This is a genomic window from Dechloromonas sp. CZR5 (assembly GCF_008711155.1).
GTDB lineage: Bacteria > Pseudomonadota > Gammaproteobacteria > Burkholderiales > Rhodocyclaceae > Azonexus.
The window spans coordinates 340214-396848 of sequence record NZ_VUYQ01000003.1 but is presented as its reverse complement, the minus strand read 5'-3'; the positions used below and the strand labels follow the sequence as shown (position 1 = coordinate 396848).

54 protein-coding genes (2 of these 54 cut by a window edge) are annotated in these 56635 nt (G+C 62.6%); 22 read left to right on the top strand and 32 right to left on the bottom strand.

All coding sequences use genetic code 11. The features are described from left to right. From F1002_RS10745 to F1002_RS10695, 11 genes are all read left to right on the top strand, one after another. Window positions 1-964: the 3' portion of an amine dehydrogenase large subunit gene (locus F1002_RS10745; protein WP_150429026.1), read on the top strand. It extends 182 nt beyond the left edge of the window; only the last 964 of its 1146 coding nucleotides appear in the window; its start codon lies beyond the left edge, outside the window; its stop codon occupies window positions 962-964. Further along, on the top strand, window positions 964-1515 hold the full coding sequence (locus F1002_RS10740) for a MauE/DoxX family redox-associated membrane protein (RefSeq protein ID WP_150429025.1): 552 nt from the start codon (window positions 964-966) through the stop codon (window positions 1513-1515). The genes F1002_RS10745 and F1002_RS10740 overlap by 1 nt, the downstream gene beginning before the upstream one ends. A gap of 17 nt (window positions 1516-1532) precedes the next feature. Then, window positions 1533-2123, top strand: coding sequence for a methylamine dehydrogenase accessory protein MauD (gene mauD, locus F1002_RS10735; RefSeq protein ID WP_150429024.1), 591 nt, complete (start codon window positions 1533-1535; stop codon window positions 2121-2123). A gap of 28 nt (window positions 2124-2151) precedes the next feature. Next, complete coding sequence (locus tag F1002_RS10730; protein WP_046535743.1) at window positions 2152-2676, top strand: methylamine dehydrogenase light chain; 525 nt, start codon at window positions 2152-2154, stop codon at window positions 2674-2676. Window positions 2677-2678: 2 nt separating this feature from the next. Then, window positions 2679-3140, top strand: a complete 462-nt coding sequence (locus F1002_RS10725; protein WP_150429023.1) for a cytochrome c — start codon at window positions 2679-2681, stop codon at window positions 3138-3140. A 2-nt stretch (window positions 3141-3142) separates the two neighbouring features. Beyond that, complete coding sequence (locus tag F1002_RS10720) at window positions 3143-3571, top strand: c-type cytochrome (protein WP_046535744.1); 429 nt, start codon at window positions 3143-3145, stop codon at window positions 3569-3571. A 45-nt stretch (window positions 3572-3616) separates the two neighbouring features. Beyond that, window positions 3617-4987, top strand: a complete 1371-nt coding sequence (locus F1002_RS10715; protein WP_150429022.1) for a DUF1329 domain-containing protein — start codon at window positions 3617-3619, stop codon at window positions 4985-4987. 25 nt (window positions 4988-5012) lie between these two features. Continuing rightward, on the top strand, window positions 5013-6761 hold the full coding sequence (locus tag F1002_RS10710) for a DUF1302 domain-containing protein (protein WP_150429021.1): 1749 nt from the start codon (window positions 5013-5015) through the stop codon (window positions 6759-6761). Between the two features lie 90 nt (window positions 6762-6851). Continuing rightward, a complete protein-coding gene (locus F1002_RS10705) occupies window positions 6852-9224 on the top strand; it encodes an RND family transporter (RefSeq protein WP_150429020.1) in 2373 nt (790 codons plus the stop codon). A 13-nt stretch (window positions 9225-9237) separates the two neighbouring features. Beyond that, a complete protein-coding gene (locus tag F1002_RS10700) occupies window positions 9238-10212 on the top strand; it encodes a YCF48-related protein (RefSeq protein WP_150429019.1) in 975 nt (324 codons plus the stop codon). A 119-nt stretch (window positions 10213-10331) separates the two neighbouring features. Further along, window positions 10332-11837, top strand: a complete 1506-nt coding sequence (locus F1002_RS10695; RefSeq protein ID WP_150429018.1) for an aldehyde dehydrogenase — start codon at window positions 10332-10334, stop codon at window positions 11835-11837. 138 nt (window positions 11838-11975) lie between these two features. Here F1002_RS10695 and F1002_RS10690 read toward each other — a convergent pair whose 3' ends face one another. From F1002_RS10690 to F1002_RS10640, 11 genes are all read right to left on the bottom strand, one after another. After that, entirely contained in the window at window positions 11976-12395 is a 420-nt protein-coding gene (locus F1002_RS10690; RefSeq protein WP_150429017.1) for a DUF2721 domain-containing protein, read from the bottom strand. 238 nt (window positions 12396-12633) lie between these two features. Continuing rightward, window positions 12634-13329: a hypothetical protein gene (locus F1002_RS10685; RefSeq protein WP_150429016.1), complete on the bottom strand. Its 696-nt coding sequence runs from the start codon at window positions 13327-13329 to the stop codon at window positions 12634-12636. A 114-nt stretch (window positions 13330-13443) separates the two neighbouring features. Continuing rightward, the gene (locus tag F1002_RS10680) at window positions 13444-15780 is read right to left on the bottom strand and encodes a penicillin-binding protein 1A (RefSeq protein ID WP_150429015.1); all 2337 of its coding nucleotides are present in this window, start codon (window positions 15778-15780) and stop codon (window positions 13444-13446) included. Window positions 15781-15907: 127 nt separating this feature from the next. Continuing rightward, window positions 15908-17239, bottom strand: coding sequence for a DEAD/DEAH box helicase (locus tag F1002_RS10675; RefSeq protein ID WP_150429014.1), 1332 nt, complete (start codon window positions 17237-17239; stop codon window positions 15908-15910). Window positions 17240-17289: 50 nt separating this feature from the next. Continuing rightward, on the bottom strand, window positions 17290-18993 hold the full coding sequence (locus F1002_RS10670) for an ABC transporter ATP-binding protein/permease (RefSeq protein WP_150429013.1): 1704 nt from the start codon (window positions 18991-18993) through the stop codon (window positions 17290-17292). Between the two features lie 185 nt (window positions 18994-19178). Further along, window positions 19179-19532, bottom strand: a complete 354-nt coding sequence (locus F1002_RS10665) for a DsrE/DsrF/TusD sulfur relay family protein (RefSeq protein WP_150429012.1) — start codon at window positions 19530-19532, stop codon at window positions 19179-19181. A gap of 88 nt (window positions 19533-19620) precedes the next feature. Further along, window positions 19621-20226: a hypothetical protein gene (locus tag F1002_RS10660; RefSeq protein WP_150429011.1), complete on the bottom strand. Its 606-nt coding sequence runs from the start codon at window positions 20224-20226 to the stop codon at window positions 19621-19623. 79 nt (window positions 20227-20305) lie between these two features. Beyond that, window positions 20306-21394, bottom strand: coding sequence for a tRNA (uridine(54)-C5)-methyltransferase TrmA (gene trmA / locus F1002_RS10655; RefSeq protein ID WP_150429010.1), 1089 nt, complete (start codon window positions 21392-21394; stop codon window positions 20306-20308). Window positions 21395-21495: 101 nt separating this feature from the next. Continuing rightward, window positions 21496-23043 (bottom strand): ABC transporter permease, encoded by a 1548-nt coding sequence (locus tag F1002_RS10650; RefSeq protein ID WP_150429009.1) that lies wholly within the window; start codon window positions 23041-23043, stop codon window positions 21496-21498. Then, entirely contained in the window at window positions 23034-23870 is an 837-nt protein-coding gene (locus F1002_RS10645) for a phosphonate ABC transporter ATP-binding protein (RefSeq protein WP_150429008.1), read from the bottom strand. The genes F1002_RS10650 and F1002_RS10645 overlap by 10 nt, the downstream gene beginning before the upstream one ends. A 3-nt stretch (window positions 23871-23873) precedes the next feature. Further along, entirely contained in the window at window positions 23874-24749 is an 876-nt protein-coding gene (locus F1002_RS10640; protein ID WP_150429007.1) for a putative selenate ABC transporter substrate-binding protein, read from the bottom strand. A 307-nt stretch (window positions 24750-25056) separates the two neighbouring features. On the opposite strand from F1002_RS10640, the gene F1002_RS10635 reads away from it, so the two are divergent. From F1002_RS10635 to F1002_RS10610, 6 genes are all read left to right on the top strand, one after another. Then, window positions 25057-26421, top strand: coding sequence for a sigma-54 dependent transcriptional regulator (locus F1002_RS10635; protein ID WP_223879547.1), 1365 nt, complete (start codon window positions 25057-25059; stop codon window positions 26419-26421). Beyond that, a complete protein-coding gene (locus F1002_RS10630) occupies window positions 26400-28412 on the top strand; it encodes a cache domain-containing protein (RefSeq protein ID WP_150429005.1) in 2013 nt (670 codons plus the stop codon). Before F1002_RS10635 ends, F1002_RS10630 begins: the two co-directional genes overlap by 22 nt. A gap of 154 nt (window positions 28413-28566) precedes the next feature. After that, on the top strand, window positions 28567-28890 hold the full coding sequence (gene fliL, locus F1002_RS10625; protein WP_191090367.1) for a flagellar basal body-associated protein FliL: 324 nt from the start codon (window positions 28567-28569) through the stop codon (window positions 28888-28890). A 15-nt stretch (window positions 28891-28905) separates the two neighbouring features. Next, on the top strand, window positions 28906-29697 hold the full coding sequence (locus F1002_RS10620) for an NAD-dependent deacylase (RefSeq protein WP_150429003.1): 792 nt from the start codon (window positions 28906-28908) through the stop codon (window positions 29695-29697). 150 nt (window positions 29698-29847) lie between these two features. Further along, window positions 29848-30402 (top strand): phasin family protein, encoded by a 555-nt coding sequence (locus F1002_RS10615; protein WP_150429002.1) that lies wholly within the window; start codon window positions 29848-29850, stop codon window positions 30400-30402. 111 nt (window positions 30403-30513) lie between these two features. Continuing rightward, window positions 30514-30693, top strand: a complete 180-nt coding sequence (locus tag F1002_RS10610; protein ID WP_150429001.1) for a hypothetical protein — start codon at window positions 30514-30516, stop codon at window positions 30691-30693. 84 nt (window positions 30694-30777) lie between these two features. On the opposite strand, the gene F1002_RS10605 is transcribed toward F1002_RS10610, so the two are convergent. From F1002_RS10605 to parC, 3 genes are all read right to left on the bottom strand, one after another. Then, window positions 30778-32427, bottom strand: a complete 1650-nt coding sequence (locus F1002_RS10605; RefSeq protein WP_150429000.1) for a mechanosensitive ion channel family protein — start codon at window positions 32425-32427, stop codon at window positions 30778-30780. 353 nt (window positions 32428-32780) lie between these two features. Further along, window positions 32781-33536 carry a hypothetical protein gene (locus F1002_RS10600; protein ID WP_150428999.1) on the bottom strand — a complete coding sequence of 252 codons (756 nt, stop codon included), beginning with the start codon at window positions 33534-33536 and terminating at the stop codon, window positions 32781-32783. Window positions 33537-33838: 302 nt separating this feature from the next. After that, the gene (gene parC, locus F1002_RS10595) at window positions 33839-36268 is read right to left on the bottom strand and encodes a DNA topoisomerase IV subunit A (RefSeq protein ID WP_150428998.1); all 2430 of its coding nucleotides are present in this window, start codon (window positions 36266-36268) and stop codon (window positions 33839-33841) included. A gap of 273 nt (window positions 36269-36541) precedes the next feature. Here parC and F1002_RS10590 point away from each other — a divergent pair, with 273 nt between their 5' ends. Beyond that, a complete protein-coding gene (locus F1002_RS10590) occupies window positions 36542-36925 on the top strand; it encodes a DUF3597 domain-containing protein (RefSeq protein ID WP_150428997.1) in 384 nt (127 codons plus the stop codon). A gap of 102 nt (window positions 36926-37027) precedes the next feature. On the opposite strand, the gene F1002_RS10585 is transcribed toward F1002_RS10590, so the two are convergent. The 4 genes from F1002_RS10585 to F1002_RS10570 form a co-directional block, all read right to left on the bottom strand. Further along, window positions 37028-38101 carry a heme A synthase gene (locus F1002_RS10585; RefSeq protein WP_150428996.1) on the bottom strand — a complete coding sequence of 358 codons (1074 nt, stop codon included), beginning with the start codon at window positions 38099-38101 and terminating at the stop codon, window positions 37028-37030. A 3-nt stretch (window positions 38102-38104) separates the two neighbouring features. After that, window positions 38105-38998 carry a heme o synthase gene (gene cyoE / locus F1002_RS10580; RefSeq protein ID WP_150428995.1) on the bottom strand — a complete coding sequence of 298 codons (894 nt, stop codon included), beginning with the start codon at window positions 38996-38998 and terminating at the stop codon, window positions 38105-38107. A gap of 173 nt (window positions 38999-39171) precedes the next feature. Next, window positions 39172-39717 (bottom strand): hypothetical protein, encoded by a 546-nt coding sequence (locus F1002_RS10575; RefSeq protein WP_150428994.1) that lies wholly within the window; start codon window positions 39715-39717, stop codon window positions 39172-39174. Continuing rightward, window positions 39714-40484, bottom strand: coding sequence for an SURF1 family protein (locus F1002_RS10570; RefSeq protein ID WP_150428993.1), 771 nt, complete (start codon window positions 40482-40484; stop codon window positions 39714-39716). The genes F1002_RS10575 and F1002_RS10570 overlap by 4 nt, the downstream gene beginning before the upstream one ends. On the opposite strand from F1002_RS10570, the gene F1002_RS10565 reads away from it, so the two are divergent. Beyond that, window positions 40483-40683: a twin transmembrane helix small protein gene (locus F1002_RS10565; RefSeq protein ID WP_150428992.1), complete on the top strand. Its 201-nt coding sequence runs from the start codon at window positions 40483-40485 to the stop codon at window positions 40681-40683. The genes F1002_RS10570 and F1002_RS10565 overlap by 2 nt on opposite strands. On the opposite strand, the gene F1002_RS10560 is transcribed toward F1002_RS10565, so the two are convergent. The 5 genes from F1002_RS10560 to coxB are packed head-to-tail and all read right to left on the bottom strand — an operon-like array spanning window position 40671 to window position 45089. Further along, window positions 40671-41543 carry a cytochrome c oxidase subunit 3 gene (locus tag F1002_RS10560; protein WP_150428991.1) on the bottom strand — a complete coding sequence of 291 codons (873 nt, stop codon included), beginning with the start codon at window positions 41541-41543 and terminating at the stop codon, window positions 40671-40673. The genes F1002_RS10565 and F1002_RS10560 overlap by 13 nt on opposite strands. Further along, window positions 41540-42145: a cytochrome c oxidase assembly protein gene (locus tag F1002_RS10555; RefSeq protein ID WP_150428990.1), complete on the bottom strand. Its 606-nt coding sequence runs from the start codon at window positions 42143-42145 to the stop codon at window positions 41540-41542. Before F1002_RS10555 ends, F1002_RS10560 begins: the two co-directional genes overlap by 4 nt. Window positions 42146-42149: 4 nt before the next feature. Beyond that, window positions 42150-42272 (bottom strand): hypothetical protein, encoded by a 123-nt coding sequence (locus tag F1002_RS21395; RefSeq protein ID WP_255584484.1) that lies wholly within the window; start codon window positions 42270-42272, stop codon window positions 42150-42152. 10 nt (window positions 42273-42282) lie between these two features. Next, window positions 42283-43875 (bottom strand): cytochrome c oxidase subunit I, encoded by a 1593-nt coding sequence (gene ctaD / locus F1002_RS10550; protein ID WP_150428989.1) that lies wholly within the window; start codon window positions 43873-43875, stop codon window positions 42283-42285. Continuing rightward, complete coding sequence (gene coxB, locus F1002_RS10545; protein ID WP_223879546.1) at window positions 43872-45089, bottom strand: cytochrome c oxidase subunit II; 1218 nt, start codon at window positions 45087-45089, stop codon at window positions 43872-43874. Before coxB ends, ctaD begins: the two co-directional genes overlap by 4 nt. 86 nt (window positions 45090-45175) lie before the next feature. Between coxB and F1002_RS10540 the strand changes: the two genes are divergently transcribed. Both F1002_RS10540 and F1002_RS10535 read left to right on the top strand, forming a co-directional pair. After that, window positions 45176-45760 carry an SCO family protein gene (locus tag F1002_RS10540; protein WP_150428988.1) on the top strand — a complete coding sequence of 195 codons (585 nt, stop codon included), beginning with the start codon at window positions 45176-45178 and terminating at the stop codon, window positions 45758-45760. 171 nt (window positions 45761-45931) lie between these two features. Continuing rightward, a complete protein-coding gene (locus F1002_RS10535; protein ID WP_150428987.1) occupies window positions 45932-47665 on the top strand; it encodes a hypothetical protein in 1734 nt (577 codons plus the stop codon). 112 nt (window positions 47666-47777) lie between these two features. Here the strand turns inward: F1002_RS10535 and F1002_RS10530 are convergent, their stop codons facing one another. From F1002_RS10530 to F1002_RS10505, 6 genes are all read right to left on the bottom strand, one after another. Next, the gene (locus tag F1002_RS10530) at window positions 47778-48143 is read right to left on the bottom strand and encodes a hypothetical protein (RefSeq protein ID WP_150428986.1); all 366 of its coding nucleotides are present in this window, start codon (window positions 48141-48143) and stop codon (window positions 47778-47780) included. A gap of 5 nt (window positions 48144-48148) precedes the next feature. Beyond that, complete coding sequence (locus F1002_RS10525; RefSeq protein WP_150428985.1) at window positions 48149-50059, bottom strand: radical SAM protein; 1911 nt, start codon at window positions 50057-50059, stop codon at window positions 48149-48151. A 36-nt stretch (window positions 50060-50095) separates the two neighbouring features. Beyond that, window positions 50096-51130, bottom strand: coding sequence for a patatin-like phospholipase family protein (locus F1002_RS10520; protein ID WP_150428984.1), 1035 nt, complete (start codon window positions 51128-51130; stop codon window positions 50096-50098). Between the two features lie 98 nt (window positions 51131-51228). Continuing rightward, window positions 51229-51627, bottom strand: a complete 399-nt coding sequence (locus F1002_RS10515; protein WP_150428983.1) for a hypothetical protein — start codon at window positions 51625-51627, stop codon at window positions 51229-51231. Between the two features lie 129 nt (window positions 51628-51756). Then, the gene (locus F1002_RS10510; protein ID WP_223879545.1) at window positions 51757-52041 is read right to left on the bottom strand and encodes a DUF1330 domain-containing protein; all 285 of its coding nucleotides are present in this window, start codon (window positions 52039-52041) and stop codon (window positions 51757-51759) included. 2 nt (window positions 52042-52043) lie between these two features. Continuing rightward, window positions 52044-52496 carry a hypothetical protein gene (locus tag F1002_RS10505; protein WP_150428981.1) on the bottom strand — a complete coding sequence of 151 codons (453 nt, stop codon included), beginning with the start codon at window positions 52494-52496 and terminating at the stop codon, window positions 52044-52046. A gap of 121 nt (window positions 52497-52617) precedes the next feature. Between F1002_RS10505 and F1002_RS10500 the strand changes: the two genes are divergently transcribed. Next, window positions 52618-53478, top strand: coding sequence for a type IV pili methyl-accepting chemotaxis transducer N-terminal domain-containing protein (locus F1002_RS10500; RefSeq protein ID WP_150428980.1), 861 nt, complete (start codon window positions 52618-52620; stop codon window positions 53476-53478). Window positions 53479-53540: 62 nt separating this feature from the next. Here the strand turns inward: F1002_RS10500 and argC are convergent, their stop codons facing one another. From argC to F1002_RS10485, 3 genes are all read right to left on the bottom strand, one after another. Next, window positions 53541-54491, bottom strand: coding sequence for an N-acetyl-gamma-glutamyl-phosphate reductase (argC, locus tag F1002_RS10495; RefSeq protein WP_150428979.1), 951 nt, complete (start codon window positions 54489-54491; stop codon window positions 53541-53543). 71 nt (window positions 54492-54562) lie between these two features. Beyond that, window positions 54563-55450 carry a patatin-like phospholipase family protein gene (locus F1002_RS10490; protein WP_223879544.1) on the bottom strand — a complete coding sequence of 296 codons (888 nt, stop codon included), beginning with the start codon at window positions 55448-55450 and terminating at the stop codon, window positions 54563-54565. A 114-nt stretch (window positions 55451-55564) separates the two neighbouring features. Further along, window positions 55565-56635, bottom strand: the 3' portion of a protein-coding gene (locus F1002_RS10485; protein ID WP_150428978.1) for a metallophosphoesterase. It continues 111 nt past the right edge of the window; only the last 1071 of its 1182 coding nucleotides appear in the window; the start codon falls outside the window, past its right edge — the gene reads right to left on this strand; it ends in the stop codon at window positions 55565-55567.

Genomic DNA, 56635 nt, shown 5'->3' with positions numbered 1-56635 from the left:
CGACGGGCGGAACCTCAAGGTCGAAGGCATGGTCCATACCGGAACCTTCGGCCAGACGACGGTTTCTCCAGACCGATCAGAGATCTATGCCGTCACCACCTATTTCACCAAGGGCAATCGCGGTGAGCGCAGCGAAGAAATTGTGGTCTATGACGCCACGACGCTGAAATTGAAGGCGGAGATTCCGTATCCAGCCCGTCACGCCCAGGCGCTACCGTATCGGGGAACGATGCGGACTTCTGGCGACGGTCGCTTCCTGTTCATCCAGAATGCCACGCCGGCAACGTCTATCGGCATCGTTGACCTGAAGACCCGAAAGATGGTCGCCGATATTGCCATACCGGGTTGCTACAACGTCTATCCGTCGCATACCGCAACGCGAGTGTCGACGCTGTGCGGTGACGGCACCATGCTGACCATCGCCCTAGATGGCGACGGCAATCCGATCGGCAAGCAGAAGAGTGCCAAGTTCTTCGATCCCGACGAGGATGCTCTGTTTGTCACTGCGGCGCAGGAAGATGATCGCTATCACTTCGTTTCCTTCAGGGGCAATCTGGTGACGGTCGATCTCTCCGGCGAAGTCGCCCAGGCCGGCAAGCCGTGGCCGCTGCTCAGCACCAAGGAGGCCAAGGGCGGCTGGCGCCCGGGCGGCTACCAGCCGGTGGCCCTGCATCGCGACAGTGGCACCTTGTATGTCGGCATGCATCCAAAGGGCTTCGAAGGCAGCCACAAGAATGCGTCCCACGAAGTCTGGACCTACGACTTCAAGGCCCAGCGGCTGGTGGCGCGTAACAGGATCGTGCATAGCACCGGCCTCGCCGTTAGCCAGGGCGCTGAGCCACGTCTCTTCGCCTACGATACCGACAAGGCGCAGATCGCCGCCTATGATGGGGGGCGCAAGCTGAAACTGGCCGGCATGCGGGGCGGCTTCGGCTTTACGCCGACTCTGCTGGAGGCCCAGTGATGGAAGCCATCCTGGTTTTTCTCGGCGATCCGGTGGTGACGCGCAGCCTGGGGGCCATGCTCTCCGTGCTGCTGCTCATCGGTAGTTGGCAGAAGCTGCGTGACATGGTCGTCTTCGCGGCGGCGGTCGACAACTACCGTCTGTTGCCCGATTCGATGGTGACGCCGGTGGCCTGGCTGGTCGCCTTGACCGAAGCGGCAGCCGGCCTGCTGCTCCTGCTCAATGATACCGCCTCTGCCGGAGCGTGGTTCTCGCTGGCCCTGCTGGCGACCGTCACGTCTGCCGTCGTCATTAACCTGCTGCGCGGCCACACCGCCATCGACTGCGGTTGTGGCGGGCTTTCCAGTCAGCCGCTGGCCTGGTCGCTGGTCGCCCGCAATGTCGTACTCATGGGCATTGCTCTGCTGGCCGCCCGGGAAGGCGCCAGCCGCCCGCTGATGTGGGCCGACTACCTCACAACAGTCGGCGTCGTCCTCGGCATGCTCGGCCTCTACACCATCGCCAATCAATTGATGACCAACGCCCCCCGGGTGCTGGCCGTCCGTCGGTAACAAAAAAGGAATTCAACATGAACGATGCAATCCTCATCTCCAACGCCATGCTGTGGGTCGTCCTGCTTGCCCTGGTCGTGGTCGTCCTCGCCCTGGCACGCCAGATCGGCATCCTTTACGAACGTATCGCCCCGATGGGCGCCCTGATGATGGACCAGGGGCCGAAGGTCGGCGAAGTCGCACCGACTTTCAACCTCGACAGTATCGGCGGCGGCAAGATGCAGGTGGGTGGCAACCGGGGGCGTAGCCAGCTGCTCTTCTTCCTTTCGCCGACATGCCCGGTGTGCAAGAAGCTGCTGCCGGTTCTCAAGTCGATCCGTCAGGACGAGTCGGGGTGGCTTGATGTAGCCCTGGCCAGCGACGGCGAACTGCCGGCGCATGCCGAGTTTTACAAGAAGGCCGAGCTGCAGGATTTCCCGTATGCGCTCTCCACCGACCTCGGCATGACTTATCGCATCGCCAAGCTGCCGTATGCCGTATTGATCGGCGAGGACGGTGCGATCCGCGGCAAAGGCCTGGTCAATTCCCGCGAACAGCTGGAAAGCCTGTTCGCCGCCAAGGAGGCCGGTGTGGCCTCGATCCAGGAATACATCGATCAACGCGCCTGAGGCGTGCCCCAGCAAGGAGAAACTAAAAATGAAATGGTTCGATGACTTTTTTGAGCACAAGACCCGGCGCGTCGCCCAGTCTTCATCGCGGCGCAGCGCGCTGGCCAAGCTCGGCAAGATCTTCGTCGGCACGGCCTTCGTGCTGCCGGTGCTACCTTTCGACCGGATCGGGCAGGGCGCCCATGCCGCCGCACCGAGCAAGGCCAACGACGACACAACCTGCGACTACTGGCGTTACTGTGCGCTCGACGGCTTCCTCTGCACCTGCTGCGGCGGCACGATTTCGAGCTGCCCGCCGGGCACCGAGATTTCCAAGGTCACCTGGGTCGGTACCTGCCGCAATCCAGCCGACGGCAAGGACTACCTGATCAGCTACAACGACTGCTGTGGCGCCACCGCCTGCGGTCATTGCGGGTGCAACCGCAACGAGCGCGAGCGTCCGGGCTACCGCATGGGTGTCCACAACGACATCAACTGGTGCATGGCCAACAGCAGCAATATGTACAACTGCACGGTGGCTGCCATCGTTGGCGTTGGCGACGGCAAGAGCTGAACATGGTGCGTCGGGTATTCGTATTCCTGGGTCTGCTGGCCGCCTGTAGCGCAACACTGGCGCAGGTGCCGGCCGACGGGGCTGCGCTCTTTGTTGCCCATTGCCAGGCCTGCCACCAGCCGGGTGCAGTCGGCGCGCCCGGCATCGCGCCGCCGTTGGTCGGCAACATCGGCCGCCATGCGGTGAACGAGGAGGGGCGGCGCTACCTGTTGCATGTCGCCTTGACTGGCATGGTGGGCAGCATCACGGTCGACGGCGTTCGCTACACCGGCAACATGCCGTCTTTCGCTGCCACCTTGTCCGATGCCGAACTGGCGGCCGTGTTGCGCCATGTCCTCGGTAGCTACGAGAAGGTGGCCGATCTGGCCTGGCTGACGCCGGAGCAACTGGCAGCAGCCCGCCAGGCCGGCGGCAGTCCCAACGAAACCCACAAGATTCGCGGGCGCCTGCCCGCAGGAGGTTGATCATGAAACGATCGATCGTTGCCATGGCGGCCGCGCTGCTGGCCAGCCCGGTGATGGCTGCCGGCGGTTCGCCCAAGGTCAATTACATGCTGCATTGCTCCGGTTGCCATGGCCCGGACGGAGCTGGTAATCCGGGGGTTGGCATTCCCGATATGCGCGGCTCGATCGGACATTTCCCGAAGGCGAAGTACGGCCGTGACTTCCTGATCCAGGTGCCGGGCACTTCGCAGACCAGCATGACCGACGCCGAGGTGGCGGTGATGATGAACTGGATGCTGCAGCAATTCAGCGCGGCGGAAGTTCCCATCGGCACGCTTCCCTACACCGAACAAGAAGTACGACAACTGCGCGCCAACCGCTTGGCCGATGTGCCCGGAAGGCGGGCCGCGATCATCAGCGAGCTGAAAGCGCAGGGCATATCAATCGAGTAACACTCGAACCAGGGACATTCATCTTTCGACAGGAGGACCACAATCATGCACACCAACCATAGAGCCAAGCCGCTGGCGCTGATCGTCACAGGCCTCATTGGCCTGTCCGGTCCGGCGCTCGCTGCAGTCGGCGAACAGGAAGCCGCCCAGCTTGGCAAGGATTTGACCCCGGTCGGTGCCGAACGCGCCGGTAACAAGGACGGTAGTATTCCAAAATGGGAAGGCGGCCTGCCCAAAGGCAAGCACAAGCTGGGCGACGCCCGCGTCGACCCGTTTGCCGCCGACAAGCCTTTGTATTCGATCGACGCCAGCAACGTCGATAAATACAAGGACAAGCTCTCTGCTGGCCAGATCGAGCTGATCAAGACGCGCAAAGGTTATCGGATGGATGTCTATCCGACGCACCGTAGCTGCGGCTACCCGGATTCCGTGTACGGCCAGACCAAAATCAACGCCACTACCGCCAAACTGACCTCGGATGGCAAGGACAATCTGGCGCAGGCGGTCGGTGGCGGTTTCCCGTTCGCCGTGCCGAAGAACGGTGCCGAGGCGGTCTGGAACCACCGCCTGCGCTGGCAGGGTGAGGGTCGCTTCGAGTTTTACCAGACCAACTTCATCAATCCGGACGGCAGCTTCTACGGCCTGGCCCAGGACCAAGTCGTGATCACGCCGTTTGCTTCGCCCAAGGCCAAGTCCATCGACGAGGTGGGCGGTGTGCAGATGAAGCTGCTCAATCTGGCGACGGCCCCCGCTTCGCGGACCGGCGAGATCATCCTGGCACATTACTTCCTTGGCAAGTCGAACGATGCCTGGATGTACTTCCCCGGCCAGCGCCGCGTGCGCCGCCTGCCGGCCTTCGAGTACGACAACCCGATCCCCGGCTACGAAAACCTCGAAACCGCCGACCAGTACCCGATGTTCTCCGGTGCCCTCGACCGCTACGACTGGAAACTGGTCGGCAAGCAGGAAATGATCGTGCCGTACAACAGCTTCAAGTTCGTCGCCAAGCGTCCGGCCAAGGAAGTGTATGAGGGCATGTATCCGAAGCGGGACCTGATGCGCTATGAAGTGCACCGCGTCTGGAAGGTGGAGGCGACGGTCAAGCAGGGCATGCGCCACATGTTCTCCAAGCGTACCTTCTATCTCGACGAAGACACCTGGATGATTCTTGCCGCCGACCAGTACGACGCTCAGGGGAAGCTGTGGCGTGTCATGGAAGCTTCGCTGTACCCGGCCGTCGAACTTGGCGCCTGCGTCAGCCAGGAATTCATGTCCTGGGACCTGACGGTCAACCGCTACATGGCCGAGAACTCGACCCAGGAAGCCAAGCATACCGACTGGTTGGCCGGACAGGAGGGGCGCATCGATGCCAAGCGCTTCGAGTCCGACGAACTGCGCCGCGCCGGCGACCGCTGACCTGAAGCGTACGGAGGGGTAAATCATGCATAGACATACAAGCTTCAAGCGCAGCACACCGGCTCTGGTCATCGCCACCCTCGGTCTTGGGGTGGCCGGACAGGCGCAGGCATTCAAGTTCGACCTCGACAATGGCATCAGCGGCTCGCTGGATTCGACCATCTCGCTCGGTGTCCAGCGCCGTATGCAGTCGCCGAACAATTCCATGGTCGGCAACAATAATGGCGGTTCGGTGCCGACCAGCGGCCGCCTTGGCGAACTCGTCAACGGCCCGGGGCAGGGCGCCACGTCGAATCCCGACTTCAACTACACCAACATCGATGATGGCAACCTGAACTACAAGAGGGGTGACATCGTCGCCGCCGTGCTTAAGGGGACGCACGAACTGGCGCTCGGCGAGCGCGGCAACTGGGCGGCGCTCGGCCGGGTGACGTGGTCCACCGACTTCGCAGCCGCCAATACGGCCCGTACGCCGCTCGACGAAGAGGCCAAGAAGGCGATGACGCAAAATGTCTCGCTACTCGATCTTTGGGTGTCCAAGGACTTCAAGGTCAGCGACAACTCGGCCAAGTTCAAGCTCGGTAACCAGGTCATCAACTGGGGCGAGGACATCTTCATCTTCGGCGGCATCAACACCATTCACGCCTTCGATCTGCGCAAGGCCCACATCCCGGGCACTCAGGTCAAGGAAATCCTCATCCCGGCGCCGATGGCCTCGCTGAACATGGCTCTGGGGGCCGGTTTCTCCACCGAGATGTACTATCAGTTTGCTTGGAACAGCTTCAAGCTCGATCCGGCGGGTACCTATTGGTCGACCGCCGATTTCATTGGCAAGGGGGGCAAGCGGGGGGCGTTCATTCCATCCAGCTACGGCGGGATTGGCGACTTCGACCCGACGCGCGGCCGGTCGCTCGATGGTATCAGCACCGCGGGCGGCTTCATCCCGGTCGAGCAGACCAAACCTTCCAACAATGGCCAGTACGGCTTCAACCTCCGCTACAAGCCACCGGGGGCCGATACCGAGTTCGCTGCGTATTACATTCGCTACCACGATAAGCTGCCGTTCGTCGGCTTCAAGCTGAATCCTGCTATCAATAACGTGTTTGGCGGCGTCACAGTCGTCGAACAGTATGGCGAGAACAAGGAATTGTTCGGCTTCTCGGCCAACACCAAGGTCGGCGACTGGGCCTTCGGTGCAGAGTTGTCCTATCGTCCGCGCGACAGCGTGGCCATCGACCCTACGGTACCATTGTCTGGCCGCTACAGCGTATTTAGCGTGCCGAGCAACACCGTGGCCAACGGCTACGTGAACGAGAAGAAGTACCAAGGGCACGTCACGGCCTTCACCTGGCTGCCGCCGGAACTGACACGCGCGCTGGGGGCTGCCGACGGTGCCTTCCTGGCCGAAGTGGCTGTGGCGCATTACCCGGGCCTCAAATTGAACGGCGAAGTTCCGTACCTGCTGAACAACTACGAGCTGCCGACCAAGACCTCTTGGGGTTACGTCATGGAAGTCAGTCTGACCTACGCCAACGTCTTCAATTCGGGTTGGACGGCGACGCCTATCGTCGATTTCTATCACGACGTGAAGGGCACCAGCCCGAACACCATCCCGTTCGTGGAAGGGCGCAAGGCGCTGGCGGTCGGCCTGAACTTCGACTACCACAATCAGTGGAAGGTCGGCCTGGGCTACAGCAGCTTCTTTGGAGGCGGCAACCTGAACCTGATGCGTGACCGCGATATCGCATCGATGACGGTTTCCTACACCTTCTGATCCGTTTCACAGGGCGGCCCAGTCTGTCTCGCACATGGGGCCGCCCGACCTCCGCAAGGAGGACGATAAAAATTACGAGGTTCAATCCCCATGGTGAGCATTGTCCGTTTCGTCAAACGCCTGGAAGACTTCTTCTTCCGCTACCGGCTGGTCACGCTGGCAGTCCTGCTGGCGTTGACCGCCGTGATGGGCCTGCTGGCATCCCGGCTGCATATGTCGGCCGGTTTCGACAAGCAACTCCCGGTTGGTCACGAATACACCGACACCTTTTTCAAGTACCGCACCCAGTTGTTCGGTTCCAACCGGGTGATGGTTGTCGTCCGTGCCCGCGACGGCAATATCTGGACCCCCGAGTCACTGAAAAAACTGCACGAGGTGACAGAAGCCGTTCTCTACTTGCCCGGCGTTGATCGTCGTTCGGTGCAATCGCTGTGGACGCCGAATACCCGCGTCTATGAGCTGACGGAAGAGGGTTTCCAGGCAGAGGATGTGATCGGCGGCACGGTGACGCCGGATGCCCTGGATGCTGCCAAGATCACCCAGATCCGCGACCGCGCGGCGCGCGGCGGCTATACCGGCAGCCTGGTTGCCAATGATGGCAGCGCCGCGATGATTCTCGCCGACCTGCTCGAGGAAGACCCGAGCACGCACGAACAGCTCGACTATCTCTCCCTGGCTGGCAAGCTGGAGCAGGACATCCGTGCCAAGTACGAAACGTCGACCCACGAGATCGAGATCGTCGGTTTCGCCAAGCAGATCGGCGACATCGCCGACGGCGCCAAGGGTGTCGCCGTATTCTTCGCGTTGGCCACGCTGCTCACCGCGCTGGCCGTCTATTGGTACTGTCGCTCGCTGATGCTGACGGCGCTGCCGATCTTCTGTTCGATGGTATCCGTGGTCTGGCAGTTCGGCACGCTGACGCTGCTCGGCTACGGGCTGGATCCGCTGGCCATCCTGGTACCTTTCTTGGTCTTCGCCATCGGCGTCTCGCACGGCGTCCAGCAGATCAACGCCATTTCCAAGGCGGTGGCCGGCGGTGCCGACTCCATCGATGCTGCTCGCGAGAGCTTTTCCAGCCTGTTCATTCCCGGCACGCTGGCGCTGGTCACCGCATTCGTCGGCTTCATCACACTGGTGCTGATCCCGATCCCGATGATCCGTGAACTGGGCATCACCGCCTCGATCGGCGTCGGCTACAAGATCGTCACCAACCTGATCATGCTGCCGCTTGCCGCATCGTACTTCCGCTTCTCGCGCAAGTATGCGCTGCATCTGGAGGCCATCCAGGCCAGGCGCGGGGAGATCATCCAGCGCCTCGGTTTCATCGCCGACATCAACCATGCCCGCCTGGTGCTGGCCGTCGCTGCCGTGCTGCTCGGCATCGCCGTCTGGCAGAGCCATGGCCGCCACATCGGCGCGCTGCAGCCCGGAGCGCCGGAACTGCGCCCGGATGCCCGCTACAACCAGGACATCGAGAACATCGTCAAACGCTTCGATCTCGGCATGGACGTGCTGACGGTGGTATTCGAGACGCCCAACGACTCGTGCAACAACTACGACGTGCTCAACTACATCGAGCAATTCACGCTGCACATGTCGCAGGTGCCGGGCGTGCTGTCGGTGCAGTCGCTGTCGGCGCTGGCCAAGTTCGCCAATGCCGGCCTGAACGAGGGCAACCCGAAGATGATTGCGCTGCCCCGTGACAGCAAGGCGCTGCAGGTGGCCGTCGGTTACCTGCCGGAGGCCGGCGGCCTGTTCAACCGGGCGTGCACCATGATGGCCGCCAACGTTTATCTGGCCGACCACAAGGCGACCAGCATCGAACCGGCCATCGAAGCCGTCAAAACCTTCCGCGAACGCTACGACGGCAATCCGCTCGGCATCTCGGTTCGTCTGGCTTCCGGCAATGTCGGCGTGCTGGCGGCGACCAACGAGGAAGTCGAGGCACGCGAATTGCCGATGATGCTCTATGTGTATGGCGCCATCGTCGTCCTCGTGCTGTTCGCCTACCGCGACTGGCGTGCCATGCTGGCCTGCTGCGTACCGCTGACGCTGGCTACCTTCCTCGGCTACTGGTTCATGAAGGAGCTCGACATCGGCCTGACCGTCGCCACGCTCCCGGTGATGGTGCTGGCCACCGGCATCGGCGTCGACTACGCCTTCTACATCTACAACCGGCTGCTGATCCATCTCTCGCATGGCGAGACGATGAAGGTGGCGCTCGAAGGGGCGCTGCGCGAGGTTGGCGTGGCCACCATCTTTACCGCCATTACGCTGTCCGTCGGTGTCGCCACCTGGGCCTTCTCGGAGCTCAAGTTCCAGGCCGACATGGGCATCCTGCTCACCTTCATGTTCATGGTGAACATGCTGATGGCGATCACCGTGCTGCCGGCTTTCGCGGTCAAGCTCGATTCACTGTTCCCGCGTCGCGGCCCGGTCAAGGCACCGGCCATCGGCCACTGATGGAGAAAGCGACATGACATTCAAACTTCAAACCCTTGCCCTGGCGACCGGTCTGGCGTTGTTGGCGCTGCTGTCATTGAAACTGGCCGCCGCGCCAGGGGAGGGCAAGGCGGCTCCCGACTACTTCCGTGCCGCCCCGCATTTGGCGGTGCCGACCAAGGCGCCGATCTACGCGGCGACCAAGGCCGGCGACCGGACGGTGGCGGTTGGCGACTATGGCTTCGTGATCTATACCGACGACGGTGAACGTTTCGTTCAAGGCGACGTGCCCACGCGCGCGCCGCTGACCTCGGTCTTCTTTCTCGACGCCCAGCGCGGCTGGGCGGCCGGCCACGACGGCACGGTCATCGCCACCGTCGATGGCGGCAAGACCTGGAAGGTGCTGCGCGAAATGCGCGGCCAGGACCAGGTGCTGATGGGCATCTGGTTCGCCAATGCCGAGCGCGGGCTGGCGGTGGGGCAATTCGGTCTGGCGCTGGAAACCCGTGACGGCGGCAAGACCTGGAGCGAACGTCAATTGGTCGACGGCGAGGCCGGGGAGCGCCACCTGCTGTCCATTGTGGCGGGCCGCGATGGCTTGCTGCTGGTCGCTGCCGAAGCCGGTACCGTGCTGCGTTCAAGCGATGCCGGCCTGAGCTGGCAGGCGATCCAGACCGATAACAAGGGCTCGTTCTGGACGGGGGCCGAACTGGCAGACGGCAGCCTGCTGCTCGGCGGCATGCGCGGCCATCTCTACCGCAGCACCGACCGCGGCGAGCACTGGAAACACCTGGTCAGCAGCACGCAGCAATCCCTGACTGGCATCGCCCAACGCGCCGACGGAGTGGTACGCGTGGTCGGCCTGGCCGGTACCACGCTGCTCAGCAAGGATGGTGGTCAGCATTTCGAGACCATTGTTCGCCCCGACCGGCTCGCGGTCACCGCCATCGTCCCTCAGGCCAAGGGCGAACTGCTTTTCTCGGCAGTGGGTATGGTCGTGCGCGAGTAGTTTTTTCCGATTGCCGCGCCGGATCGTCATTTGATGGCGTTCCGGCGGGCGTCCGCATCACTTTTTTGCCGCATTGGCGGCCTGATCGAACCAAACCAAGACCACAGAGGAGACAAAGCATGAACGCACCGCAACAACCTGTTCTCACCGCAGCGACGACCGAATTCATGGCGCGCCACAACCATCGCATGCTGATTGGCGGCCAGTGGGTCGCCAGCAGCAACGGCCAGACACTGGAGGTTCTCAACCCGGCCGACGAAAGCCTGCTTGCCACCGTGCCGGCCGCCACCGAAGCCGACGTGGATCGTGCCGTCCAGGCCGCCCGCCAGGCCTTTGAGGCCCCCGGTTGGGCCAAGATGCGTCCCGACCAGCGCCAGCGCCTGCTGTTGCGCCTGGCTGACCTGATCGAAGCCAATGCCCGTACGCTGGCCGAAATCGAATCGCTCGACAACGGCAAGTCGGTGGCTATCGCCGAAGCGGTCGATGTTGCGCTGTCTGCCAGCTACTTCCGCTACATGGCCGGCTGGTCGACCAAGATCGAAGGCAGTACGCTCGATGTGTCCATCCCCTTTGCGCCGCAGAACGAATTCGTCGGCTACACCCGCAAGGAGCCGGTCGGTGTCGTCGGTGCCATCGTCGCCTGGAATTTCCCACTGCTGCTGGCTTCGTGGAAGCTGGCACCGGCCCTGGCAACCGGCTGCACCGTGGTACTCAAGCCGGCCGAGCAGACCCCGCTGAGCGCGCTCTATCTGGCCGAACTGGTCCTCCAAGCTGGCTTCCCGGAAGGTGTGGTCAATGTGGTGACCGGCGACGGCCCGTCGGTCGGCGCACCGCTGACCCGTCATCCGGGCGTCAACAAGCTGACCTTCACCGGTTCGACTGAAGTCGGCAAGCTGATTGGCAAGGCGGCAATGGACAACATGACGCGCATTACGCTGGAGCTCGGCGGCAAGTCGCCGGTCATCGTGCTGGAGGATTGCGATCCGGCTGTCGCCGCGGGGGGCGCCGCGCAGGCCATCTACTTCAACCAGGGGCAGGTGTGCTGCGCTGGCTCTCGCCTCTACGTGCACAAGAAGAACTACGACCGCGTCGTCGCCGATCTGGCCGACCACGCCAACGCCCTGACCATCGGCCACGGCATGGACCCGAGCGTACAGCTCGGCCCGCTGGTGTCGCGCGAGCAACTCGACCGCGTCTGCGGATACATCGACATCGGTCGCCAGCAGGGGGCTGAGGTGGTCGCGGGTGGCGGACGTGCCGGCGACAAGGGTTACTTCGTCAAGCCGACCGTGCTTGCCAAGGTGGACCAGAAGGCCCGTGTCGTGCAGGAGGAAATCTTCGGCCCGGTCGTCGTCGCCATGCCCTACGACGATCTCGAGCAGGTCGCCGCCTGGGCAAATGACACGCCGTTCGGGCTCGGGGCTTCCATCTGGTCGAACGACCTGTCGCGCGTCCATCGCCTGATCCCCAAGATCAAGTCGGGTACCGTCTGGGTCAATTGCCACAACATGCTCGACCCGGCCCTGCCGTTCGGCGGCTACAAGCAGTCCGGCTTCGGCAAGGAGATGGGGCGGGCGGCACTCGATGCCTACCTGGAGCAGAAATCGGTGTTGATGATGGTTTGAGTTCAGGAAAACCGGAAAAACAAAGCCCGGCCTGATTGGTCGGGCTTTTTCGTTGATGGGAAGCTGACGAATGAAGAATGGTCGGCTTTGATCTGCGAATTCGACCGCTGGCCGCTATTCCTTTTCAAGATCAGGGCATTATCGGGAACCGGCACTGACTGCGAGATAAATCTCCCGCAAAAACAGCGTAAGCGCTGCAATCATCGAACCCATTGCCAGGATGAAAAATGCCGCGACCAGGCGTGTGAGATCGTTCGCCATCAAGGCCCCGAGAAAGGCGCCGGCGACGACAAAACACACCAGCAGCGCCGCGACGACGGCGAACAGGATGGCCAGGTAAATAAGGTGACGGCGCCTCGCCAGCAACAGAAGCTCATCGGCGTATTCCGAAGTTATTTCCTTGCCGGTGCATGCCTCCGTGATCACCCGGCGGCGGTCGATGGTGCGGCTGAGCCGGGTGTTCATGGCGCCGATCAGGGTCGAGATCGCTGTAAGGAGGAACACCGGCGCAACCGAGAGTTGGATGACGTGCGCGATGTCGGTGATATGAGTTTCCATGCGTTTTTTGGGGCGTTGTCGAGTACGCCAATCTTACGACTGAATGGCCATTTCTGAAGCCATCCGTTGCCATCCCCAAGTCAGTGATTTGTAGATTTCCTGCGGCAACTTGCACGCCATTTGTAATCGGAGCGTTGGTGACGGTCCGTGTGTCTTTGCCGAAGGGCTTGACCCATATCAGGTCGCGCGACTGACGTTCCGCCAAAGTGGCAAGCTGGTCGCGGTAGCAGCCATACCTTCAGAACAACCGGTCCGGGGTATAGCGAATGCCAAAGGACACCCAGCGACTGTTCCCCTCGCCAGAGAGCTGCTGACCAACGGTTGCATCAACCTGAAAGATGTCAGGTACCACTGAGTATCTGACACCGACTTGCCCGTAAGACATGCCGCGGTTGTCACCATACGTCTCCGCAATACCCAGCAGTTTGGGGCGCAATTTGAACTCCCCGCCAATGCCCCATGACGCACTGTGGAGGCCGGATTCCTTGTCTTTCAGCCATCCCAGGTTCGCATGGACGATGATTTTGTCGTCATACAGTGAAATTGATAGCGGGATGTAAGCATAGGTATTGCCGAACATGTTCGGCCCGGGATTGATTTCCGGGTGCCGAATCGTTCCGACCGCCAAACCCCATCCCCAGCCATTCGTTTCCAATGGACGAAACAAGGTCTTTGCCTGAAAAAGATAATCGTTGGTCGCTTGCTCTCCTTGCGACTTTGCTTGCCCTCCGCCAAACGTGAACTCAAGGTTCCCCGTCGGGTTGCATGCCGGGAGCGCCCACAGTTCGGTGTTTCCGGGATAGACCCGCATCCAGCTCTCTAGCTGACAGCTACCACCGGTGGTGAGACGGGCATCATCCGTCACGAAGGGGCGCGCAGCAAACGCAAAGGATGGCGTTATCAAGGCGGTGCAGAGCAAGGTTTTTAGCTTCATCCCATCATTTTATTTCCGTTGATTGGAATTTTTATTACATATCTGACGGATGGCAAGGATAAAACGCTTCTTCTGGCCTGATTCAGAACTTCCCAAACGTTTGCTTTTACTGTTTTAGCTGCCAAACGCCTTCCGCAAAGTGTCGAAGATGGATTTGAGCGGCGACTCCTCCACGTCCAGGGCCTTTACGCCGTCATCACCCTTGAACTCATCGTAGACCCAGTCGCCATCGACCAAGGAGACGCCCGGAGGCGCCTTTCGCTCGGTGGGCGGTTTGCCGGCGAGTGCCTGGCGCATGTAGTCGATCCAGATCGGCAAGGCCAGCGTGGCGCCGAATTCGCGGTTGCCGAGCGATTTGGGCTGGTCGTGTCCCATCCACGCGACAGCCACGACGTTGCCGCTGTAGCCGGCAAACCAGCCGTCGAACGCATCGCTCGTGGTGCCGGTCTTTCCGGCCAGGTCGCTGCGTCCCAGGCGTTGGCTGGCCTGCGCGCCGGTGCCGCTGCGGGTCACCTCGCGCAGCATGCTGTCCATGATGAAGGCATTGCGTTCGTCGATCACGCGTTGTGTATCGTCGCGCGGTGGCGGCGGGGGGGCTTCCCACAGCACGTTGCCGCGGGCATCGGTGATTTTACGGATCAGCTGCGGGGCAACCGGGAAGCCACCATTGGCGAATGCCGCATAGGCGCCGGCCATCTGCAGCGGGGTGACCGAGCCGCTACCCAGGGTCAGCGTCAGGTTGGCCGGGTGCTTGGCGGCATCGAAACCGAAACGCTGCAGGTAGTCGCGGGCATATTGCGGCGAGATGGCCTGCAGCAGGCGGACGGCGATGACGTTCTTCGAGCGGGCGAGGGCCTGGCGCAGGCTCATCGGGCCGTCGAAGCCGTCGTCGTTGCGCGGCTCCCAGGTCTGGCCGCCTTCGCCACCGGGCAGCGAGAGCGGTGCATCGTTGAGCAGGGTGGCCGGCGAGTAGCCTTTTTCCAGCGCAGCCGAATAGACGAAGGGCTTGATGCTCGATCCCGGCTGGCGCCAGGCGTTGGTAACGTGGTTGAACTGGTTGCGGGAAAAATCGAAGCCGCCGACCAGGGCACGGTAAGAGCCGTCCTCGGCGTTCAGGGCGACGAATGCGGCATCGACTTCCGGCATCTGGCCGATGGCCCAGCGGCCCTTGCTGTCCTGGCTGACACGGATGACCGACCCGACCCTGATCCGGATATCCATCTTGGCGTTCGGTTGCAGTGAGCGCGCTGCGAAACGCAGACCGTCGCCCTTGATCTCGATCGTGTCACCGGAGGCGGGCTCGGCCAGCACGCGCTTGGCGGAGACCTCGGTGACGACGGCGGAGATCAGGTTGTCGCTGCTGGGGTGCTTGGCCAGGATTCGGTCAATGGCCTCGTCGCGGTCGTCAGCGTTGTCCGGCAGGTCGACAAAACCTTCCGGCCCCCGGTAACCGTGGCGCTGGTCGTAGGCCAGCACGTTGCGCCGGAGCGAATCGTAGGCGGCGTTCTGTTCGGCCTTGTTGAGGGTCGTATAGACATTGAAGCCCTGGGTGTAGGTGTCGCCCTTGTATTGCGCATAAACCCGCTGGCGCACCATCTCGGCAACATGGTCGGCATGGGCCTCGAAACGGAGCGTGTTGCTGATCTTCAGCGGCTGGCCGACGGCTTCGGTGAATTGCGCCTGCGTAATCATGCCCAGCTGCAACATGCGCTTCAGGACCAGTTGCTGGCGGGCCTTGGCACGCAGGGGATTGACGGCCGGATTGCGCTTGGCGGGGTTTTGCGGAATGCCGGCGAGCATGGCGGCTTCGGCAAGAGTCAGGTCAGGCAGGCGCTTCTGGAAATAGGTGCGTGCCGCGCTGGCGAAGCCGTGCGTGCGCTGGCCGAGGTAGATCTGGTTCATGTACAGCTCTAGGATCTGGTCCTTGCTCAGGGCCGATTCAATGCGATAGGCGAGAACCACCTCGGTCAGTTTGCGCTTGATGGTCTTTTCCTGCGAGAGGAAGAAAGTGCGCGCCACCTGCATGGTGATCGTCGAAGCTCCCTGGCGGAAACCGCCGGTCAGGTCGGCGACCAGCGCCCGCAGAACGCCCCGGTAATCGACGCCGCTGTGGTCGTAGAAGCGCGAGTCTTCGATGGCCAGCAGCGCATCCTTCAAGACCGGGGGGATGTCCTTGATCGGCGTGAAGTCCCGGTGTTCGTCGCCGAATTCTCCGAGCAGTGCACCATCGTCCGTGTAAATCCGCAGGGGAATCTTCGGGCGGTAGTCGGTCACGACATCGAACGACGGCAGGCTGGGCAGGACGGTGAGCAGCATGGCGCCGACCAGAAGCCCGACGGCAAGAATGCCGTCGATACCCAGCGCCACGAGGGTACGCCGCAGGTTCTTGCGGTAATTCGTTGCGGCTAAAGGCAGAGCGAGAAATTTGACGGCGGAAGAAAGGATGCTCACGTGCTGATCCTGTCTGATGCGCCAACGAGGGCGAATGACGGTGCTGGGAAGTCAGTCACCGGACCTCGCAGTTTAGCGGCAAGAAAAGCGATCTGGCGGGCGGAGATCAAGGGAGCGAGCCGGCCGGTTATCGTCCGCGCGGCTTGGCCGGCCCCTTGCGCGGACCGCCGGTCGGGTGCGGGCCGGGGCGGCGGCCGGGTTTGTCCGGGAAATCGTCGAAGCCGACCCAGTTGCTCGGGGCACCCTTGCCGGAGCGCCCACCGGCCACTTTGGGTTTTTTCGGTTTCGGCGGTGCGGCGGCGGGGCCTGTCGCGGGAACACGGTGGGTCGGTTCGAAACCCGGTTCCTCATCGCGGCTCAGGCTGGTCTTGAGCAGGGTTTCGATGGCCCCGAGCAGTGGCGCCTCGTCGGCGCAGACGAGCGAGATCGCTTCACCGCTGGCGCCGGCCCGGCCGGTACGGCCGATACGGTGGATATAGTCTTCGGCGACGATGGGCAGGTCGTAATTGACCACCTGCGGCAGGTCGTCGATGTCGAGGCCGCGTGCCGCGACGTCGGTGGCGACAAGGATTTCCACTTCACCCGCCTTGAACGCTTCCAGCGCCTTGAGGCGCGATGCCTGCGGGCGGTCGCCGTGGATCGTGTCGGCGGAAATTTTCTTGGCTTGCAGCCGGCCGACCAGTTCGTCACAGCCGCGCTTGGTCTTCACGAAAACCAGCACCTGTCCCCAGCTGCGGTCCTCGCGCATGAACAGGAAGAGGTCGGTCTTGCGCTTCTTGTCGCACGGCACGACCCATTGCTTGACTGTCTTGGCGGCGGTGTTGCGCGGGGTTACCTCGATGGAGAGCGGGTCGCGCAGGCGGGCCTTGGCCATGCTGCGGATTTCGTCGGAGAAGGTGGCCGAGAAGAGCAGGGTCTGGCGCTTCTTGGGCAGTGCCTGGAAAACGATGTCGAGGTCGTTGGCGAAACCGAGGTCGAGCATGCGATCGGCTTCGTCGAGGATCAGTGTCTGCACCTGGCGCAGCTTGACGGCGTTTTTGGTGAACAGGTCGATCAGTCGGCCGGGGGTGGCGACCAGGATGTCGACACCGCGCCGCAGGCGCATCATCTGCGGGTTGAGGCTCACGCCGCCGTAGGCTGCATAGCAGCTGACGGCGAGGTGTTCGCCGTACTGACGGAAACTGCTCATGACCTGTTCGGCCAGTTCGCGTGTCGGCACCAGGACCAGGGCACGGATGCTGTTGCTGGCGAGGGTGTCTTCGCTTTCGCTCAGGCGTTGCAGCAGGGGCAGGGCAAAGCCGGCGGTCTTGCCTGTACCGGTCTGCGCGGCCGCCATCAGGTCGCGTCCGGCCAGTACAGCGGGAATTGCCTGGGTCTGGACGGGGGTCGGGTCCTTGTAGCCGAGGGTGTCGAGGGCCTGGAGGAGGGGCGCGGAAAGGCCGAGTTGCGAGAAGGACATGGTGGTTGGGGCGAATGCGAAAGGACGGATTTTACCCCGCCGACACCCCGCTAATGATTGAAACGGTAATCGGCGGCCGGTACGGTTCGCCAGGCGCTGCAACCGTCGAGTTCGAGCACCTGGGTGTGGAACTTGAGAATGGTCGTGCGGTGGCCGACGCTGATGACCGTGGTCTGCGTGCCGAGCAACTGCGTGTAGAGGTTCGTCTCGTTGGCAATGTCGAGGGCGCTGGTCGCTTCGTCGAGGATGGCGAAGCGCGGTCTGGTCAGCAGGAGGCGGGCGAAGGCGAGGCGCTGCTGTTCGCCGACGGAAAGCAGCTTGGGCCAGTCGCGTTCGGCATCGAGACCGCCGACGCGGTGGGCTAGATTGGGCAGGCTGACCCGCTCCAGCGCGGCGAGCAGGTCATCGTCGGAGACCGGGAGGTTCGGGTTCGGATAAAGCAGCTGGCTGCGCAGGCTACCGAGCACCATGTAGGGCTGTTGCGGCAGAAACAGCATGTCCTCCGGTGCTGGGCGCCGGATGGTGCCGGTGCCGGCGTACCACAGTCCGGCGACAGCGCGCAGCAGCGAGCTTTTGCCACTGCCGCTCTCGCCGACGATGAGCAGGCTTTCACCCGGTTTGACGGTGAGCGACAGATTCCGGATCAGGACACGTTCGGCATCGGGCGTCATCAGCGTCAGATCGTCGATGTCGAGATGCGCGGCTTCCTGCGCCTGGATGGTGTTGCCGGTGGGGTGTTCATCGACCGGGTCGGGCGGCAGGCATTTGGCGAGCATGTCGAGGCGGTCGATGCCGGCGGCGAAGCGGCTCAGGCCTTCGAAGTTCTCGATGATCATCGAGATGGCCCCGAGCACGGCGGCGAAGGCGCCGGCAGCCTGTACGGCCCGGCCGACCTCCATTTCGCCGGAGAGGACGTTGTCGGCAATGATGGCGCTGGGGATGATCAGGGTGAACAGAAAATAACCCTGCTGGAACAGGTTGAGCCAGAACTGGGTACGGACCAGGCGTTTGAAGTTGTTGAAGGCAGCGCCGAAGCGGCGTTTGACTTGCCCGAGTTCCAGCGCCTCACCTCGGTAGAAAGCAATCGACTCGGCGTTTTCGCGGACGCGAACGAGGCTGAAGCGAAAATCCGCCTCGCGCCGCAACTGGTTGAAGTTGAGGCTCATCAGCCGTTGGCCGAAGACGAAAACGACGATCAACGTGCCGGCTGTGGCGTAGAAAACGAGGAAATAGACCAGTTCGTGCGAAATCGACCACAGCACGGCACTGAAAGCGACCAGCTGCAGGCAGGAGCTGATGATGATGAGCAGGAAATACAGCGAGCGCTGGGTAAAGGTGGCGATGTCCTCGGTCATCCGCTGGTCGGGGTTGTCGATCGCGGCGTTGGCATTCAGTTCGTAAAAATGCCGGTTGCGGAAATAGCTGTCGAGGAAGCGCCCGGTCAGCCAGCGTCGCCAGTAGATACCCAGCGTGTCGCGGACGAAGAAATAGAAGGCGTAAACCGGGATGGCGAAGGCCAGCAGGCCGAGGCAAAGCTTGATCGAATTCCAGAAGCGTTCTTCATCCTGGGCGGCCAGCGCCGAGGTGAATTCGCCCGTTTGCTCGTTGAACAGCACGGCAAACCGGGTTTGGCCGAGCAACAGGACAACGAGCAGCATAATCAGCCCCCAGGCCCGCCATTTTTCCTCGTGTCGCCAGTAAGGCGTGGCCAGTGCCCAGAAACGCTTCCACAACTGGAGGTTGGACGGAGTCATGGTCTGCCGGCGCGCTTTTTTTCGTCGTTTTCCGGAGAGGGCTGGGGTGACGAGGCTTTCGCTACCGTAGGCGGCGAAAGTAACGATTACTCACACAGCCGTTTTACACCTCGCACGAGGCCGGTGCAAGCAGGGCTGGCGGCGCATGGCGGCGGGCAACCGGCAGCGGTTGCCCGGGAAGGGTGTCAGAAGGTGACGACCTTGTCGGCCAGAACGGTCGCTTCGGCCAGTTCGACCAGCGTGCCGATGGCGGTGCCGGGGATCAGCGGCAGTTCACCCAGTCCGCGGGCCAGTGCGCAGGTGCGGCACAGGCGGATGTCGACGCCCTGGGCGACAAGCTGCTCGACCATGCCCTGCAGGCCGTTGCCGGCACCGTCGATCTGGTTCGGCAGGCCGAGCACCGTGGCGTCGGACATCAGGAAGATGCGTACTTCCGGTTTGTCGTCGCGGCCGGCCAGTGCCGTTGCCAGGCGCAGGGCGGAGAGGCAGCGCTCGCTGCCGTAAGGAGGGGCATGGACGATGATCAGGATTTTTTGCATGGAATTTGCGGTGCGTCGAAACGGTCAATGGAAAAACGGTTTTCGGGCCTGGTGTGCCGACGCTGCCGGCCCCTATGCGGCAGGTTGCTCAGGAGAACCTGGCGCGGTGAACTTCCAGTGCCTTGGCACGGGCTTCCTTCAGGCGGTCGGTGACGCGCTGCGGCAAGGCTTCACCATCGTCGGCCACTTGTGCCAGCATATGGGCCTCGACGGCCTTGAGGCGGGCCATCATCAGGCGAATGCGGGCGGTGTCGGAAATCGCCAGCAGGTCGGCTTCCGGGTCGTCCTGCTTGTCGTCCTTGATTACCCTGGGACGGCTGTAGAACTGTTGCAGCACATGATCGCCGTCGTGCGACTGGCCTTCGTCCTCATCGCCGGCGCTGTGTACCGGTGCTTCGCTGTTTTTGTGTCTGGCGACCATCAGCGCCATCTGGTGGCGTTCGGTGCGGCTGAGCAGGGTGGCAGGCAGGGCTTCCTTGGCCGCCTGCTTGGCTTTTTTCGCTGCCCGCAGCTTGGCTGCCGGGTTGATCGGCGGCAGCACTTCGGTGACCGCCGCCGGCATCGGGATAGGGGTGATCGTCACACCGGCGTGCGGAACCGAGGCGTCGACGAACGAAGCCTGATCGTCGCCTTCCGACGCGAATGCGGTCAGCGAGAAGAAAGCAGCGAGTGCTAAGGCGAAAATACGGCGCACAACCAATGAATCCTGAATATTACGGCTTCTATTTTAGCATCTGCGAATGCGCTCTGCCGGACGGGCTTGTTACGGATTGTTACCGACGCTGCAGCAGAACGCCGCATTCCAGGTGGTGCGTGTAGGGAAACTGGTCGAAGACGGCCGAAGCGGCGATGCGGTGGCTGTCGTTCAGCGCGGCGACGTTGTTGCGCAGCGTATCCTGATTGCAGGAAATGTACAGGATGCGGTCGAAATTGCGGGCCAGCTCGACGGTGGCATCGTCGAGACCGGCGCGCGGCGGGTCGACGAACAAGGTCGCTTGGCGGAAGGCGTCGAGGTCGATGTCCTTCAGGCGCTGAAATGTTTCGCGGCCGGCGAGCGCGGCGCTGAATTCCTCGGCCGACATGCGGATCAGGTCAATGTTGCCGACGGCGTTGGCGGCGATGTTGTACTGCGCGGCATGCACCGATGTCTTGCTGACTTCGGTGGCCAGTACGCGCTCGAACAGCGGGGCGAGCGCCAGGGTGAAGTTGCCGTTGCCGCAGTAAAGCTCAACGAGCTTGCCGCCGATGCCGGCGGCCTGCTGGCAGGCCCAGGCGAGCATCTTGCGGTTCACCTCACCGTTGGGCTGGGTGAAGCTGCCTTCGACCTGCTGGTATTTCAGTCGGCGGCCATCGAGTTCGAATTCCTCGAGCAGCCAGTCGCGGCCAATGACGATTTTCTGGCCCCGGCTGCGGCCGATCAGTTGCACGCCGAGTTCGCCTGCCAGTTCGTGGGCTGCTGCTTCCCAAGCTGCATCGAGCGGCCGGTGGTAGATCAGTGTGATCATCAGCTCGCCGCTCAGGGTGGCAAGGAAATTGACCTGGAACAGCCGGCGGCGCAGGTCGTCGCTGGGGATCAGGCGTTCCTTCAGGCGCGGCATGATGGCGCAGATGGCCGCGGCTGCCGGCGGGAATGTGTCCAGGCGGATTTTCTGTTTGGGATCGTCCGGGTCCGACATCGTGTAATCGAGGTTGTCGCCATCGTGCCAGATGCCGAATTCGGCCCGCATGCGGTAATGCCGAGGGTCGGAAGCGTGGACGGCCGTGCCGCTGACGCCGAACTCGGCGAAATTTCGTTCGAATCCGGCCGCCTTGGCGGCAAGCTGGGCGGGGTACTGGGCGATGTCGAAGGTCGGTAGCGGCATGTTTCTACGGCGATGAGGCAGTTTTCGTCGCCGGGTTTGCAGGCCGGCGACACGAAGAGGGCGAAATATACGCCGGTCTGTGCGTGAGGGCGAGGATGCGCTCAGCGCAGGCGCTGCCGCAACCAGGCGCTGGTCTGGTCGACGCCGATGGACAGGAGCAGCATGGCGATGATGACGGTGCTGGCCTGGGCGTAGTGGAACAGCGACAGCTCGAAATAGAGCAGCTGGCCCAGGCCGCCGGCCCCGACGAAGCCGAGAATGGCCGCCATGCGGATATTCATTTCCCAGCGATAGAGGGTGTAGGCGATCAGTTGTGGCGTGGCGCCGGGCAGCGTGCCGTAGAGGAAGCGCACGCCGGCCGGTGCGCCGGCCAGGCGCAGCGCCCGGGTCGCGGCCGGCGGCGCATTGTCGAAAGCTTCCGCGTACAGGCGGCCGAGCACGCCGGCGGTGTGCAGGGCGAGCGCCAAAGCCCCGGCAAAAGGGCCGAGGCCGACGGCGAGCGCAGTGATCGTGGCCCAGACCAGTTCCGGCACCGAGCGCAGGGCGTTGAGCACGAAGCCGAAGGGCGCATGCGGCTTGGGCAGGGCCAGCAGCAGGCCAGCCACGGCGGCGAGCAGCGTACCGACGACCGAGATGGCCAGCGTTTCCCATATCCCCTTGCCGACCTTGGCCAGCCACTCGGCCGACAGATCGGGCGGGAAGAAGCCGGCGACGAATTCGCCCATGCTGCGCGCGGCATCGGCGGTGAACAATTCGCCGAAGCCGATATTCAGGAAGCGGAAGCTGGCGACTGTGCCGGCAAGCAGCGTCAGGGCGAGCAGCGCGCTCCGTGGGCCGAAAGGTGAAGGACGGTCGGCTGGCGGCGTGTCGAGCGCGCGGCGCAGCCATTGCGACAGGCCGTCGGCGGCGAAGACCAAGGCCATGAAGGCGAGCAGGATGCTGGCAGCCTCGCCGCCGTTGAGCATCTTCATCGCCTGGTCCATCAATTGGCCGAGCCCGCCCGCGCCGACGAAACCCATGACGACCGATGCACGGATGGCGCACTCCCAGCGGTAAACCGTATAGGAAGCGAGTTCCTTGGCAGCTAGGGGGACCAGGCCGTAGAGAAGGGCGAGCGGCCGCCCGGCGCCGCTATGGCGCAAGGCATTGGCCGGTGCCGGATCGACCGATTCGAGGATTTCGGCATAGACCTTGGCCAGCATGCCGCCGTAGGTGAGGCCGAGCGCCAGCACGCCGGCAGCCGGGCCGAGACCGAAAATGCGGACGAAGACGAGCGCCCAGACCAGTTCGGGAATGCCGCGCAGGAGGGTGAGCAGGCTGCGCGTGACCGGGTTGAGCGTCGGCCTTTCGCGCCCGGCCGCCGTCGCCAGATAGCCGAGCGGCACGGCGAGCAGAAAGGCGAGCAGCATGCCGGCGCTGGCGATGGCCAGTGTTTCCAGCGTTGCCTTGGCGAGATGACCAAGGAATCCCGCGCCCGTTTCCGGCGGCAGGAAGGCGGCCAGGAAATTACCGATGACCTTGAGGTTGCTCGCATCGAACAAGGCGCCGGGCTTGACCTCGGCGGCCTGGAACAGCGGCCAGAGGACGACGAGCACGGTCAGCGCGCCGAGCAGGCGCGGGCGGGCTGCGGGGTCGGCCGTCAGCAGCATGCGGCGCGCGTCGCAGCGTCGTTGGCAGCCCGTTGGCGGGTCACGTAGGCCGGCTCGTGGGCCTGTACCGGCAGTTCCTCGCCTTCGCTTGCATAGAGCGCATGGAGCAGGGCATCGGTAACGCGCTCGCTGGGCAGATCGAAGGCGATGCGCCCGGCCTTGACGCCGACGATGCGTCGGAAGTTGCCGAGCGCGAGATCGACGGCGTGCAGGCTGGCGATCAGCGTGGCGCCACGCGCCTCGGCGTCGGCCGTCAGGAGGCGTATCGTCGCCTGGGCCAGGGCCGGGTCGAGGGCCGAAACCGGTTCGTCGGCAAGCAGCAGGTCGGGCTGCTGGTAAAGCACGCGGGCTATGCCGACGCGCTGCAGTTGCCCGCCGGACAGCTGGTCGCAGCGGCAGAACAGCTTGTCGGCGAGCTCGACGCGTTCGAGCGCCGCCCTGGCGCCGGGGATGTCCATCGGGTAAAGCAGGGACGCCAGCGACTTCCAGGCGGGCCATTGACCGAGCCGGCCGGCCAGCACGGCGGTGACGACGCGCTGGCGGCCGGGAATGGGCGGCGCCTGGTGAATGGTGCCGATGCGGGCGCGCAGGCGTTTCAGGTCCTGGCCTCGCGGAGCCTGTCCGGCCAGAGCGGAATCGAGCACGGTGCCTTGTCCTGCCGTCGGCGCTAGCGCCGTGCCGATGACCGACAGCAGGCTGGTCTTGCCCGCCCCCGACGGGCCGATCAAGGCGATGCGCTCACCCCGGTCGGCACGTAGCGAAATGTCGGCCAGGGCCGTGTAGCCATTGGCGTGGGTCAGCCCCACGCCGTCAAGCGAAAAGCTCATTGCTTACTTGAGCAGGCCGGCTGCGTGGGCAGCCTTCTCGATCCCGTCGTAGTTTTCCTTCTTGGTCGGGATGAACTTGGCCGCGCGTTGCAGGGCGAGGATTTCCTTGTGCTCCGGGTTGGCCGGATCGAGCTTGAGGAAAGCATCGGTCAGTTTCTTGACCAGGGCAGGGTCGAGATCGCCGCGCACCGTCCAGTTGTAGTCGAAGTACGGCGGCGTGGTGGCGAAGACACGCACCTTGTCGGTATCGACTTTCTTCGATTCGACCAGTTTGTCCCAGACCGAGGCGTTCAGCACGCCGGCCTCGGCCTTGCCGGCGGCAACGAAGGCCACGGTGGCGTCGTGTGCGCCGGAGAAGGCGACGTTCTTGAAGTCCTTTTCCGGATTGAGGCCGGCCTGCTGCAGGAAGAAGCGCGGCATCAGGCTGCCCGAGGTGGAAGATGGGGCGCCGAAGGCGAAGGTCTTGCCCTTGAGGTCGGCCAGACTCTTGATCGCCGGATCGGCGGTGATGAATTTCGAGGTGAACTTGGCATCCTCTTCGCGCTGGGCGATGGGGATGGCGGTGCCGTTGGTGCGGATCTTGGCCTGCACGAAGGTGAAGCCGCCGAGCCAGGCGAGATCGATCTTCCGGGTGGCCAGCGATTCGACGACGGCGGCGTAGTCGGAAACCGGCGTGAAGACGACCTTCATGCCGGTTTGCGCTTCGAGGTATTTGCCGAGCGGGGCGAACTTGCGCTGCAGCTCGGTGGGTGCCTCGTCGGGAATGGCCGAAACGCGCAGGACGGCGTCGGATGCGGTGGCGGGGAGGGCGAAGAGCGACGCGACGGCGCAGGCAGCCGCAGCCTTCAGCGCCAGACGGCGCATGCTGGAAAAGTTCATGTAAAGCTCCGATTTTGACAACAACCGCCGCCGTGCGGATGTCACGGCAGCTTACAAGCGCCGGGGCGCCACCTGATACGTGCGGTACGCAGACCGCAAGCCGGCATTTTAGCCGTTTTGCGATGAAGCAAGATCGAGACCATCGCAACATCTTCAGTGGAGACTGCGGTTTTGTGCCGGATAAATCGTGCGCCGTGCGGAAAATGCGACTTTTTGGCCCGCCTGTCGGGACAAAGTGACGTAACCGCCGAGGGGCGAGGCATGCGAAAATCGCGGCGGGGGAAATGAGACGATGCATGGCGGAAACATGGAAGAAAGCTTGGCGGGCAGGAACGAGGCACCCTGGTTGCAGTATTCGGTGCTGGTGGTCGATGACGAACCGGGGATGCTCAGCTTCCTGCAACGGGCGCTGAGTTCGCGCTGCGGGCTGGTCGATTGCGCCGACAGCGTCGAAGCTGCACGCTCGCTTTTCCGGCGCAACCGCTACGACCTGATCGTTCTCGACATTGCATTGCCGGGCGTTTCCGGTATCGATTGGCTGCACGAACTGCGTCAGGACGGCTTTGCCGGCGACGTGGTGATGATGACTGCCTACGCCGATCTCGACACGGCCATCGACGCGCTGCGTGCCGGCGCGGCGGATTTCCTGCTCAAGCCGTTTTCGCTGGCCCAGGCGCTCAACGCGATCCAGCGCTGTTTCGAGCGTTCGCAGCTGGCTCGCGAGAATTTCGTCCTGCGCCGCGAGGTCAGCACCCACGCCGCCGATGTGGAGGGGGTAGTCGGGCAGTCCGAGGTCATGCTCAGGGTTTGCGACCGCTTGCGTCGCATCGCGCCGACTCCGGCCACGGTGCTGCTCAGCGGCGAATCGGGCACCGGCAAGGAAGTGGCCGCCCGCGCCCTGCACCGCATGAGCAAGCGTGCCGACGGACCGTTCGTGCCGGTCAATTGCGCGGCCATTTCGGCCGAACTGATCGAGTCCGAACTGTTCGGCCATATCAAGGGCGCGTACACCGGCGCCCAGCAGAGCCGCGAGGGCCTTTTTTACTACGCCCGGGGCGGCACCCTTTTTCTCGACGAAATTTCGGAGTTGCCGCCGGCCGCCCAGGCCAAACTGCTACGGGTGCTGGAAGAACGGCGTATCCGCCCGGTCGGATCGGAGCAGGAGGTGGCGGTGGATGTGCGCGTCATCGCCGCGACCAATCGGGACCTGAAAGCCGAGGTGGCGGCCCAGCGTTTCCGCCAGGATCTCTACTATCGCCTGCAGGTTCTCGAGGTGACCCTGCCGCCGCTGCGCGAGCGGCCGGAAGACATACCGCTGCTGGTCGGGCACTTTACCGGCCTGCTGGGGCCGAACCTGGGCGTGCCGCCCCTGGCGCTCGATCCGCGCACGCTGGCCCGCATGGCGGATTACGACTGGCCGGGCAATGTCCGCGAGCTGCGCAATCTGGTCGAGCGTTCGCTGATTCTCGGCTGGTTCGACATCGGGCCGGAGCCCGAGGCGAGTAATGCGATTCACGCGCCGGCCGGTACCGACGAAACGCTGGAGGCGGTGGAGAAACGGCACATTCTGGCCGTTCTGGCGGCCTGCGACGGCAACAAGTCGGAAGCCAGCCGACGGCTGGGCATCTCGCGCAAGACCATGGACCGAAAATGCCAGGCTTGGGGCCTCTGATCCTTCACCCCGACCGGTCGATCCGGGCGCGCCTGCTGCTGCTGGCGCTGGTGCCGCTCGGGGTTGTCCTGCCGCTGATCATGGCCGCGCTGGCCTATTGGGGCGGCGGTTATTTCGATCAACTCCTGGTGACCAAGGTACGCAGCGATCTCGCGGTGGCACACGGCTATTACGAACGGGTGACCGAAGGGGTCGGGCGCTCGGTCACCAGCCTGGCCAGCTCGGATCGTCTGCTGCGCATCGTGGGGCACCATGCCGGCTCGCCGGCGCCGGCCGTGGCCGACACGCTTGCTGCGATGCAGGCGGAGCGCAAACTCGATTTCCTGCGCTTCATGGATGTGGAAGGCGGTCGGCGGCTCGCCGGGCAATGGCCGGTTGTCGCGTCGGCGCTGGCCGGCAGCGAACGCACGGTGACCGAAGTGTTTTCGGCCGAGCAGCTCGAGTCGATCAGGCCGGGGCTTGCTGTATTCGCGAGGACGGCGATCGTCCCGACACCCAATGCCAAACCCGATAGGCGGGAAACCGAGGATCGCGGCATCGTCATTCATTCGGCCGCCCCGGTATTCGACGCCTCCGGGCGCCTGATCGGCGTACTGGAGGGCGGGGTGCTGCTCAACAAGAATCTGGATTTCATCGACAACCTGAATGCCATCGTCTATCCCGACGGCGCCTTGCCTTTCGGCAGCGCCGGCACGGCAACGCTGTTCCTGGGCGATGTGCGCGTGGCGACCAACGTGCGCCTGTTCGGCGATACCCGGGCTATCGGTACGCGTGTGTCGGCTGCCGTGCGCGAAACGGTACTCGACAAGGGACGAACCTGGCTGGACCGTGCTTTCGTCGTCAGCGACTGGTATGTCTCGGCCTACGAGCCGTTGCTCGATGGCCGGCAACAGCGTATCGGCATGCTGTACGTCGGTTTTCTGGAGGAGCCCTTCACCAAGGCGCGCTGGCATGCATTTGCTGCCGTGGCGGTGTTTTTTGTGCTGGCCATGATCCTGGCCGGCGCGTTTGCGGTCATTTCGGCGCGGCGCGTCTTCAAGCCCATCGAGCGCATGCACGCGACGATGACGGCCATCGAGCAGGGCGATCACGATGCCCGGGTCGGCAACGTCGAGAGCGCTGACGAACTGGGCGTCATGGCCGCCCACTTCGATCGTCTGCTCGATCAGTTGCAGGCGCAGGCGGGTTCGTTGAAGCGCTGGGGCGAGTCGCTCGATGTCAAGGTCGCCGAGCGGACGGCCGAACTGGAACGGGCCGTGGCTGATCTCAAGGCGGCCCAGTCGCAACTGGTAATGAATGAAAAACTGGCGGCCATCGGTCAGCTGACGGCGGGGGTGGCGCACGAAATCAACAATCCGATCGCCGTCGTCCAGGGCAATCTCGATGTGCTGCGCGATGTGCTCGGGCCGCGAACCGAGCCGGTGGCGCATGAAATCAAACTGATCCACGAGCAGGTCCAGCGTATCCGGCTGATTGTCGCCAAGCTGCTGCAATTCGCCCGTCCGCAGGATTACGTGGGCTATCTGGAACCGGTCGATACGTCGGTATTGCTACAGGATTGCCTGCTGCTGGTACGCCATCTGCTCAACAAGGGCGATATTGCGATCGAACAGCACATCGATTCGACCCGACGGATCGTCTGCAACAAGAATGAACTGCAGCAGGTCGTCATCAATCTTTTCGTTAACGCCATCCAGGCCATGCCGAACGGCGGCGTACTGAAGATTTGCGTCGAGGATTGGGACGAGGCCGACATGCCGCTCGGCATCCGGCTGATCGTCTCCGATTCGGGCCCGGGGATCAGCGAAGCCGACCTGATGCAGCTGTTCAAACCCTTCTTCACGGCCAAGAAACCAGGAGGCAATGGCCTGGGGTTGTGGGTCAGCCAGGCGCTGGTCGAACGTTATGGCGGGCGGATCACGGCGCAGAGCGCACCGGGCAAGGGAGCCAGCTTTACCGTCTGGTTGAAGCTGGAGCCGCAGGGACTATGAGGCGTGACAATGGCTATTTTTACCTTCAGACGGTATAAAAGCCGTTTCGAACAGCAAGACCAAACTTGAATTCGAGGCATTTACTCCGATGATAATGCGGATACACAAGGTACTTCTGGCGTTGGGCGTCATTCTCCTCAGTCTGGGGTGCCCCATGGCGATCGCATCGGACGGAGGCGGCGGTGCTCCGGAGCCGATGGTCTTCACCTTCAATCTGGGGGGTAATGCCTACGTCCAGTTCGGCCTTATTTTCGAGACCGGAACGCCGGAGGCCATGCATGAATTGATGGCCTATAAACCCAAGATCCAGCATGAAATCATTCTGCTGATGTCGGGCCAGGACGAAGGGCGTCTTCGCACGCTGGAAGGAAAAAAGAAGCTGGTTGAGGAAATCATCGATCTGAGCAACCACATCATTCATGAAGACCGCAAAACGGGTGTCAAGGAAGTCCTGTTCACAAAATTCCTGATCCAGTAAGGCTGGTACCGGCAAATGACTGACGAGACCCGTATCGAGGCCGGCATCTCGGCCATTGCGCGACACCTCGAAGGCGCCAGGCGTGCCTTGTTCATCACCGGGGCAGGGATTTCCGCCGATTCCGGCCTGCCGACCTACCGCGGCGTCGGGGGGCTCTACGACAGCGAAATCACCGACGAGGGTCTGCGCATCGAGGAGGCGCTGTCCGGCGACATGTTTTCCGCAAGGCCGGATATCACCTGGAAATACCTGATCCAGATCGAGGAAAACTGTCGCGGAGCACAACCCAACGCGGCGCATCGGGCCATTGCCCTGCTCGAGCGCCACCTGGAGCGGGTGATGGTGTTCACCCAGAATGTCGATGGGCTGCATCGCGCCGCCGGCAGTACGGATATCGTCGAGATTCACGGCAACCTGCAGGAGCTGGCTTGCACCGCCTGCGGCCGCGAAGAAGTGGCGGGCGACATGAGCCGGCGGGAGGTGCCGCCGCGCTGTCCGTCCTGCGGCGGTGTACAGCGGCCTAAAGTGGTGTTGTTTGGCGAGGCCTTGCCCGAGGATGAACTCGACCGATTCATCGATGCCTTTCAGGAAGGCTTCGACATTGTCTTCAGCATCGGCACCTCGAGCATTTTCCCTTACATCGTGCAACCGGTGGTCTTCGCAGCCGGCAGCGGCATCCCGACGGTCGAGATCAATCCGGCGCGAACGCAGCTAAGCGACATGGTGGACTTCTACCTGCCGCTCGGGGCCGCCGAAGCCATGACCAGGATCATCGATGCATTGGGGCTGGATAGCGCGGCGCTTTGAAAGCAAACGGTTTTTGCCGGTTTGTTACGAAATTGTTGCACTGCACAAAAGTTGTTGACATTCGCTTTTCTGTGGTTAGAATGGAGTCATGCTGCGGTGCAACATAAGCGACCGCAACAATAAAATCACCCCAACCCCAGGAGAAGCGCCATGTTCACCAAACCCGAAGATTTCGCCAAGTCCGGCTTCAATTTCGCCCTGTTCTTCGCCAACACCACGTTCGACGGTATCGAGCGTCTCGTTCTTCTGAACCTGGCGGCCAGCCGTTCCGTCTTCGAAGCCACCCTGTCCAATGTCACCACCCTGCTGGGTGCCAAGGACGTCCAGTCCCTGGTTTCCATCCAGAAGGAACTGGCCGCCCCGTCGCTGGAAAAGGGCATGGAATACTCCCGCAACGTGATCGCCATCGCGTCCGAAACCAAGGACAAGATCGCCAAGGAAGTCGAATCGCACGTTGCTGAAACCAACGCCAAGGTTTCCGGCCTGGTTGAAAAGGCGCTCGAATCCGCTCCGGCTGGTTCCGAAGTTGCCGTCGCTGCCGTCAAGACCGCGATCAAGACCGCCAACGAAGCCTACGAAGGCTTGAACAAGGCCGCCAAGCAGGCCGCCGAAGTCGCCGAAGCCAGCGTTGCCGCTGCTACCAGCGCCACCCTGAAGGCTGCCAACGTTGCTGCTCCGAAGGCTGCCGCCAAGAAGGCTGCCTAAATCCAGGGGCTTTTACGCCGCTTGAAGCAGTCGGGTCCGCTCGTTGCTGCTACCGAAAAGGCCCTTGGTAGAACCAGGGGCTTTTTTTGCTTTTCCGGAAAGGAGTTGTCCATGCCCCACAACCATGCCCACAGCAAGGCCGAAGCGATCCACGATGCGCTGGAATCCTTCGCTGCCGAACATCACCACCAGCCCGATCCGCATGAAAAGGCGCGTCTCGTCTCCGATACCATCAAGGAATGGGAGCACGAGGAGGTCGAGGCTATGCAACTGAACGACCAGGCAGCCTGATCGGCGGCCTCCTGTGACAAAGAAAAGCCGGGACCATGCTCCCGGCTTTTCTTTGTCTGCCGGGCGTGTCGCTCGCCTGTACGATCAACTGCGGTGAGAGTCGGCGGGTTTCTCGGCGGCCACGGGTGCCGGATACCAGTTTTCCGGTTTCACCACCTTCGGTTCGCTGCCGTCGTCGATATAGTGCGGCGACATGATCTGGACGCCGTAGCGGTTGAAAACGTCCTGGATATTGGCGTGCAGCGTCGACAGGATTTCGGCGCGCGCCCTAGGTTCGCCGGGTACGGCCTGGGCAAACAGGCGATACTCCGGGTAGTAGTCTGACAGCGCGGTCTGGAACACGCGCGGCGCGGGCGTCTTGAGAATGCCCGGCGTGGCGTGCGCGGCTTCGATCAACATCGCCTCAACCTGGCGCCAGGGCGTGTCGTAACCGATGGTGACCGTCGTATCGACCACATAGCCTTGTCCGGAAACGGCGCGCGAATAATTTTTGGTGACCGATCCGGTAATCAGCGAATTGGGAATGCTCAGCTCCTCGCCGAGGCCGGTGCGGATCGTGGTGGCGAACATGCCCATGCCGACGACCGTTCCTTCGTGCTCGCCGATTTTCACGTATTCGCCGGGGCGGATGGTGCGCGTATAGGTCAGGATCAGCCCCGCCGCACTCTGGCCGACGACGCTGGAGGCGCCCAGCGAGATCATCAGGCCGAGCAGGACGGAGAGCCCACGAAAGGCCTCGGTCTGCGCGCCCGGCAGGTAAGGGTAGGCCATGGCGATGGCAAAGAGCCAGATACCCGTGCCGACCAGACGGCGCGTCGTCGGCATGGTATCCGGCGCCAGCCAGCCGATGCCGGCTTGACCTTGCGCCACTCGTTCGAGGAGGCGGGAAACGAAATTGGTGCTGAAACGGGCCAGTACGAATATCACGGCGGCCACGCCAAGGCCGGGAATGGCGCCGACGATGCCGCTGACCAGGGCCTCGGCGACGCCCAGCAGATAATCGTTGAGGCGTTCGCCCCAGGGGCGGGTGTACGGGAAGCGGGAGAGCACGAAACTGATCCACTCGTAGGTGAGCAGACCGACGATCAGCCAGCGTATCGCATTGAGCAGGCGCAGGAGGATAGGGTAGAGATGCCCTGTCTCGATCAGCTGCGTGCCGCCGACGTTCAGGCGAGCCGCCTTGTGTGCCGCGCGTTCCATGAAACCGGCGACCAGCCAGGCGCGCAGGCGACCGATGCCCGACAACAGCGCTATATAGATCGCGGTGGCGGCCGCGGCAATTCCCAAGGCTTTGACGATGGCTTCGATGCTGCGCGCCTCGCGGGTTTCGCCGATGACCTGCTCCAGGCGCTGGCCGGCTTGCCGGCTGACCTCGTTGATATCCTGATGCAGCAACGGGTCGACGTCGCCGGGCGTGACGATAAAGATCGCGGTGCCGCCCAGCATGACCAGCTTTCCTTCCGGATTGTCCTTGATCGCGACGACGAGATCGCCGCCCTTCTGGATTCGGTCGGTCAGCGTCTCCTGCGCGCGCCGGGCGCGCGTGGCGGGTGGGACGCCGAGGAATTCACCGCGAAAGACGAAGACGGTGCGGTTGAAAACGACCAGCGGCACCCCATCTGCCGCCGTTTGCACCGAAGCTTTTCCATTTTCGGCGGCCGGTGACGGCGAAGCGGCCCATGCGAACTGGAGCGAGATCAGGATTGTGGCGAGCAGGCGCAGGATGGGCTGCATGGCTAAGCGGGTTCCAGGCGAAATGCATAACACTAACCGAGCGACTAATGCGGATCAATGGGCTGCGGAAGCTTTTGCGCAAAGGTAAGTCATGCGGGAGATTTTGGCGCGGGGAGGGCGGTTGGGTTAGGCGGTTTTTGGCCGGCTGTGCTTCACAACAAGGCTTGATCACCTGACGGCGTTGGCGGCAACTTGGAAGTGATCGACCTGCAAGCGATTCATCGGCAAGGAATTGTCCCTTACGTTGCTGGATGGGAATTACCACTTCCGACCCAAAGCGGCAATTGCCGACTTGATCAAGCTGACGTTCAGGAACGTTCGAATTAACCTCCTAACGACAAAGCTGTCTGCAATTATTTTCCTATCAAGAAGGTCTCAGAAAGCGAAATACGTTCGTTTGGTCTATTGGGGTCGTCTAGCCAGACCTTAAGAATCTTCGATTCGATTCGCGACTGTAGTTTATACAGGGTGTTTCTCTCGATTTTTGCAGCTACTGGCACTACGACGTCTCTATACCCTCCAAATAGATGCCGAACTATTCTGACGACAACGAGAAATTCGTGCGAACGAGGTTCAACAAAAATCTCTCTGTTGTAGAGATTGCTTATCCCTACCTCAGATGAAACTGTATCGATAAATATTGGCTGAACCCAATGAAAAGTACCGTCGACTTCAGTAAAGCTACTACCGACAATTCGGCCAGTACCTATATTTTCGTTGTGTGCTGATGAAAACAGCGGGCTATCTAATATTTGGCTGACCGAGTATTGGGATGATGGATTACCAAGTTCTAGGTGTTTTAATAAATCTACTTCCGCACGTGCGTACCAAACCTGTCCCGGTCCACCACCATACCAAGCAGTAGCATTCGTAATACGAATGAATGGCATGTTGCGCGCTTGAGCAATTACTGCGGCACGGTGTAATAAAAAAGGTTTCAAGTGTGCCGGATGACGAGCAGCATTGCTTGCTTGAATCAACACCGACGACTCACTATCTGATATTAGTTTCGTAAAGTCGGTAAGAACATTAGGATTCAGCGTGGTGCTTGTGCAAGCGCTTAGCATAAGCGCCCAAAAAAATCCTTGAAGGGCGTTTCGAAAAACCATGTTCTATCGTCCTGATGCTTTAGGGGTAACAGTTCTTAAACCGACCCGCTTGGTCCGTATATGAATTTATATACATGCCATTATGCTTCCGGAATTGCGCATGGGGCAAAGAAGCGGCCTAAGGTTGGTCCGTATAACAACTCCAGTAATACGGATATCAGGAAGGGGCTGTCTGCTGTCGGGACAAATTCTTAATGACCGGTTGTGGCCGGTAGCAGCTTCCCGAACCGCCAAGTGAGTCAGCATTTAGTTACGATGACCTCAGGCATTTTTCGTATTGCTAACACCGGCACCAATTGCCGTTACTTGCGCGGCGCGCGCACTGGTTTGCCCTTGCCGCCCCGGTTTCCGCGACAGGTTTCCAGGCGTTCGCCCTTGAGCTTGCCGGCGACGCCGTCAACGACCGGAATGATTTCCTCCAGCGCCGTTTTCCCCGGATCGGCGTCGATCAACTTCAGGCCGCGCCCCTTGGCCAGCAGGCGGACTTCGTCGATCGCAAAAACCAGGGCACGGCCATCGCGCGTAAGGCAGGCGATCTCGCCGGCAAGCGGCGCCGACTGGAAAATGGCTGGGGATTCCCCTTCGCCCAAGGTCAGGAAGGCCTTGCCAGCCTTGCCGCGCGACAGGAAGTCTTCGCCCTTGGCGCGGAAACCGTAACCGCCGTCGCCGGCGACCAGATAGAGCTTGTCGTTGGCTACCGCGTGCGCCAGGCTCAGTTTCCCGCCATCCTGGAACTCGACCAGCGAGGTGGCCGGCACGCCGTCGCCCTTGCCGCCGGGAATGTCGGCGGCGGGGATGGAGTAGGCGCGGCCGAGGTGGTCGAGGATGATCAGCGCATCGACGGTGCGGCACGGGATGCAGGCGAGCAGGCTGTCGCCGGAGCGGAAGGTGAGTTGCGTCGGGTCGATGTTGTGGCCCGAGCGCGAGCGTAGCCAGCCGTGTTTGGAAACGATCAGCGTGGTCGGTTCGTCGGGAATTGACAAGCTCTTGGTGTCGGACAGCGTGACCTTGGCATCGGCTTCGATCAGCGTGCGGCGGTCGTCGCCGTATTTCTTGGCGTCGGCCTCAATTTCAGTGGCGACGCAGGCGCGCAGGGCTTCTTTGGAGTCGAGCAGCTTGTTCAGGCCGGCCGCTTCGTCGCGCAGCTTGGCCAGTTCCTCGCCGATCTTGATGCCTTCGAGGCGGGCCAACTGGCGCAGGCGGATTTCCAGGATGTCTTCGGCCTGGATGTCGGAGAGCTTGAAGTGGGCGATCAGGTCGGCCTTGGGATCGTCCGATTCGCGGATGACCTTGATGACCTTGTCGATGTCGAGCAGGATGGCCTGCCGGCCTTCGAGGATGTGGATGCGCTTTTCGGCAGCGCTCAGGCGATGCCGCGTGCGGCGCTCGACGGTGGTCAGCCGGAAGCGGCACCACTCGGCGATGATCGAATACAGCGAGGCTTGGCGCGGCGCCCCGGCGACGCCGAGCACCGTCAGATTGATCGAGGCGTTGGTTTCCAGGCTGGTGTGGGCGAGCAGCAGGCGGACCAGGTCGTCCTGGCCCTGTCGCGACGAGGCCGGTTCGATGACCAGGCGCACGTCGTGTTCCTTGCCCGATTCGTCGCGCACGCCGGATTCCGAAATGGCGGAAAGGAAGGCGGCCTTGAGGTTGAGCTGTTCCGGCGTGAAGACCTTTTTTCCGGCCTTTTCCTTGGCTACCGGGTTGGAGCAGGCTTCGATTTCCGACATGACCGTGGCGGTCGATACGCCCGGCGGCAGTTCGGTGATGACCAGACGCCACTGGCCGCGGGCCAGCGGTTCGATCTTCCACTTGGCGCGCACGCGCAGGCTGCCGCGGCCGCTGCGGTAGGTAGCAGCGATTTCCTCGGGTGACGAAATGATCTGCGCGCCGCCCGGATAATCGGGGCCAGGGATCATGGCCAGCACGTCGTCCTCGCTGGTTTCGGGATTGCGGATCAGATTGACGGCGGCGTGGGCCACTTCGCGCAGGTTGTGGGCCGGGATTTCGGTTGCCATGCCGACCGCGATGCCCGAGGCGCCGTTGAGCAGGCAGAAGGGCAGGCGGGCGGGGAGCAGGCAGGGTTCGTCGTTGACGCCATCGTAGTTCGGCTTCCAGTCCACCGTGCCTTCGTCGAGTTCGGCGAGCAGCAGTTCGGCGATGGGGGTCAGCCGGGCTTCCGTGTAACGCATGGCGGCGGCGTTGTCGCCGTCGCGCGAGCCGAAATTGCCCTGGCCGTCGACGATGGGGTAGCGCAGGCTCCAGTCCTGGGCCATGCGGACCATGGCGTCGTAAACGGAGGAGTCGCCGTGCGGGTGGTATTTGCCGATCACGTCACCGACAACGCGCGCCGACTTGACGTGCTTGGGGCTGCGGTACAGGCCCATGCGGTGCATGGCGTACAGGATGCGGCGCTGCACCGGCTTCTGGCCGTCGGCCACCGAGGGCAGGGCACGGCCGGTGACGACGCTCATCGCGTATTCGAGATAGCGGCGGGCGGCGTAGTCGGCCGGCGGCGGAATGTCGTCGGCCGGGCCGCTGGCGGCTGGCGGCAGTTCGGGCGGCTCGCCGGCGGACAGGATGTCGTCTTCGCCTGCATGCTCGGCCGGGGTGGCTACCGGTTCGGTAGCAAGTTCTTCCGCGGCAGGCGGCGCAGTTTCCGCAGTGGTCGCGGGTTGTGCTTCGGCGTTCGCTTTGGCTTCGGCGGAAAAGAGGTCGAATTGGTCGTTCATTGCAGCGTTGGGGTCAATTTTCGGTCGGGTGCGAATTTATCATGACCGACGGCAGTCAGCAGGGATTGTCGGCGTCGTTCAGTGGATGTATCCCGGCTGCTTGCCGAAATCGCTTCGCTGGCCTGCTTGTCATGCCAGGTGCCAGGAAGTGGGTATTTCGCATGGTTTTGTAAAGATCGCTTAAAGAATATTCACACTATCGGCAACATGAGCCGGCTACCATCGATATTCATTCATCGTGTCGCGGCGCGACATTCAACGAGAGGAGTCGATATGGGAATCTTCAGTAGCATTCTGGCAAAGCTGGGTTTTGGTGGGGAAGACAAGGCGGCCACCGTTGAGGCGGCACCGACGGCTGAAAGTCAGGCCAGCGCACCGGCCGCCCCCGTTGCGATCAGTGTGGTCGATGTCATGGCGCAAATGGAGTCCCTGGCCAGCGCTCATCCCGAGAAGCTGAACTGGAAGGTGTCGATCGTCGATCTTCTCAAGCTGCTCGGTCTGGACAGCAGCCTGGCTGCCCGCAAGGAATTGGCCAGCGAGTTGGCCTGCCCGGCGGAAAAGATGGGCGACTCCGCGCAGATGAACATGTGGCTGCACAAGACCGTTCTGCAGAAACTGGCCGCCAATGGCGGCAACATTCCGGCCGACCTGCTGTAAGGCTCGCCTGCTCCGGGCGACCGGATAAGGAAGACCCGCTCGTCGCGGGTCTTTTTTTGTGGACAGCCATCCGGGCCGGTAGCAGCTAGCGAGCAGCTTCTCTCATTTGATCAGGAGGGTCGCCGAGCGCCGCAATGTGGCGGCTCCCTGTTCTGCCACGGGGATGCTTTGGCCTGTGGAAACGATTGCCCGCCGGCTTGCGCTGGCCAATTTCAGATTGACAACCAGCGTCGTGCCGAGCAGCAGCGCGGCGCCGAGGGTGTGGGCGACAGCAATGGCAAGCGGCAAGGCGGCGAGCACGTTGGCGATGCCAAGACCCAGTTGCAGGGCCAGCACGGCAAGCAATCCCTGTCCCCAGCGGCGCAGGCCGGATTGGCGCAGCAGCCGCCAGGCGAGGCCGGCGATCAGGGCGGCGACGATCAGGGCGCCGAGGCGATGCAGCCAGTGGATGGCGATCAGCGCTTCACCGGGGAGCGGCTGGCCATCGGCGGTTTCGCCCAGTTCGCGGAAAACGGTAAAGGCGTGGCGGAAGTCCATCGATGGGGTGCTGCCGTCGATGCAGTTGGGGAAGGCGGTGCAGGCCAGCGCAGCGTAATTGCTGCTTACCCAGCCGCCGAGGGCTATCTGGCCGAAGACGGCGGCCAGCGCGAGGCCAGCCAGCCAGCGCAGCCCGGGGGGCACGACGGCGACCGGTTCCGGAGCCAGCATGATCTGGCGCACGAGCAGCGCCAGCAGCATGGCCAGGGTGCACATGCCGCCCAGCAGATGCAGGGAGACGATGACCGGCTTCAGCAGCAGGGTGACGGTCCACATGCCGAGTGCAGCCTGGATACAGACAAGGGCGAGCAACAGTGTCGGCAGGAGCGGTGAGGCGGTTTTCCGGGCTTCTCTGCACCAGGATTGCAGGCAGAGGGCCAGGATCAGCAGGCCCAGGCTGCCAGCGGCATAGCGATGCACCATTTCCTTCCAGGCCTTGCCGGCATGCACCTCGCGTACCGGGTAGGTGGCTTGTGCCGCAGCCTGCTCGTCGGGCGTGCTCGGTACGCCGATGTAGTGGCCGTAGCAGCCGGGCCAGTCAGGGCAGCCGAGGCCGGCATCGGATAGGCGGACATAGGCACCCAGACCGATCACGAACAGGGCGAGCAGGGTGGTGAGGGCGAGCAGCTTGCGGTTCATCGTTCAGGTGAGCAGCCGGTCGGCGAACAGGGCGGCGAAGAGCAGGGTCAGGTAGAGGATGGAATAGCGGAAACAGGCGCGGGCGCGGGCATCGCTGTAGTTGCGGCAGAGCCCGATGGCGTGGCCGATGAAGATCAGGTCGAGCACCGCGATGGCTGCCAGGTAGAAGCCACCGCTCATGCCCAGCGACACCGGGATCAGGCTGGCTGCCGACAGCATTACCGTGTAGCCGAGGATTTGCTGGCAGGTGCAGGCCAGGCCGTGCGTCACCGGCAGCATGGGTAGGCCGGAACGGGCGTAGTCGTCGCGGCGGTAGCAGGCCAGCGCCCAGAAGTGCGGTGGTGTCCACAGGAAGATGATCAGGAACATCACCAGCGGTTCGGCAGCCACCGAGCCGGTCATTGCCGTCCAGCCCAGCAGCGGTGGCATGGCACCGGATGCGCCGCCGATGACGATATTCATCGGCGTCGCCGGCTTGAGGATCAGCGTGTAGATCACCGTGTAGCCGACAAAGGTCGCCAGGGTCAGCCACATGGTCAGGTCGTTGATGTAGTGGTGCAGCAGCCACAGGCCGGCTCCGCCGAGCAGGGTGGCAAGGGTGACCGTTTCGCCGGGCGAGATGTCGCCGCGCGCCGTTGCCCGCCAGCGGGTGCGGGCCATGCGCGCATCGACGGTGCGTTCGACTAGGCAATTAAGGGCTGCTGCAGCGAAAGAGACCAGCGCGATGCCGAGCGACGCGACCAGGAAGCGGAGCAGGGGCGGAAACTCGCGGCTGGCCAGGCACATGCCGATCATGGCGGTGAAGACGATCAGGCTATTCACCCGGGGCTTGCACAGATGCGAGAAGGCGATCAGGCGTTGGCCAAGCGACAGACGGGGGGCTGACATGACTTGCATGGCAATTCTCCTAGTGGTCTGCCCCGCAGATGGCGGAACAAAATGAAAGCGAAGGATTTGCCCTGCTGGATAGGCGCGAACCGCAGCAATAGCCGAAGCTATTGCGAGGATGAGCAACAACGCCAGCGGGGCAAAGACGAGTTTTCATGTTTTGTTATCTGTGGGGCAGACCACTAGTTTCGGCCTGCCTTGAGCAGGCGTTCGAGATCGCTGCGGATATCGCGGGGCGGGGCATCGGTGGCGTAATCGAGGACCAGTCTTCCCTGCGGGTCGAGGACATGGATGGCGGACAGCCTTCCCCAGCTTTCAGGCTGGCGCGCGATCAGCAGGTCGGGCTGCTGGCGTGCCAGTGCGGCAAGCTCAGCCGAAAACGGGTTATCGACCAGCACGAGCCGGCGGACACGGTTCATTTCCTTGTACAGCGAGACCTGAACACGTCGCAGTTCGTCAATCCGCCGCAGGCAGTCGGCCGAACATTCATCGCCGGCATTGAGCACCAGCAGCCAGCGGCCTTGCGGATCGAAAGTCGGTTTGAGATCAGCGAGCGGCAGAGGCAGCGGCGGCATGACCAGGGTGCCGCGGTTGGCGGTTTTTTCGGGGTGCCAGCCGCCGAAGAACAGACCGGCAGCGACAGCAAAGGGCAGGGCGAACAGGGTGCCGACCAGCAGGAACAGGCGCCAATGGCTGGGCGGCGAGGCGGGGTGGGCAAGCGCGTTCATGGCCGCCGGAATAGCAGGAACAGCCAGATACCGACGCTGGCGATGGCAAAACCAAACCATTGCAGGGCATAGCTGCGATGGCGTTCGATGCGTTCGTCCGGGCGCGGCCATTCGCGATTGAAGCCAGCCGGTTCCTGCGGGTCGAGCTGGATGACGACCTCGTGAAGATAGCCGGGCAGGAGGCCGCGGAAGCGTTTGAGGTCGAGGTTCTGCCAGACCGGTTCCCAGCCGCTGGCCGGTTGCTCGGCCAGGTTGAAGAAGCGTTCCGGGGGAGGGACGGCGATGCCGGAAAGTTCGATCTCGCCCGTCGGGACCGGGGCGGCCGGTTGTTCTCGATGATCGGCCGGGGCGGGAAGCCAGCCGCGGTTGATCAATACGTAGCGGTCGCTGTCGGCCAGGCGCAGCGGCGTGACGACATGGTAGCCGGCAACGCCCTCGTGCAGGCGGTTGTCGATCAGGACCTGATGCCGGGCGTCGTAGGTGCCGCGCACGGTCAGGTGGCGATTACGCAGCTTGTCGACAGTCATCGGGTCGGCTGGGAGCGGAATGGGCGTGGCATTGCCGCGCCGGTCGCGCTCGGCCTGCAGGGCCTGCTTGGCCTCCGCCTTGTTCCATTGCCACAGGCCGAGCGATATGAACGTCGGTAGCAACACGGCCAGCACAATAGCGCCGATCACCGCAGTACGGCGGCGCGAACCGGCGACCCCGCTTGCGGTCGAATCAGGCGCCGGCGCATACTGGCCGCGCGCATTGCGGGAGGCATCCATGATCAAGCTGCTGGTCGTCGTGCTGTTGTTCGGCATCTTGTACAGCCTTTTTTCCGGGCTCTACTGGCTTTACCGCGAGCGCGGGGCCGGGGAGCGTACGGTCCGCATGCTGACTTGGCGCATCGGTTTGTCCATCGGTCTATTCCTCCTGTTGTTGCTGGTATTCCGTAGCGGCCTGATCGCCGGCTACACCCAGTAAACGAATACGAAGAGCAGTAGCCACACCACATCGACAAAGTGCCAGTACCAAGCCACGCCCTCAAAGGCGAAATGGCGTTCGGGGGTGAAGTCGCCCTTCAGGCAACGGATCAGGATGACCAGCAGCATTACCGTCCCGAGCGTGACGTGAAAGCCGTGGAAGCCAGTCAGCATGAAGAAGGTTGCGCCATAGGCACCGGCGCCCATGGTCAGCCCGAGTTCGGTGTAGGCATGGTGGTATTCCCAGGCCTGCAGGGTCAGGAAGCAGATGCCGAGCATGACGGTGGCGGCCAGGCCGAGATTGAGCTGGCCGCGCCGGCCTTTGAGCAGCCCCCAGTGCGCCCAGGTGACGGTGGCGCCGGAACTGAGGAGCAGGGCGGTATTGATGGCCGGGATGCCCCACGCCCCCATCGGTGTGAAGTTCGGTCCCTTCGGTCCGCTACTGGGCCAGCTGCCGGTGAATTCCGGCCACAGCGAAAAGCCGTGGTGCTCCATCATGCTGCCGAGGTCGGGGACCGAGAGGACGCGCATGTAGAACAATGCACCGAAGAAGGCGGCAAAGAACATCACCTCGGTGGCGATGAACCACACCATGCCGTAGCGGAAGGAACGGTCCTCCCAATCCGTGTAGGCCCCACTGCGCGATTCGCCGATGACGCGGCCGAACCAGCCGAAGAGCACGCCGGTGATGATGCCGAAGCCGGCGAGCATCACCCATTTTCCACTCGCCGAGCCGTGCATGCCGAGGATGAAGCCGATGGCCAGAACGAGCATGCCGCACGACAGCACGAAGGGATACAGGCTCGGCGACGGCACGAAGTAATGGCCGTGCGGGGCCGGATGGGCAGACGGAGTGCTCATTTTTCCTCCCGATTGCGGGTCAGCGTCTGGCGCTGGCCGTCGAGGCTGAAGAAGGCGTAGGACAGCGTGATCTGGGCGATATCGGCGCCAATTTCCGGTTTGACGATGAAGGCGAGCGGCATTTCCCGCGCCTCACCGGGGGCCAGCGTCTGCTGCTCGAAGCAGAAGCATTCGATCTTTTCGAAATGTTGCGCTGCCTGGCCTGGCGACACACTGGGCACGGCCTGGCCGGTGACCGGCTTGTCCGAGAGGTTGCGCACCAGGTAGCTGACCTGCTGCATCTCGCCGGGGTGCAATTCGACGCTGAACTGCAGCGGGCGCATGTCCCAGGGCAGGCCGGGCATCACCGTGCCGGTGAATTCGACGCGCACCAGGCGGCTGCGGTCGACTGCGGCGCGCGGCTGGGCCGGCGAAGCCACCTGGGTCGGCAAGCCGCCGGTAGCGAAACCGGTGGCCGTCTTCCCGTTGAAACCGGTAGCCCGGCACAGCACGTCGTAGAGCGGCACCAGGGCGAAAGCGAAGACAAAGGCGCCGGCCACCAGCAGAAGCAGCCGGCGGATCAGTCGGCTATTGTCCTGGGAGGGCAGGCTCGCCTGTTCCATGGTTTCAGCGTTGCAGGAAGAATCCGGCAACGTAGAGAAACAGGACCGCGCCGCCGATCAGCCAGGCCAGCCGTGCGGACCGGCTGCGCCGGCGGGCGAGATCTTCGGGCGAGAAGGCATTGTCCATGACGGGCCCCTCAACGGATAACCGGGGGTGTTTCCCAGCTGTGGTGGGGTGGCGGCGATGGCAGTTCCCACTCCAGGCCGTCCGCGCCTTCCCAGGCGCGGGCCTCGGCCTTGGGGCCGCCGCGTACGCAGGCCCAGATGTTCCAGGCAAAGAGCAGTTGCGACAAGCCGAGGATGAAGGCGCCCACCGTCGAAATGGCGTTGAACTCGGCGAACTGGAGCGCGTAGTCGGGAATGCGGCGCGGCATGCCGGCCAGGCCGAGGAAGAACTGCGGGATGAAGGTCAGGTTGAAGGCGACGACGGTGAGCCAGAAATGCAGCTTGCCCAGCTTTTCGCTGTACATGTGACCGGTCCATTTCGGCAGCCAGTAATAGACGCCGGTCATCACCCCCATGATGCCGCCGGCGAACAGCGCGTAGTGGAAGTGGGCGACGACGAAGTAGCTGTGATGGTACTGGGCGTCGGCGGCCACGTCGGCCAGCACCAGACCGGTCAGCCCGGCGATGCCGAAGAGGACGATGAAGCCCACGGCAAACAGCATCGGTGTCTCGAAGGTCATGGCCCCGCGCCACATGGTGGCGATCCAGCAGAAGAAGAGTACGGCGAGCGGGATCGAAATCGACATCGTGCTGAACATGAAATAGATCAGCGCCGGGACCGGCATGCCGGCCGTGAAGAAATGATGGGCCCAGACCACCACCGAGAGGAGACCGATGGCGATGAAGCTGTAGACCTGCGCCGTGTAGCCGTAGGTCGGCTTGCGCGAGAAGGCCGAGATCACGTGCGGCATCAGGCCCCACACCGGCAGCAGCAGGATGTAGACCTCGGGATGGCCGAAGAACCAGAAGAGGTGCTGGAACAGGATGGGGTCGCCCCCGCCGGCGGCATTGAAGAAATGCGTGCCGAAATGCCGGTCGGTCAGCAGCATGGTCACCGCACCGGCCAGTACCGGCAGCGTGGCGATGAGCAGGAAGGCGGTGATCAGCCAGCCCCAGGCGAAGAGCGGCAGCTTCATCATGGTCATGCCGGGCGCCCGCATGTTGAAGATGGTGACGATGATGTTGATCGACCCCATGATCGACGAGATACCGAGGATATGGACGGCGAGGATGGCGAAATCGATACCCATGCCGCCCTGTACCGAGAGCGGGGCATAGAAGGTCCAGCCGGTGGCGATGGCGCCGTCGCCGATGCCGAACAAGGCCAGCATGAAGGGCAGGGTAAGCAGGATGGCGGCCGGCGGCAGCAGCCAGAATCCCCAGTTGTTCAGGCGCGGCAGGGCCATGTCCGGGGCACCGATCATCAGCGGAATCATCCAGTTGGCGAAACCCGTGGCGGCCGGCATCAGCGCCGCGAAGATCATGACCAGTGCGTGCACGCCGATCAGCTGGTTGAAGAACTCGGGCTGCATCAACTGCAGGCCGGGCTGGAACAGTTCGGCGCGCACGGCGAGGATCATCAACCCGCCGACGAAGAACATGACCAGCGCGAAGGTCATGTACATCGTGCCGATGTCCTTGTGATTGGTCGTCGTCAGCCAGCGCAGCAGGCCGCCGGGATAATGTTCCTCATGATGTCCGCTGGGGTGGGCGATGGCTGTCATGGCTTGCTTCCCTCCTGGCGCAGGGCCTTGATCTGGGCGGGCTGGATCATGTCGCCGCGCTGGTTCCCGAAGCTGTTCCGCTCGAAAGTGATGACGGCGGCGAGGTCGGCGTCGGACAGGGTGTTGCGGAAAGCCTGCATCGGCGTGCCGGCCTTGCCGTTCATGACCCGGTCGACATGGCCGTCGGGGACCATCTTGCCGTCGGCCGAAAGCAGCGGCGTATTGACCACCTTGCTGCCGGCCAGCGCCGGGAAGGCGGGCGGCAGCCCCTGGCCTTCGGGTTGGTGGCACACGGCGCATTGCTTGCCATAGACATCCTTGCCGGCGGCCATCAGCTCGTCCTTGCTCCAGGTTCGCTCGGAACTGCTTGCCGCGGCGGCGATCCTGGCCTTCTGGGCATCCTGCCAGGCGATGAACTCGGCTTCGGGCACGGCGTGGACGACCACAGGCATGAAACCGTGGTCCTTGCCGCACAGCTCGGCGCACTGGCCGCGGTAGATGCCGGGTTTCTCGATCTTGACCCAGGTTTCGCGCAGGAAACCGGGGATGGCGTCACGCTTGACGCCGAATTGCGGTACCCACCAGGTGTGGATGACGTCGGTCGAGGTGAGCAGGATGCGGACCTTCTTGCCGACGGGCAGGAAGACCGGGTTGTCGACCTCCAGCAGGTAATGCTCGCCCTTGGCCTCGGCGTTGTTGATCTGGTCGCGCGGCGTGGCCAGTGTGCTGACGAACTTGACCCCGGATTCCGGGTATTCGTACTGCCACTTCCATTGCATGCCGGTGACCTTGAGCACCATGTCGGCCTTGGTCTTGGTGTCTTCCATCTCGATGATGGCATTGACGGCCGGGATACCCATCAGGATGAAGTCGATGAAGAGCAGGATGGCAAACGGCAGCAGCGCCCAGAACCACTGCAGTCGGCTGGTCGGCGCCGTGAAGGTCGCGGCCTCGTAACCGGGACGCTTGCGGTGGTTCATCATGGAATAGACCATGATCGCGAAGACCAGCACGAACAGGATCGTGATGATCAGCATGAACTCGTTATGGATCGCCAGCGTTTCGCGGGCGATGGGGGTGACCGGTTCGGGGAAGTTGAAGCTGAAGGCGGCGACCGCATCACGGGCCGGCAGGGCGCTGGCGACAGGCAGCAAAGACGCCCAAGTACGCAGGCGGCCGGCCATTGGCGCAGCCGCTGTGCGGCTTGCAGGCACACGGATAGACATCCTGTTCCCTCCCCTTGTGAGAAGCCTGACAGACGATCAGAATGGGCCGCATCCGGTAAGTTCAATAAAATTTCATGCGCCGTCGCCAATTTTTCGCTTTGCCGTTCGTCGCTGCCTTCCTGGCCGCCTGCAAGCCTGCGGCGCCGCCAGCCTTCAAGGCGACCGACCTGACCGGGGCCAGCTTCGGTCGCGACTTCGCGCTCGACGACGCGGCCGGACGGCGCCGTACGCTGGCCGATTTTCGCGGCAAGGCAGTCATCCTTTTCTTTGGCTACGCCTCCTGCCCGGACATCTGCCCGACGACCTTGGCCCGGCTGGCCGAGACGATGAAATTACTCGGCCCGCAGGCGGCCAGCGTTCAGGTGCTGTTCGTGACGGTCGACCCGGAACGCGACACGGCGGAACGCCTGCGCGAATTCATTCCCTGGTTCCATCCGGATTTCGTTGCCCTGCGCGGTACGCCGGAGGAGACCCGGCAGCTGCTCGCCGAATTCCGCGCCACCGCCATCCGGCGTCCGGTGGAGGGGAGCATGGGCTATGTCATCGATCACAGCACCGGATGCTATGTATTCGATCCGGCAGGGCGGCTGCGCCTTTACGTCAAGGACGAGCAGAACGCGGCGGACATCGCTGCCGACATACGTCTGCTGCTTGGATGAATTGCTGTACTAGCGGCATTGTTGATCCTTCATCCATTTTGGTTGACGGTGCGGATTGTGTGGCTTAGTGGGCCAAGCCGACGCAGTCGGGTGTTACCAAATCGACCCACGCTTTGTTTTGGCTTATGCTGGGTGGCATAATTCAAAATAATCCTTCCCGCGACAATAACTATGCGATTTAACAGTTATAGGCTAGGCATTGGTAATCAGGTGCAGCTTTTGCGACATGGCGTCAGTATTGTCTTGGTGGCCGTTTTCTTGGCATCCGGTTGCACATCACACTCGCCTGTTGATCGTGACCGGGGCGCTTCCGGACACGCTGATCGCGAACAGACTTCCAGTGCAGCGCTGCGTGAGGTCTACGTGCCGGGATCGTATGCCAATGTCGTTTACGATAGTCCGAGCAAGAAGCTTGACCCACTGCTAAACCCACGCACCTCGGCTCCGCCATTCAAGGAGCGCGGCGAACTAAGCACAAATTGTTCTTCGAGCACGAAGATTGGCCTTGTTGATGATCAGGGTCTCCTTCTGACGGATGAGCAGCGTTTTAATCAAATCATGCAAACCGGCGGGCAGGTGGCATATGCTCGACATCTTTGGCAATTCGAAAAGACTCGGAACGAAGCGCAACTAAAGAAGGTGACAGGGACGCGTGTCGATGGTCGCGGCGAAGCTGCACAACCACGTCCGTCCGGCGTGCAGCAACGGAATACGTCCGTGACGCAGTCCAAGCCGTTACGGCAGATCATTCAAGATTCGTTGAAGCCTTCCAGTGGCGGAGGTCGATCCGGAATGGCAACTGCAGACGAGATCAACGGCAAATTGCCCAATTATTCGAAGATGCAGGAGGACCTGATGTACAACGCTCAGGTTCTTCAGTCACAAGATGACGCGCTAAAGGCTCGAGAAGGCGAATATGTTCTGGCATTGATGCACTTTTATCAGGATGCTTTTTCGCGGCTCCAGAAATTTCCGGTGTCGGCCATTTCCTTGGGTTTGTTGAATCGATTCGATAAATTTCGATTCACGCATGTTTTCGCGTGTGCTCAGCGCGGCCAGTCAACTGAAAAGGCGGATGCGGTTGCTTTGGCAGTAAAAAGCCAGTACGAACCGATGGCAAAACAGATTCTGGAGTCCAACCGTGGCGCGATATTGAAGGCGATAAAATCGGCGAGAAGTACGACGGAGTTGCAAAGCGTCTATCGAGACCAATTGAGTACTGTTTTTCTTAAGGACTTGGCTGCACAGGATGCCTTACTCGCGCAAGGCCTGCAGCAGCAAAGTAATGCCTTGATCGCGCAAGAAACCCGTGAGCGCGAAGAGACCAGGAAGCGCCGAGAAGCCGAGCAGGCTCAAATGGAAATACTCGCCAAGAAGAAGTATGTCCAAAACGCGGCGCAGAACGTTGCACCGACGAAGGAGGAGGTCGGGAGGTTGTTCAGTGCATATGATGCTGAAATCAACCGGCAATTCCGTAACTTCCGAATTGAAAGAACCGGCCAAGAGTCATTTATTTATCATGCCCAGATTCCATTTTTTGGAGAAGTGAAGGCCGGAAAAATAGAAACCGGTGTGAATAACCTTGTGTGCAAACCCGAGCAAAATCAGCAACGTTGCTCGTTTTCCGAAAGTCGGACGATTACGGATTACCATCTGGGCATGTATACGGAAACTTTTGCCAGCAAATCCTCTGGTCAGGTGCATGAGTCCCGGTTTTTCTGGGATGCCTCGGGATTGAACTCTCCAGCGCTCAAGGAAGTCCTGGCCAAGAGGATGAAAGAGTTTATTGCCCGCCAACAAGCAGAACTGGAAGCACAACGTCAGATGGAGGCTTCGTCATGTCGGCGTCAACAATCGTGGTACAAGATTGGCAATACGACTTATATCGACGAATATTGCCAATAGGCGAATGATGCCGTGATGTCTGGTGGGGTTTGAGTAGCGCTTGATACGAGAGGCAGTCTTCCCTCTGTTGTAGTGGTATGGCATGCCCGGTGAGGCCGAAGCCACTTCTTTTTTATGATGAGGTGATCTGCTCATCGAGGATGCGCTTGCACGCATCAAGTAGTGATTCCGCGATCTCCGAATAATAAATCGGATCTAGTGCCTCCATCATTTCGTGCGCAGTGTAAAGGCCTGCTTCCCTGGAAAGCTGGCTGGCGATGTCTCGGGCAAATTGGTCACTGAGCGAGGATAACCGGCGACGTTCATCGAATGGCATGCTGATTTTAGACCGTTCTAACCATTCTGAAGCCAAGGTGCCACCTTGGGCGTCGGTGAGCCATTGTCCATGCTCGTAATACCCTTGGAGCCGGTACGCTGCCAATGCAAAGAGCAAGGCAACCCGAATGCCCCGTTGGTTTGACGGCATGTTGTCGCGCATTTGCATCAGCCGTAGCTGGCGCCGAGCGCCTTGGCGATGAAGTTGCGGCCGACGCGCGGCTTGGGCACGCGGTCGTCGAACCAGCTGCGCACGTCCTGATCGAGGCAGATGCCGTGCATGTAGTTGTACAGCGCCTTGTTCAATGCCTTGCCGAGGCGGTCGTGGTCGACGCCGGTGGGGTCGATGAAATGCACGTCGTTCCTGGCGAACTTGCCGGGCGGTAGCGGTTGCAGCTTGATGCCGTATTCGGCCGGATTACGGCCGACGGGTGAATGAACCGTACAGGCGAAGCGGTGGAAAAAGCCCGACTGGATGCAGTTTTCCGCGAATAGCTGGCGGACGTATTCGAGCGCGTCGACAGTGTCGTGCAAGGTCTGGGTAGGGAAGCCGTACATCAGGTAGGCATGCACCAGTATTCCGGCATCGGTAAAGGCACGGGTGACGCGGGCGACCTGATCGACCGAAACGCCTTTCTTCATCAGCGCCAGCAAGCGGTCGGAGGCGACTTCGAGGCCGCCGGAGACGGCGATGCAGCCGCTGTCGGCCAGTTGCAGGCAGAGTTCCGGCGTGAAGGATTTTTCGAAGCGGATGTTGCCCCACCACGAGATGGCCAGGTTGCGCCGCTGCAGTTCCTCGGCCATGGCGCGCAGGCCCTTGGGCGGCGCGGCTTCATCGACGAAATGGAAGCCGGTGTGGCCGGTCTCCTCGACGATGCGTTCGATGCGGTCAACCAGGGTTCTGGCGCTGGCCGCATCGTAGCGGCCGATGTAGTCGAGGCTGACGTCGCAGAAGCTGCATTTCTTCCAGTAGCAGCCATGGGCGACGGTGAGCTTGTTCCAGTGTCCGTCAGACCACAGGCGATGCATGGGGTTGAGCATGTCGAGCAGCGAAAGGTAGCGGTCGAGCGGCAGGCCGTCCCAGGTCGGCGTGCCGACCTCTTCGAAGGGAATGTCCGGCTCCTGGCTGTTGTAGTAGCGCACGGCGCCCTCGACACGGGCGAAGGTGCGCACCAGGTTGAGCCGCGGGCGCCGGCCGGCGAGGTGTTCGAACAGCGCGAGCAGGGGTTTTTCGCCATCGTCCAGCGTGACGTAGTCGAAATAGTCGAAGACGCGTGGCTCGGCCAGTTCGCGCAGTTCGGTGTTGACGTAGCCGCCGCCAAGGACGGTGACGATGGCCGGGTATCGCGCCTTGATGGCGCGGGCAATGCAGAAGGCGGCGTAAACCGTGCCGGGGAAGGGAACGGAGAGCAGCACGACGTCCGGCCGGCTGCGCTCGACGGTTTCCAGCGTCAGCTTCTGAAGCGTGGTGTCGACCAGGGTGGGCGGGGCATCCAGTGCGGCCGCCAGCGGGTTGAAGCTGGCCTGGCTCTGGGCCAGCGTCTCACCGTAGCGGACGAACTCGAAGCGGGTGTCGACCGCTTCGCGCAGCACGTCGGCCAGATCGTTGAGGAACAGCGTGGCGAGATGGCGCGCCCGGTCCTGCACGCCAAGGGCGCCGAAGGCCCAGGCCAGCGGGTCGCCGCCTTCGTCGTCGGCATAGTTGTCGAGTGCCGCGAAACGCGGTCCTTCGGGCAGGAAGGTGCGCGAGCAGATGCGGTGGGCGATCGATCCGTCGCGCCCTTGAAGCAACGCAATGGCCGGGCCGATGGCCGTGAGGTAACGGTCGAACTGGTTGAGGAAATGCTTCAGCGTTTTCGAGCGTTTTTTCGGCGGTATCGTCTCGGCGGCATCGCGAATGGCGGGCAGCCCTTCCTTCGAGAGCAACTCGAGCACCAGGGCCAGCGCGAGGTCGGCCTGTTCGGCGTGAAAGCCGCGTTCGCGCAGGAAGCCGGTCAGGTAGGCGGTAGCCGGGTAGGGGGTGTTCAGTTGCGTCATCGGCGGGATGACGCTGAGGATGCGGGGTGTGGCGAGGGTCATGAGGCGGGAGTTTACCCGTCTCCGGCCCGCCGACGGTCAATAAAAAAGCGTGCCCAGGTCGAGGCTGGGTTTGCGGCCGACCTCCGTGCCATGCAGGTCGAGCCAGCGTCGGGCATGAGCCCGGCCGACGGCGAACAGGTCTTCGAAGAAGGCATGACTGACCGCCAGCTTGCTGTCCGACGGCATTTCGCCGAGGACGTGTTCGGCGCTGATGGCATGGAAGCGCAAGCCGGCCAGCCGGCGTTCGAAACGGGCGACAGGCAGCTTGTCGAGCAGCCAGGCGGGTAGCTTGGGGATGGCGATGTGTTCGTACAGATGGGTGAACATCCGCATTTCGCGCAGGAAGGTCGAGTTGAACGACAGTTCGCGCAGCCGGGTGCGGATGTCCTCGGCGCTTTCCGGCGTTTCGGCGTAACGCAGCGGCGTAAGCAGGACGAGCAGGATGTCCGGTGTACGACAGTCGTAGAACAGCGGGAAAACCGCCGGATTGGCGCTGTAGCCGCCGTCCCAATAGGGCTCGCCGTCGATCACGATGGTCCGGTGGATGGTCGGCAGGCAGGCGGAGGCGAGAAAGACATCGGCCGACAGTTCGGGATTGCCGAACATGCGCAGCTTGCCGGAGTTGGCATGGGTGGTGGCGATGAACAGCTTGACCGGGCTGTCTCGGCGCAGGCGCTCGAAATCGAAGCGGGAGGCGAGCAGGTCGCGCAGGGGGTTCAGGTCGAAGGGATTGATCTGCTCCGGACTGAGGTAGTTCGTCCATTGCAACATCATCTTGAGCGCCGGCGAGATGGCGCCCGGGGAGCCGCTCGGGGTGGGCAAGGGCGCGAGGTCGGCAATGCCGCTCCAGAACGCGCGCAGGGTTTCCCGGGCACCTTCTCGGCCGCCGGTCATCAGGCCGTGCGCCAGGCACAGGGCGTTCATCGCCCCGGCACTGGTGCCGCTGACGCCTTCGAAGGTGAAACGCGGGTCTTCGAGCAGGGCGTCTAGCACCCCCCAGGTGAAAGCGCCATGCGCGCCGCCGCCTTGCAGGGCGAGGCTGATCGGGCGGGATTCAGGCGGCTGGGGCATGTTGTGGCTCCTTGCACGAAGGCTGTTTGCCGACATCATGCCATTTCCCGGCATGGCTTTTTGTTACATGTGCTCAGCCAGCCGGATCAACGCAATGGCTACTCCCAGGAACTGGCCTCGTCGACCAGGCTTTTCAGCAAGGCCGTGTCATTTACCTTGACGGCGATTCCCTTGCCATGAGGGGCGGCAGGAACCGGAAAGGCGGGAGCCCACCAGACCTTGAAATCAACGACGGCGTTGGCGCCAAGTGCCCTCGCTTGTTCGCCCAGCGACCTGGTCACGGCTTCGGCTCCGCCAAACCAGCGCTTGGTGGCGTAAATCGGCCCGATGACTTCGAAATTTCCGGTCTCGGGAAGTGCGTTATAGGTGATCAGGATCTTGTCCGCTGTCGCGGCATTCCCCGTGGGGGCATCCTGGGGTGTCTGGGCCGGGACCTGAACACTGAACAGAGCCAGACCGGCTGTGGCGGCGATCATGCGAAAGTGGCGGCGGAGCATTGATTGCTTTCCCATTGGTATTGAAACGATGTCGCTGAATTTCTTCCGGCATGCAACGCTCCGGAAGGGGGGGAGCCGGAAACCTAGCAATTCAGGCGGCAATGTTCAATATGACAAAAGGCATGTATCTCAACTTTCGGCGAAACTGATCAGATCGAGATCGGCCGCTTCCTGGCGGAGTGGAATCAGCGCCTGGTAAGCCGGCGAGTTGTACCAGCCGTCGACGGCAGCTTCGTCGGGAAAGCGGATGACGACCGTATCGGTATGCCGGTGTTCGCCGCCTAGCACAGCCAGTTTTTCGCCGCGAAAGACCAGCTCGGCCTGCCAGGGCGCGAGGGTGGCCGGTACATTGGCGCGGTATTCGGCCCATTTGGCCGGGTCTTTGACGGTGATGTGTCCGATGACGTAAGCCATTTTTACTCCCATGTGCTGGATGAGTCGGCCAGCTTTTCGAGAAGCTGGTAGTCGTTGATGCGCACCGCAATGCCGGTGCCGTGTGGCGCCACGGTGGCCGGGAAGGCCGGGGCCTGCCAGACGCCGGTTTCGACGACGGCATTGGCCCCCATGCTGCGGGCTTTTTCGCCGAGCAGGGTCATCGCCTTGCGGGTGCTGCCGAACCAGCGCGAATAGACTTCGATGCGGCCGAGAACCTCGAAGTCGCCCTGCGCCGGCAGGCTGTTGAAGGTGACCAGCGTCTTGCTGTTGAGCGTGCGGGCGCTCGGGCCGGTCGTGCCGCTCGGCCATGGATTGCCGTAGGTGGCGGTTTGATGGTTGAGCAGGACGGACTGGGCACTTGCCTGCGTGCAGGCAAGGCCGGCGGCGGCCGCGAGGGAGAGGCGAAGGAGAAAGTTCCGGAAGGGCGGGGTCACCGTGTTGTCCTGTCGATGCGATGCGAGTGGGCGAATGATAGGCGAGGCGGATGGCATGTCAAAGCCGTGAAACATTGAGGTGCTTCAATACGCGCCTTGTTTACCAACGTCGCCGTTCAAGATGCACCGATCCGTTTTTTCCCGTTTTACCGTTTCCCTTGTCCTGTCTGCGTCGTTGGCGATGACGGGGCCTGCCGTTCATGCCCTGGCCCAGCCGGCTGCCGTCACCAAAGGGGCCGATTCCGGGCAGCTTGCCCAGGATATTGCCAGCGCCGGCCGCCTGCGCATGCAGTCGCAACGGCTGGCCAAGCTCTACCTGCAAGCCGGTATGGGGCTCAAATCCGGTGCGGCCAGACAACAAATCGACGCCTCGGTCGGCGAAGTCGATGCCGAATTTGGCCGCCTGGCGCGCTATGCCAAAAAACAGAGCAGCCAGCGCAACCATGCGCGCAGCGAAGCGCTGTGGCAGGAAATGCGCGTCGCCCTGAAGCAAACCCCGGATACCGCGGCCAGCGAGCGGGTCAACCAGATTGCCGACGAATTGATGGTGCATGCCGGCAAACTGGCGATGCAGATCGAAGGTGAGGGCGAAACGCCGGTCGGCCGCCTGCTGGACCTCTCGTCGCGTCTCAACATGTTGTCGCAACGCCTGGCTCGTCTTTACCTGCAGGCTTATGGCGGAAACCGGTCGCAAGGCGTTCTGGTCGATATCGAGCAGGCCCGCAAGGAGTTCGCCAGTGGCCTGCAGGAGCTGGATGCGGCGCGGGAAAATTCATCGGCCAGCCGGGAATCGATCGGGCTGGCGCGAAACCAGTGGATATTCTTCGATGGAGCCATCGCCGACCTGGGCAAGGGCGACCGCAAGGAGGACAGATCGGCCCTCAACGTTGCGACGAGCAGCGAGCGCATCGCCCAAGTGCTGGACCAGGCCAGCCTGCAATACGTGCGCGATTACGCGGATGGCCTGCGTAACGTGCGATAGCAACAGCCAGAATGAAAATGGCGGCCGACTGGCCGCCATTTTCTTGTCTGAAGCCGGCTCGATCAGATCAGGCCGAGCGTTTCCTCGACACCGAGATGTAGGTTCATGGCCTGGACGGCGGCACCGGAGGCACCCTTGCCGAGGTTGTCCAGTCGGGCGACGAGCAGCATGCGCTCATCGTTGCCGAAGACGGCGATATCGACGCGGTTGGTGTCGTTGTTGGCTTCGACGTTGTAAAAACCGCCTTCGGTGGTGGCGTTCAGGTCGACCGGCAGCACGTTGATGAAGCGTTCGCCGGCGTAATAGTCGGCAATGATCTTCTGCACGTCGGCCGGCGAGGCCTTGCGGCTGAATTGCTGCGGCTGCAGGTAGGCGGTGACGGCCAGGCCCTTGTAGAACGGTCCGACGATGGGCTGGAAGATCGGGGCGACAGTGAGACCGGTATAGGCCTGCATTTCCGGCAGGTGCTTGTGGGCCAGGGCCAGCGCATAGGGGCGCGGTGCCTTGAGGCGGGCCGCGTCGTTGGCAGCAGCCACGTAGTCGGCGATCATCGACTTGCCGCCACCGGAGTAACCGGTGATGGAATTGGCGGCGATCTGCGTGGCGGCCGGCAGCAGGCCGGCCTCGACCAGCGGGCGCAGGGCGAGGATGAAGGCGGTGGCGTGGCAGCCCGGATTGGCAATGCGCTTGGCGGCCTTGATCTTTGCGCGCTGGTCCTTGGCCAGTTCCGGCAGGCCGAAGGTCCAGGCCGGGTTGACGCGGTGCGCGGTCGAGGCGTCGATCACGCAGGTATTCTGGTTGTCGACCAGCGACACCGATTCCTTGGCCGCCTCGTCCGGCAGGCACAGGAAAGTCACGTCGGAGGCATTGATCAGGCGCTTGCGCTCGGCCAGATCCTTGCGCTTGTCGGCGTCGATCTTGAGGACTTCGACATCGCTGCGCTGGGCGAGGTATTCGTTGATCTGCAGGCCGGTGGTGCCTTCCTGGCCATCGACAAAGACTTTGTAGGTCATGGTGAATCCGCGGTTGAGTCTAAAGGATGAATTCTGGCAGAAATTCGTGACGCTTTGGGGACACGCTGCCGTCAGCGCACCAGTTTCTGCTTGATGGCGGGCAATGCGGCCTGGGCCGCCCGTTCGCCTTCGAGCATGGCGTCGTTGCGGGCCGTGAAATCCCAGGATTTGACATAGGGCAGCTTGGGACGGATGACGAAGTCGGCACCCTTGAGCTCGTTGGCCGCGATGGCGCCGCCCATGATGGTCGTCGTCTGCCACATGATGCCGGTCAGGCTGTCGGTCGGCTGGCCATCGGGCCTGGCTGAAATATCGACGGCGATGACGATGTCGGCCCCCATTTCGCGGGCGGCTTGCACCGGCACCGGGCTGGTCAGGCCGCCATCGACATAGCTGTGGCCGCGAAACTGCGTCGGCTGGAAGACGCCGGGTACGGCCGCCGAGGCGCGTACCGCCATGCCGGTGTCGCCAGACCGGAAAACGACACGCTCGCCCGTGTTGAGGTCGGTTGCTACCGTGGCGAACGGACGGTTCAGGCGTTCGATCGGGCGTTTGTTGAGGTGCAGGTTGATGAATTCCTGCAACGCCTCGCCCTTGAGCAGCCCGCGCCCGCCCAGTGTCCAGTCGGCGAAGATCTTTTCATCGAGCTGCTGGGCGATTTTCTGCATGGCATAGGCGTCGTAGCCGGCTGCATAGAGCGAACCGACGACCGCACCGGCGCTGGTGCCGACCACGTAGTCCGGATAGATGCCGTGCGACTCCAGCATCTTGATCACGCCGATATGGGCAAAACCGCGCGCTGCCCCTCCACCCAGAGCCAGGCCGATTTTCGGCTTGGCCACCGCAACCGGTTGGGCTGGCGGTTTGCTGCCCAGGCTGATGCAGCCCGACAGCATCAGCAGACAGCCGATCAGCGCGGCAAAGGGCAGGGGGCGTTTCCAGAAGGGACGTATAGACACGATGAATCGGTAAAAATGGCGAAAGGCGCCATTCTAGCGCCTGCCGGCGGATGACCTCGGAATGGAATGGTGACGAATCGTATCCGTGTTGCGTGCTTATGTATTTCCGGGATTTCAGCGGGCGGCGACGAGACGCAGCACGGTGATTTCCGACGGGGCGCCAAAGCGCTTGGGCGGGCCCCAGTAGCCGGTGCCACGGCTGGTATAGATCGCCAGCCGGCCGAGTCGGTGCAGTCCGGCGGTAAAGGGCTGCTGCATGGGCACGAAGTGGTTCCAGGGCCAGAACTGACCGCCATGGGTATGGCCGGAAAGCTGCAAATCGAAGCCGGCCGCGGCGGCAGCCGTTGCCGAGCGGGGCTGGTGGGCGAGCAGGATGCGCGGCAGACCGGGCGGGCTGCCTGCCAGCGCGGCGGCCGGGTCGCTGGCCAGCGCGGCATCGAAGGCGCCGGCCGTATAGTCGGTGACGCCGGCCAGCACGAAACGGGCGCCGCCATGTTCAATGACCACATGCCGGTTATGCAGGCCGTGCAATCCGATCCGTTCGAATTCGCGTATCCACGCCGCAGCCCCCGAGTAGTACTCGTGGTTGCCGGTGACCCAATAGCTGCCGTGTCGGCTGCGCAGGCTGCCGAGCGGTGCGGTGTGAGGACGCAGCTGCTGGACATCGCCATCGACCACGTCGCCGGTAATGGCGACCAGATCGGCGTCGAGCCCATTGACCCGGTTGACGATGGCCTGCACGTAGTCCTGCTTGATGGTCGGCCCGACGTGGATGTCGCTGAGCTGGACGATGGTGAATCCTTCCAGTGCCGGCGGCAGGTCGGCCAGCGGGATGTCGATTTCGACGACGCGTGCCACCTTGCGGGCGTTGGCGTAGCCTGCAAGCGTAAAGAAGCTCGCCAGTCCGATGACCCCGAGTGCGCTGGCCGACGCCCAGCCGGATTGATGAAAGAAGAGCAGCGACAGGTCGCGCAATACCGTCAACACCAGTATCGACGAAAAGTAGCCCATGGCGAGACCACCCAGCCAGGCGAGCTGGTCGGCAGTCACCTGACGGGAAACGACATGGCGGGCCAGGAGGCCAAAGGGCACGAGGCAGCTTGAAGCGGCCAGCACGGCCAAAGCCAGCACCCAGCCGGTGGCGGTGAGGTCCAGCGCCGGGAGCAGACGCCAGCCGATGTAGGC

Excerpts from the sequence above, each read along its gene's own strand:
- F1002_RS10740 (WP_150429025.1), top strand. The coding sequence starts at position 964 with ATGGAAGCCATCCTGGTTTTTCTCGGCGATCCGGTGGTGACGCGCAGC.
- mauD (WP_150429024.1), top strand. The coding sequence starts at position 1,533 with ATGAACGATGCAATCCTCATCTCCAACGCCATGCTGTGGGTCGTCCTG.
- F1002_RS10730 (WP_046535743.1), top strand. The coding sequence starts at position 2,152 with ATGAAATGGTTCGATGACTTTTTTGAGCACAAGACCCGGCGCGTCGCC.
- F1002_RS10725 (WP_150429023.1), top strand. The coding sequence starts at position 2,679 with ATGGTGCGTCGGGTATTCGTATTCCTGGGTCTGCTGGCCGCCTGTAGC.
- F1002_RS10720 (WP_046535744.1), top strand. The coding sequence starts at position 3,143 with ATGAAACGATCGATCGTTGCCATGGCGGCCGCGCTGCTGGCCAGCCCG.
- F1002_RS10715 (WP_150429022.1), top strand. The coding sequence starts at position 3,617 with ATGCACACCAACCATAGAGCCAAGCCGCTGGCGCTGATCGTCACAGGC.
- F1002_RS10710 (WP_150429021.1), top strand. The coding sequence starts at position 5,013 with ATGCATAGACATACAAGCTTCAAGCGCAGCACACCGGCTCTGGTCATC.
- F1002_RS10705 (WP_150429020.1), top strand. The coding sequence starts at position 6,852 with ATGGTGAGCATTGTCCGTTTCGTCAAACGCCTGGAAGACTTCTTCTTC.
- F1002_RS10700 (WP_150429019.1), top strand. The coding sequence starts at position 9,238 with ATGACATTCAAACTTCAAACCCTTGCCCTGGCGACCGGTCTGGCGTTG.
- F1002_RS10695 (WP_150429018.1), top strand. The coding sequence starts at position 10,332 with ATGAACGCACCGCAACAACCTGTTCTCACCGCAGCGACGACCGAATTC.
- F1002_RS10690 (WP_150429017.1), bottom strand. The coding sequence starts at position 12,395 with ATGGAAACTCATATCACCGACATCGCGCACGTCATCCAACTCTCGGTT.
- F1002_RS10685 (WP_150429016.1), bottom strand. The coding sequence starts at position 13,329 with ATGAAGCTAAAAACCTTGCTCTGCACCGCCTTGATAACGCCATCCTTT.
- F1002_RS10675 (WP_150429014.1), bottom strand. The coding sequence starts at position 17,239 with ATGTCCTTCTCGCAACTCGGCCTTTCCGCGCCCCTCCTCCAGGCCCTC.
- F1002_RS10670 (WP_150429013.1), bottom strand. The coding sequence starts at position 18,993 with ATGACTCCGTCCAACCTCCAGTTGTGGAAGCGTTTCTGGGCACTGGCC.
- F1002_RS10665 (WP_150429012.1), bottom strand. The coding sequence starts at position 19,532 with ATGCAAAAAATCCTGATCATCGTCCATGCCCCTCCTTACGGCAGCGAG.
- trmA (WP_150429010.1), bottom strand. The coding sequence starts at position 21,394 with ATGCCGCTACCGACCTTCGACATCGCCCAGTACCCCGCCCAGCTTGCC.
- F1002_RS10650 (WP_150429009.1), bottom strand. The coding sequence starts at position 23,043 with ATGCTGCTGACGGCCGACCCCGCAGCCCGCCCGCGCCTGCTCGGCGCG.
- F1002_RS10645 (WP_150429008.1), bottom strand. The coding sequence starts at position 23,870 with ATGAGCTTTTCGCTTGACGGCGTGGGGCTGACCCACGCCAATGGCTAC.
- F1002_RS10640 (WP_150429007.1), bottom strand. The coding sequence starts at position 24,749 with ATGAACTTTTCCAGCATGCGCCGTCTGGCGCTGAAGGCTGCGGCTGCC.
- F1002_RS10635 (WP_223879547.1), top strand. The coding sequence starts at position 25,057 with ATGGAAGAAAGCTTGGCGGGCAGGAACGAGGCACCCTGGTTGCAGTAT.
- F1002_RS10630 (WP_150429005.1), top strand. The coding sequence starts at position 26,400 with ATGCCAGGCTTGGGGCCTCTGATCCTTCACCCCGACCGGTCGATCCGG.
- fliL (WP_191090367.1), top strand. The coding sequence starts at position 28,567 with ATGGCGATCGCATCGGACGGAGGCGGCGGTGCTCCGGAGCCGATGGTC.
- F1002_RS10620 (WP_150429003.1), top strand. The coding sequence starts at position 28,906 with ATGACTGACGAGACCCGTATCGAGGCCGGCATCTCGGCCATTGCGCGA.
- F1002_RS10615 (WP_150429002.1), top strand. The coding sequence starts at position 29,848 with ATGTTCACCAAACCCGAAGATTTCGCCAAGTCCGGCTTCAATTTCGCC.
- F1002_RS10610 (WP_150429001.1), top strand. The coding sequence starts at position 30,514 with ATGCCCCACAACCATGCCCACAGCAAGGCCGAAGCGATCCACGATGCG.
- F1002_RS10605 (WP_150429000.1), bottom strand. The coding sequence starts at position 32,427 with ATGCAGCCCATCCTGCGCCTGCTCGCCACAATCCTGATCTCGCTCCAG.
- F1002_RS10600 (WP_150428999.1), bottom strand. The coding sequence starts at position 33,536 with ATGGTTTTTCGAAACGCCCTTCAAGGATTTTTTTGGGCGCTTATGCTA.
- parC (WP_150428998.1), bottom strand. The coding sequence starts at position 36,268 with ATGAACGACCAATTCGACCTCTTTTCCGCCGAAGCCAAAGCGAACGCC.
- F1002_RS10590 (WP_150428997.1), top strand. The coding sequence starts at position 36,542 with ATGGGAATCTTCAGTAGCATTCTGGCAAAGCTGGGTTTTGGTGGGGAA.
- F1002_RS10585 (WP_150428996.1), bottom strand. The coding sequence starts at position 38,101 with ATGAACCGCAAGCTGCTCGCCCTCACCACCCTGCTCGCCCTGTTCGTG.
- cyoE (WP_150428995.1), bottom strand. The coding sequence starts at position 38,998 with ATGCAAGTCATGTCAGCCCCCCGTCTGTCGCTTGGCCAACGCCTGATC.
- F1002_RS10575 (WP_150428994.1), bottom strand. The coding sequence starts at position 39,717 with ATGAACGCGCTTGCCCACCCCGCCTCGCCGCCCAGCCATTGGCGCCTG.
- F1002_RS10565 (WP_150428992.1), top strand. The coding sequence starts at position 40,483 with ATGATCAAGCTGCTGGTCGTCGTGCTGTTGTTCGGCATCTTGTACAGC.
- F1002_RS10570 (WP_150428993.1), bottom strand. The coding sequence starts at position 40,484 with ATGGATGCCTCCCGCAATGCGCGCGGCCAGTATGCGCCGGCGCCTGAT.
- F1002_RS10560 (WP_150428991.1), bottom strand. The coding sequence starts at position 41,543 with ATGAGCACTCCGTCTGCCCATCCGGCCCCGCACGGCCATTACTTCGTG.
- F1002_RS10555 (WP_150428990.1), bottom strand. The coding sequence starts at position 42,145 with ATGGAACAGGCGAGCCTGCCCTCCCAGGACAATAGCCGACTGATCCGC.
- F1002_RS21395 (WP_255584484.1), bottom strand. The coding sequence starts at position 42,272 with ATGGACAATGCCTTCTCGCCCGAAGATCTCGCCCGCCGGCGCAGCCGG.
- ctaD (WP_150428989.1), bottom strand. The coding sequence starts at position 43,875 with ATGACAGCCATCGCCCACCCCAGCGGACATCATGAGGAACATTATCCC.
- F1002_RS10540 (WP_150428988.1), top strand. The coding sequence starts at position 45,176 with ATGCGCCGTCGCCAATTTTTCGCTTTGCCGTTCGTCGCTGCCTTCCTG.
- F1002_RS10535 (WP_150428987.1), top strand. The coding sequence starts at position 45,932 with ATGCGATTTAACAGTTATAGGCTAGGCATTGGTAATCAGGTGCAGCTT.
- F1002_RS10530 (WP_150428986.1), bottom strand. The coding sequence starts at position 48,143 with ATGCGCGACAACATGCCGTCAAACCAACGGGGCATTCGGGTTGCCTTG.
- F1002_RS10525 (WP_150428985.1), bottom strand. The coding sequence starts at position 50,059 with ATGACCCTCGCCACACCCCGCATCCTCAGCGTCATCCCGCCGATGACG.
- F1002_RS10520 (WP_150428984.1), bottom strand. The coding sequence starts at position 51,130 with ATGCCCCAGCCGCCTGAATCCCGCCCGATCAGCCTCGCCCTGCAAGGC.
- F1002_RS10515 (WP_150428983.1), bottom strand. The coding sequence starts at position 51,627 with ATGCTCCGCCGCCACTTTCGCATGATCGCCGCCACAGCCGGTCTGGCT.
- F1002_RS10510 (WP_223879545.1), bottom strand. The coding sequence starts at position 52,041 with ATGGCTTACGTCATCGGACACATCACCGTCAAAGACCCGGCCAAATGG.
- F1002_RS10500 (WP_150428980.1), top strand. The coding sequence starts at position 52,618 with ATGCACCGATCCGTTTTTTCCCGTTTTACCGTTTCCCTTGTCCTGTCT.
- argC (WP_150428979.1), bottom strand. The coding sequence starts at position 54,491 with ATGACCTACAAAGTCTTTGTCGATGGCCAGGAAGGCACCACCGGCCTG.